This window comes from Pseudomonas khavaziana (genome assembly GCF_019145205.1).
Taxonomy (GTDB): Bacteria; Pseudomonadota; Gammaproteobacteria; order Pseudomonadales; family Pseudomonadaceae; genus Aquipseudomonas; species Aquipseudomonas khavaziana.
On record NZ_JAHSTT010000013.1, the window covers coordinates 1 to 56,177 of the forward strand.

Here is a 56,177-nt window from a genome sequence, read left to right on the forward strand (position 1 = left end):
AGCTCGCTCCTACAAAATGCCTTAACTGAACAGCATTACGCCTTTTGGCGGGGTTTGTCGTTTCTACAGCCTTACCACATCAGATCATCCGGGATCTGGTAGGCGGCGTACGGATCATCCTCATCCGGCACCTGGCTTTCAGTCAGGATATTGAGCTGCACGATACGCTCAGGCGCGCGCTCCTGGATCTTCAGCGCCGCTTCCCGTGGGATCACCTCGTAGCCGCCACCGTGGTGCACGATGGCCAGGGAGCCGTTGCTCAGCTTGTTGCGCATCAACGTGTTGACCGACAGGCGCTTGACCTTCTTGTCATCCACGAAGTTGTAGTAGTCCTCGGTAGTCAGCTTAGGCAGGCGCGAGGTCTCGATCAGTTGCTTGACCTGCGCAGTACGGGCCTTGGCCTCGGCTTTTTCCTGTTGCTGACGGTTCAGTTCCTGGTCCCGCTTGACCTTCTCGGCGTGGGCCTCGGCGGCCAGGCGTGCCTGGGTGTCATCGACTTCGGCCTGACCCTTGTGGACCAGGCGCTGCTGCTTCTGTTTCTCTTTGCCGACCTGCTTGGCCTGCTTTTGGTTGACCAGACCTGCTTTGAGCAACTGGTCGCGAAGGGAAAGGCTCATGGTGCTTACTCACTTAGGCAACTGCTCAACCGCAGCTGGACACATTCTTTTCCTGGCGTTTTGCTTCGCCCCACAGGGCGTCCAACGCTTCGAGGGTGCAATCTTCTATGGGTTGGTGTGCATCGCGCAATGCCTGTTCGATAAAACGGAAACGTCGCTCGAACTTGGCATTGGCGCCGCGCAACGCGGTTTCCGGGTCGACCTTGAGGTGACGGGCCAGGTTGACGGCGGCAAACAGCAGGTCACCGACTTCATCGGCAATGGCCTGCGGATCGTTATCGGCCATGGCTTCGAGCACTTCATCCAACTCTTCACGCACGTTGTCTACCACCGGCAAGGCGGCTGGCCAGTCGAAACCGACCTGGCTGGCGCGCTTTTGCAATTTGGCCGCACGGGACAGTGAAGGCAAGGCCGTTGGCACATCATCCAGAAGGGAAAGTTGCTCGGGTGCATCGGATTTTTCCGCACGCTCCTCGGCCTTGATCTGCTCCCAGCGCTCCTTGACCTGTTCTTCGCTCAATTGCGGAATATCCAGCGGTGCATACAGGTCGCCGGTGGGAAACACATGAGGATGGCGTCGAATCAGCTTGCGCGTGATGCTATCAACCACGCCGGCAAATTCGAAGCGCCCTTCTTCCCGGGCCAGTTGGCTGTAATACACCACCTGGAACAACAGGTCGCCCAACTCGCCTTGCAGGTGATCGAAATCGCCACGCTCGATGGCGTCAGCCACTTCGTAGGCTTCTTCGAGGGTATGCGGGACGATTGTTGCGTAGGTTTGCTTGATATCCCACGGACACCCGTATTGCGGGTCGCGCAGGCGGTTCATCAGGTGCAGCAGGTCATCTAGTGAATACATCAATCTCTTTCCACTGAAGATCCAATGTGGGAGGGGGCTCGCTCCCGATAGCGGTGTTTCAGTCACCAGATGTATCAACTGATAGGCAGCTATCGGGAGCAAGCCCCCTCCCACACTTTAAACGGCGTTCACCCAGTTACTCATGGGGTACGGTTACGCCGCGTCTCGATGATGTTCGGCAACTGGGAAATCCGCCCGAGCAAACGCCCCAGCGCATCCAACCCAGGAATCTCGATGGTCAGGGACATCAACGCCGTGTTGTCCTCCTTATTCGAACGGGTATTGACCGCCAGCACGTTGATCCGCTCGTTAAGCAGCACTTGCGAGACGTCCCGCAGCAAACCGGAACGGTCGTAGGCACGAATGATGATGTCCACCGGGTAGGTGAGCACCGGCACCGGGCCCCAGCTGACCTGAATGATCCGCTCCGGCTCGCGCCCGCCCAGTTGCAGCACCGAGGCGCAATCCTGGCGGTGAATGCTCACGCCACGGCCCTGGGTGATGTAGCCGACAATGGCGTCGCCCGGCAGCGGCTGGCAGCAGCCGGCCATTTGCGTCATCAGGTTGCCCACGCCCTGGATCTGGATATCACCACGCTTGCCCGGCTTGTAACCGGTGGCCTTGCGTGGGATGAGTTCCAGCTGTTCGTTGCCGCGCTCCGGCTCGACCAGTTGCTGAGCCAGGTTGACCAGTTGCGCCAGACGCAGGTCGCCGGCACCGAGGGCAGCGAACATGTCTTCGGCGATCTTCATGTTGGCCTTTTCGGCCAGCTTGTCAAAGTCCACCTGGGGCAGGCCCAGGCGCGCCAGCTCGCGTTCGATCAGGGTCTTGCCGGCAGCGACGTTCTGGTCGCGTGCCTGCAGCTTGAACCAGTGGACGATTTTCGCCCGCGCCCTCGAGGTGGTGATGTAGCCCAGGTTCGGGTTCAACCAGTCGCGGCTCGGCGTGCCGTGCTTGCTGGTGATGATCTCGACCTGTTCACCGGTTTGCAGGCTGTAGTTGAGCGGTACGATGCGCCCGTTGATCTTGGCGCCGCGGCAGTTATGGCCGATTTCGGTGTGCACGCGGTAGGCGAAGTCCAGCGGCGTGGCGCCCTTGGGCAAATCGATGGCATGGCCGTCAGGGGTAAAGATATAGACCCGGTCCGGCTCGATATCCACGCGCAGTTGATCGGCCAGGCCGCCGATGTCGCCAAGTTCTTCGTGCCATTCCAGCACCTGGCGCAGCCAGGAGATTTTCTCTTCGTACTGGTTGGACCCGGCTTTGACGTCGGTACCCTTGTAGCGCCAGTGTGCGCACACGCCCAGCTCGGCCTCTTCGTGCATGGCGTGGGTGCGGATCTGCACTTCCAGCACCTTGCCCTCGGGGCCGATTACCGCGGTGTGCAGCGAGCGATAGCCGTTTTCCTTGGGGTTGGCGATGTAGTCGTCGAATTCCTTGGGGATATGGCGCCACAGGGTGTGGACGATACCCAGCGCGGTGTAGCAATCGCGCATTTCCGGCACCAGCACGCGCACGGCGCGCACGTCGTAGATCTGGCTGAAAGCCAGGCCTTTGCGCTGCATTTTGCGCCAGATGGAATAGATGTGCTTGGCGCGGCCGCTGATGTCGGCGTCCACGCCGGTGGCCTGCAACTCGGAACGCAGCTGGCCCATCACGTCGCTGATAAAGCGCTCGCGGTCCAGGCGCCGCTCGTGCAGCAGCGTGGCAATCTGTTTGTATTGGTCAGGTTCCAGGTAGCGGAAGGACAGATCCTCCAGCTCCCACTTGATATGGCCGATACCCAGGCGGTGGGCCAGCGGTGCATAGATGTCGAAGACTTCGCGGGCGACGCGGTTGCGCTTCTCGTCGTCGGCAGTCTTTACCGCACGGATCGCACAGGTACGCTCGGCCAGTTTGATCAGAGCGACGCGTACGTCGTCGACCATCGCCACCAGCATCTTGCGCAGGTTTTCCACCTGGCCCTGGGTGCCCAGCACCATCGACTGGCGCGGGCTGAGGCTGGCACTGATGGCCGCCATGCGCAGCACGCCGTCGATCAGCTTGGCCACCACTGAGCCGAAGCGCTGGCCAACGGTTGCCAACGGAATATGCCCTTCACGCACGCCGCGATAGAGCACGGCGGCGATCAGCGAATCCTGGTCGAGCTTGAGATCGGCCAGGATCTCGGCGATTTCCAACCCGGTGCGAAAGCTTGAAGTGCCTTCGGCCCACAGGTTCTTGGCCGCATTGTCTTGCTGCTCAGACTCACGAGCGAACTCGCAGGCTGCTTTCAAGGCTTCACGGTCCAGTGCCGGGTCGACACTGACGGCATGATCCAGCCATGCCTCGAGATTGATACTGCCGTCGGTGTTGATCGGCTGGTGTGCTCTCACCTGTACCATCTTGCTTACCTTCCCTACGACGCACCTTCAGTGCGCCAATGAATCATCGCTGACCTTTTGCAGCAGACTCCCTGGCGGATCAGGGCCTTGGAGAATGCAGGCCAGTCGGATTAAACGGGCATCCTAGCCCGCTTCAAATAACGCCATGGCCTCGACATGCGCGGTCTGCGGAAACATGTCGAGGATCCCGGCACGCTTTAGCCGGTAGCCTTGCTTGACCAACTCAACCGTGTCCCGCGCCAGCGTGGCCGGGTTGCAGGACACATACACCAGGCGCTTGGCCCCCAGGGTGGCGAGCTTGCGCACAACCTCCAGGGCACCATCGCGGGGTGGGTCCAAGAGTACCGCAGAAAAGCCCTGTTTGGCCCATTCCGCGTCTGTCAAAGGCTGGGACAAATCCGCCTGATAGAACTGTGCGTTATGCACATTGTTGCTCGCAGCGTTGAGTGCGGCGCGGTCCACCATGGCCTGGACGCCCTCCACAGCCACCACTTCGCGTGCTTGGCGAGCCAGTGGCAAGGCAAAGTTGCCCAAGCCGCAAAACAGGTCCAATACCCGTTCGTCGGCCTGGGGCGCCAACCATTCCAGGGCCTGGGCAACCATCGCCTGGTTGACCCCGGCGTTGACTTGCACGAAGTCTCCAGGCCGGTAAGCCAGTTCCAAGTCCCAGGCATCCAAGCGAAAGCCCAGGGGTTGGCCAGCCTCGACAGGTTCCGGTTGCCCCTCGCCATGCAGCCACAGTTGGGCCTCATGGAAGATGCAGAATTCTTTCAGGATCAGCAGGTCTGCTTCCGACAACGGCGCCATATGCCGCAGCAATACAGCGATGGACGAACCGCTGAACAGCTCCACATGCCCCAGTGACTGAGGTTTGCCCAGACGTCGCAGCATGTTCGGCAAACGCTGCATGATCGGTTGCAAGGCCTGTACCAGCACGGGGCAATCATCGATGGCGACGATGTCCTGGCTGGCCACGGCGCGAAAACCCACTTCGAGTTTTTTCGCCTTGGCATCCCAGCGTACCGCCACGCGGGCACGGCGCCGATAGCCGAACTCCGGCCCGCTCAAAGGCGGTGCCCACTCTTGCGGTTCGATACCCGCTACCCGGGACAGTTGCTCGGCGAGCATGCGCTGTTTCAGGGCAAGCTGCTCATCGTGGGGCAGGTGCTGCACACTGCAGCCACCACAACGGCCGACATGGATGCAAGGTGCCGGGCGACGCAGTTCGCTGGCCTTGAACACCCGCTCGGTGCGGGCTTCGACCACTTTGCCGTGGGTGCCCAACACCCGCGCTTCGACTTCTTCGCCGGCCAGCGCACCATTCACGAACCAGGTACGGCCTTCAAGGAACACAATGCCCCGGCCATCGTTGGCCAGGCGCTCGATGGTCAGGCGTTGCTTCTTGCCCACGGGGATCTGCGGGGCCCGGCTGCCGCCCGTCGGTTGAAAGCGCAGGCCTCTCTCGTGCTTGGCCATCAGTTGGGTTCGTCGAAAATGCCGGTCGACAGGTAGCGGTCGCCTCGGTCACAGATGATCGCGACGATCACCGCGTTTTCCACCTCTTTGGACAAGCGCAACATACCGGCCACGGCACCACCGGAGGACACGCCACAGAAGATGCCCTCTTCACGGGCCAGCCGGCGTGTGGTGTCTTCGGCTTCACGCTGGGCCATATCGATGATGCGGTCCACCCGCGTAGCGTTGTAGATCTTCGGCAAGTACTCTTCGGGCCAGCGGCGGATGCCCGGGATGGCCGCGCCTTCCATCGGTTGCAGGCCAACGATCTGGATCGCCGGGTTTTGCTCCTTGAGGTAGCGCGAGTTGCCCATGATGGTACCGGTGGTGCCCATGGAGCTGACGAAGTGGGTGATGGTGCCCTGGGTCTGGCGCCAGATTTCCGGACCGGTACTGGTGTAGTGCGCCTCGGGATTGTCACCGTTGGCGAACTGGTCCAATACCACGCCACGGCCTTCGGCGGCCATGCGCTCAGCGAGGTCACGGGCACCTTCCATGCCTTCTTCCTGGCTCACCAGAATAAGCTGGGCGCCATAGGCGGTCATCGCTGCCTTGCGCTCGGCACTGCCGTTGTCGGGCATGATCAGCACCATTTTGTAGCCCTTGATCGCGGCGGCCATGGCCAGGGCGATCCCGGTGTTGCCGGAGGTGGCTTCGATCAGGGTGTCGCCGGGCTTGATCTGCCCACGCAGCTCGGCGCGGGCGATCATCGACAGCGCCGGGCGGTCCTTGACCGAGCCGGCCGGGTTGTTCCCTTCAAGCTTGAGCAACAGGGTATTGCTGGTTTCACCCGCCATGCGTTGCAAGCGGACCAGGGGCGTGTTGCCGACGCAATCGGCGATTGTTGGGTACTGCAAGGTCATGGCGTATTCGCAATCCAGACTGCGGGGGCGAACATCATACCGGGAAAGGCCGGCGGGCCATATCACGCAAAGTGTGGTGCTTATGGCTTATAGGAATAAGCAAACAAATTGGCGACTGTTCGGACGCCATCGGGAGCAAGCCCCCTCCCACAGTTGATCGCATTCCATCATGAGAATGCGGTCGAATGTGGGAGGGGGCTTGCTCCCGATGGTCGCGCCTCGATAAACCTGCTACTCCTGCCGTCCGCCGCCATGATTTCTCCGGAAAATTTCTTCCCCCATCGCCGCAATCTGCCCCTCAATCAATGCTTCAAAGGGTTTGAGCAGCGGCTCGAACGATACCGGCACTTCCAGTACCTGCAGCGCTTGCACGATCGCTTCCACCGTCGACAAGGCCCCAGGCCCCGGCGCCTTGCGCAAGCGATACCGGGAGACGCCGCCGTTGGCCAATGTCACCCGGGGCAACGCCGCCAGCAACGGGTTGAGGTGCAACAGTTTGCGTGCCTTGCGCCAGGTGCCATCGGGCACCACCAGCAACAGCGGCTGGTCATCGGGCGCATAGGCTTGCAACGGCTGGGCATCATCGGCAGGAAACAACAGCCGCGCCTGATACCCAGGCGCGCTCAATAACGTCGCCAGGTCATCGAACACCTCGCCCACCAGCAACTGCGCATTATTCAAGCCCAACGCCGCCAACCGTGCGGTATTGAGCGCATGGTTGACCTCGCTCGGATGCTGCAACAGCAACACGCGGGTACGGCTGTCGAGGTGGGGGATCAGCGCACAGAGGCAGTGAGTGGTTGGCCGCAGGCACCGCGGGCATTGGGGTCTGGACATGTGTTTTCAGGCCTGGTTGAGCTGGGTCTTGAGCAAGTCGCGGAAAGTCTGGATCAGCGGTTCACGGCTGCGACCACGGCGCATGATCATCGAAAACGGTGCCTGGTAGCCGAACGTGGCGGGCAGCAATACACGCAGGTCGCCCTTGTCGGCCCACGCCTGGGCGTAGTGCTCGGGCAGGTAGCCGATGTAGGCGCCGGACAGCACCAGGATCAGTTGAGCCTCCATACTTTCCACCGTCGCGGCACTGTGCTTGAAACCATGGCGCGCCAGCTCGGCCTGGCTCCAATAGCCACGGCCGACCATGCGCTGCTGGGTGATCACTTGTTCCGGGATACGCCGCTCATTGAACAGCGGATGCCGGGTGCTGCAATACAGCCAGTGCTGTTCACGGTACAGCGGCATGTAGACCAGTCCGCTCATGCGATTGGAAAACGCGCCGATGGCCAGGTCCAGGCGGTTGTCCTGTACACCCAATTGCAGTTCATAGGGGCTCATCACCGACAGGTGCAGGTGCACTGCCGGGTGCTCCAGGCTGTAGGCGCCGATCACCTCGGCGAAGGGCAAGGCCTTGTCGCTGACGGTGGAGTCGAGCACGCCGAGCTTGAGGGTACCGCGCAGCTCGCCTTTCAACGCCGCGGCGTATTGTTCGAAGCCTTCCAGTTCGCCCAGCAGGCGCAGGGTTTCCTGATGAAACAGCTCGCCCTTGCTGGTCAGGCTGAAACCACCGCGACCACGATGGCACAGCACCAGGCCCAAGGCTGATTCCAGCTGGCTCATATAGGTGCTGATGGCCGACGTGGACAGGTTGAGTTCGTGCTGGGCATTGGCGAAACCCTGCTGGCGCACGACGCTGACGAAGATGCGCAGCAGTTTCAAGTCGGGCAAGGCGTTGGCCATAGGGTCTCCACAAACTTTAACTAACTGTAGGAGCGAGCTTGCTCGCAAAAACCTGAGGACGCCGCGTACATCTGGACGCCCGCATCATCGCTGACGTTTTTCGCGAGCAAGCCCGCTCCTACAGGATCAGGAAGTTTACCTCAGTCATTAGTTTAGAAAAATCTGAACTAAGTATTTGCCCCAGCCGATTCTTCCTACGCCAGGCTTTTCGCAGAATCGGCCACTAATAAACAAAACAACGATGAGGCAATCCCGTGGACAAGATTTTCCACCAACCACTGGGCGGCAACGAAATGCCGCGCTTCGCCGGCATCGCCACCATGATGCGTCTTCCTCACCTGCAAACGGCCAAGGGCCTGGACGCCGCCTTTATTGGCGTGCCCCTGGATATCGGCACCTCATTGCGCGCCGGCACGCGTTTCGGCCCACGGGAGATCCGTGCCGAGTCGGTGATGATCCGCCCGTACAACATGGCCACCGGCGCTGCACCGTTCGACTCGCTGTCGGTGGCCGATATCGGCGACGTGGCGATCAACACCTTCAACCTGCTCGACGCCGTGCGCATCATCGAAGAGGCCTACGATGAAATCCTTGAGCACGATGTGATCCCCCTGACCCTGGGCGGCGACCACACCATCACCCTGCCGATCCTGCGGGCGATCCACAAGAAACACGGCAAGGTCGGGCTGGTGCACATCGACGCCCACGCCGACGTCAACGACCATATGTTCGGCGAGAAAATCGCCCACGGCACCACCTTCCGCCGTGCCGTGGAAGAAGGCTTGCTCGATTGCGACCGCGTGGTGCAGATCGGCCTGCGTGCCCAGGGCTACACCGCCGAAGACTTCAACTGGAGTCGCAAACAGGGCTTTCGCGTGGTACAGGCCGAAGAATGCTGGCATCACTCCCTCGCGCCGTTGATGGCCGAAGTACGCGAGAAAGTCGGCGGCGGCCCGGTGTACCTGAGCTTCGACATCGACGGCATCGACCCCGCCTGGGCGCCCGGCACGGGCACCCCGGAAATCGGCGGGCTGACCACCATCCAGGCCATCGAGATCATCCGCGGTTGCCAGGGCCTCGACCTGATTGGTTGCGACCTGGTAGAGGTTTCGCCGCCCTACGACACCACCGGCAACACCTCGCTGCTCGGCGCCAACCTGCTGTACGAGATGCTTTGCGTACTGCCGGGCGTGGCGCATCGCTGATGAGCGCACACGGGGTATAAAAATAACAAGAATCGTCTTTACACACTGACAACCAAGGGGGTCGTAGAGCCCCCTCCTCGAGATTCCTGACTTTCGCTCGCGTGTTTACGGAGCCGGCTGCCGCCTGATCGACCATAAAAAATATAATCGGAGAATCACCGCCATGGCTTTGGATTTATTCGTCGTACTCCTCTACGCCGCCGGCATGCTCGTGCTCGGCTATTACGGCATGCGCCGTGCTAAAACCCACGAAGACTACTTGGTGGCCGGTCGTAACCTCGGCCCGTCGCTGTACATGGGTACCATGGCCGCCACGGTATTGGGCGGCGCGTCCACCGTCGGCACTGTGCGCCTGGGCTACGTGCACGGCATTTCCGGTTTCTGGCTATGCGCCGCGCTGGGTACGGGGATCATTGCGCTGAACCTGTTCCTGGCCAAGCCGCTGTTGAAGTTGAAGATATTCACCGTCACCCAGGTCCTGGAAAAACGCTACAACCCCATGGCGCGCCAGGCCAGTGCGGTGATCATGCTGGCCTACGCGCTGATGATCGGGGTGACTTCGATCCTGGCCATCGGCACTGTGCTGCAAGTGCTGTTCGACCTGCCGTTCTGGATGTCGGTACTGGTAGGTGGTGGGGTGGTGGTGGTGTATTCGACCATCGGCGGCATGTGGTCGCTGACCCTCACCGATATCATGCAATTCGTGATCAAGACCGTCGGCCTGATGTTCATCCTGCTGCCGATCTGCCTGTACCGCGTCGGCGGCTGGGATGAACTGGTGGCCAAGCTGCCAGCGTCGAGCTTCAGCTTCACCGCCATCGGCTGGGACACGATCATCACCTACTTCATGATCTACTTCTTCGGCATCCTGATCGGCCAGGATATCTGGCAGCGGGTGTTCACTGCCCGTGATGAAAAGGTCGCCCAATACGCCGGCACGTTCGCAGGTTTCTACTGCATCCTCTACGGCCTGGCCTGCGCGCTGATCGGCATGGCCGCCCATGTGCTGATCCCGGACTTGGACAACGTCAACAATGCCTTCGCCGCCATCGTCAAAGCTTCGTTGCCGGATGGCATCCGTGGCCTGGTCATCGCCGCCGCACTGGCCGCGATGATGTCCACCGCCAGCGCAGGCTTGCTCGCCGCCTCCACCGTACTGACCGAAGACCTGCTGCCACGGCTGCGCGGTGGCAAGCAATCAAGCTTGCGCATCAACCGCTTGTTCACCCTGCTGACCGGCGTCGCCGTACTGGGTATCGCCCTGGTGGTGAACGATGTGATCAGCGCCCTGACACTGGCCTATAACCTGCTGGTAGGCGGTATGTTGGTACCCTTGATTGGCGCGATCTTCTGGAGACGTGCGACGACCTGCGGGGCGATCACGTCCATGACCCTGGGTTTTGTGACCGCACTGGTGTTTATGTTCAAGGATGGGCTGGCCGCAAACACGCCGATTTACTACAGCCTGGCGGTCGCGCTGGTGAGTTTTGTGCTGGTGAGCTTAGTGTCGCGCCGACCGGATACAGTGGCGGCTCGGACGGTTTGAGCTATAAAAGGATTTAGCGAGTTTCTTCAGCGGGCGCGACGTCGGAGGTCGCGCCCGTTTTTTTCGCCTTGAACGAACAAGTGCGAGAGCGAGTAATTAGCGGCGACGTGGCCGACGCTGTTCGTCATCCGTACGGATCGGCACCGGTTGCAGCGGTGGCTCGATCAAGCCCAGCGCAACGCCAAGATCATGGAGCCAGTTCTGGATTTTCTCTTTCATGGTTGCCCCCTTTGAGGGTAGTGCTGGTCGGCGTGAGTTCTGTCGCCGTTTCCTACAGTGATAGTAGCCCTAAGTCCTAGGTATTGCTTGAACGAAACCACAACGAACTATTACTGGATTGATCCGAATCCTGACGGATCGTTCAAGCAATCGCACGGGTGTCTAGCAAAAACTCGGCCCTAGCCTCTTGCTGCAGGTCGATCCATGCATTGAGGTTAGATCCGAGCATACCCTTTCGCCACATCAGCCAGGTGGTTGCAGTGGCAAAAGGCCCAGTCAGCGGATGAACGGACACGCTGTCCTTGCCTGGCAAGCTGTCGAGCATGGATTCGGACATCAACGCCACTCCGGAACCGGCGATCACGCAAGCGAGCATGCCTTGGTAGGACTCGATCTCGATCGCCCGCCCCATGGCGACGCGATCATGGGAAAACCAGGTTTCCAAGCGGGTGCGGTAGGCGCAGCTGCGTCGAAAAGTGAACACCGAACGGCCAGCCACGTCCTGTGGACCGCGCACCGGCGGGTGATCAGCCTCGCAAATCAGTACCAGACGCTCTTCGCATAAAGGCACGCCATCCAAGCTGGCGATCGTCATCGGACCGTCCACAAAAGCTGCGTCCAGACGCCCAGTGATCAAACCTTCCAACAGTTCCCCGCTGGGTGCCGACTGCACCTGCAGGTTCACCATGGGATAAGTCTTGTGATAACGCGCCAGCAGTTTCGGCAAGTGGACTGCCGCGGTGCTGTACATGCTACCCAACACAAAGTCACCGGCCGGTTGCCCGCCTTGTACGGCGCCGTGGGCTTCGTCATGCAGCGCCAGCAGCCGAGTGCTGTAGTCCAGCAGCACCTTGCCCGCAGGAGAAAGCTGCAAACGCTGGCGTTCGCGAACGAACAGCTCGACGCCGAGCTGTTCCTCCATTTGCTTGAGCCGAGTCGACAGGTTCGAGGGCACGCGGTGCAGACGCTCAGCCGCACGGGTAATGGAGCCCTCTTCCGCCACCGCCTGGAAAATCCGCAATTGACTGAACTCCATACCCTTCTCCAAAACTGAACAAGTTGCTCACTATTATTCATTTTTACAGAAAGTCAATCCGTCTTAGCCTGCAAGTCATTCGCTTTCTTGCAGGAACCCTGAGCATGTCACCGCTGATTCGTCTACTCGCCAGCTTCATCGCCCTGATGATGGCCATGGGCATTGGCCGCTTCGCCCTCACTCCGCAAATGCCACATCTGCTCAGCGAAGGTCAGATCGACCTGACCGGCGCCGGGCTGATCGCCGCCGCCAACTACCTGGGCTACTTCGTGGGCGCGGTGGACTCGATCTTTGCCCGCAGCCATCAGCATGTACGCGGGCGCCTCTACGGCGGGCTATGGCTCTGCGTATTGCTGACCCTGGCGTCGTATTGGGCCAACGGGTTCTGGCCACACTTGCTGTTGCGCTTCGGCACCGGCGTGGCAAGCGCCTGGGTGTTGGTGATGATCACCAGTTTGAGCCAACCGCTGGCGATTGCCGCCGGAAGACCACGCCTGGGCGCGTTGATCTTTGCCGGGCCGGGACTGGGGATCTTACTGACAGGTTTGCTGGCGCTGGGCTCGAATCTCAGGGGGCAAAGTTCTGCCACGCTGTGGTTGATCTACGGCGTGGTGGCGTTGCTGATGCTGCTGGCGATCCTGGCGTTTTTACCCAAGCCGACCCTCGCACCTGCACAGGCCACCAGCGCAGGTAATAACGGCAGCATCGCGCACCTGTGCTGGATTTACTTTTTATACGGCCTGGGCTACATCATCCCGGCGACCTTTCTCTCACAGATGGCCAGCGCACAGTTCAAAGGCGCCTGGCAGGCCGATCTGTTCTGGCCCTGCTTTGGCCTGGCGGCCGCGCTGGGTGTGGCGGTGGCAAGCCTGCGCCGCAAGGACCCACACACCACCCGCCACTGGCTGATGGCGACCTTGTGGCTGCAAGCAGCAGGCGTGTTTGCCTGCCTGCTTGGCAATAGCTGGGGCCTGGCGCTCGGTGTGTTGCTGTGCGGTGCGCCGTTCCTGGCCTGCATGCAATTGGTGATGGCCCGCTTGCGGGAAGTCGCGCCCCACGGCTACCAACGCAGCACCGGGCTGTTGACCGCCAGCTTTGCCATCGGTCAACTGAGCGGGCCGCTGCTGGCGTCGGTGAGCAGCCACTTCAGTGGTGGCCTGCAACCGGCGCTGGTCATCGCCGGTGTCGGTTTGTTATTGGCGGGCTCAGTGTTGATCAACCACTCCCTACCGACGCAGCCGATGTGCACACAGATGGCCGACGGTGCAGCACATCGCCGTTAGGCAGGTGCCCCACGCCATGTCCATCACCGCCAGCCCGGCTGACCAGCCTTCAAGCGTGGCCCAGTTGCTCAGGTCATAAGTGCCATAGGCCACCAGGCCAAGCAGGGCGCCCAAACGCGCAGCGCGTTGCCAGCTTGCGCTGGGCAAGATCACCAGCACCACACAACCGAGCACATACAGGAGATAGAACACTACCGCCGGCAACAGGCGCGGCTGATCAAGCATCAGCGGGCCGAGCAGGGATTTGTAGGTGGGCCCCATCAGGACGCCGAGCCACAGGCCGTCAAGGATGAGAAAGGTGAGCAGGGTGCCTAGGTAGGCGAAGAGCGTTCTCTTGGACATGACACAAGCCTTTGTAGGAGCGAGCTTATTGTGGCGAGCAAGCTTGCTTGCGCTGGGGTGCGAAGCGCCCCCAAAAGCTCGCGACTGCTGCGCAGTCGAGCGGGAGCAAGCTCCCTCGCCACAATAAGCTCGCTCCTACAAAGAGCCAGGCGCGATCAGCTTAGTTCAATGCGATCGGCATGAATCACAATCTGGCCCTGCTTGTAGAGCGCACCAATGGCCTTCTTGAAGTTGCCCTTGCTCACGCCGAACAAGTTGCTGATCACGGCTGGATCGCTTTTATCGCTGACCGGCAGGGTGCCATTGTTGTCGCGCAACTTGGCGAGGATCTTGGAGTTCAGGCTGGAGGCCGCTTCCTGGCCAACCGGTTGCAGGCTCAGGCTGATGTTGCCATCGGCGCGGATCTCCTTGATAAAACCTTTTTCTTCCTTGCCCGGGCGCAGGAACTTGAACACTTCGTTCTTGTGGATCAGGCCCCAGTGCTTGTTGTTGATGATCGCCTTGAAGCCCATGTCCGTGGCTTCTGCCACCAGCAGGTCGACTTCCTGGCCCACTTGGTAGTTGGCTGGCGTCTTGTCCAGGTAGCGGTCAAGACGTGCGGTGGCGGTGATGCGCTTGGTGTGCTTGTCAAGGTAGACGTGCACCACGCAATACTCACCCGCGGTCAATTGGCGTTTTTCTTCCGAATACGGCAGCAGCAGATCCTTTGGCAACCCCCAATCGAGGAATACACCGATGCTGTTGACCTCCACAACTTTCAAACTGGCAAATTCGCCGACTTGAACTTTGGGTTTTTCGGTGGTGGCGATAAGTTTGTCATCGCTGTCCAGATAAATGAAAACGTTAAGCCAGTCTTCATCTTCACTGGGAATATCTTTAGGGATATACCGATTAGGCAAGAGGATTTCCCCATCTTGCGCACCATCCAGGTACAAACCGAAGTTAGTGTGCTTGACCACTTGCAAGCTGTTGTAGCGCCCGACTAAAGCCATTTCCAATACCCTCATTGCGTGGGCGGCATTCTACCCGAGTTGCGCCTTGCACGCGCGTACGCCTGAAAAATCACGGGCTGGCATGGCGTTACACTGGCAACGCTCCACTCGTCTGATCAATCGGTTGAATTTTGCCCTGTCATCAATCCCGGCCCGCCCAATGGTTTCGAGCTAAAACAGTAAGTTAGCGCTTTATTTCATCGACTAACTGCTGTTATTTCCAAGCCTGGCACTTATTCCCCGGGGATATTTGCCAAGCAATTGTCAAGTATTTCCTGTACGATGCCTGGCCAAGTTAATTTTCTACAGGTTAGTGGCCGCCATGCGCGTAAAAGCATCCAACAGCAAAGCAAAGCCAGCTCCCGCCGTTGAAACCAGCGAATCGATCAACAGCCAGATTGCTGCGTTCCTCAAGTCCGGTGGCGAAATCCAGCAGATTGCCAAGGGCGTGAGTGGCCAGACTTTCGGCCCGTCCAAGCAGATCAGCCTGGGCAAGAAGTAATACCTGCGCACTGCATCTGGTCCCTAAGCGTCTTGCCCTCAAGGCGCTAGGACTAGAGTTCGAGACATCCCCGCACCGCATCCAATATCAAGCTAATCGACGAACGGGTCTCAACGCCTGGCATTCGCCGGTATCCTTGCACACGTCTAGCACGGGCATCTGCTCGAACCCATCCGTTACTGCTCCTCGCTTTTCATGGAGTGAAGCATGCTTAAACGCTGTATTTTCCTGGTCAGTATTCTGGTCGCCAGCCCATTGGCCGAAGCGCAGATTTTCCAGCGCGAACTAGGTGACTTCGACCTGAAATTGGGCACCACCCCCAGCCGGAGTATGGCCCAGGGCCTGGTCAAGCCGACCTCGCCTGGTAGCGACTCGTTCCATGGCGGCCTGGACTTGAGCCACGACAGCGGCCTGTATTTCGGCCAGTTTTCGCCGAATATGGGCCTGTCCTCACCCAACAATCTAGAAGTCGACTCCTACCTGGGTTTCAAACGCCCTTTCGACCAGACCCTGGGCTATGAAGTGGGCTTGATTCACTACAGCTACCCCAAGGTCAGCCCCCTCGACAGCCAGGAGTTCTATGGCGGCCTGAACCTATTGGGCAACCGCTTTGGCGTGTCTTTCAGCAATGACCCAGATCGCCAGGACAGCACCCTGTTTGCCGACCTCGGCGGCACCCAGCCTTTCGGTATCGGTGTCAGCATGAAGTACACCACCCACCAGCTGGGCACACCGGTTTCGGTGGAAAACGGCGCCATCAGCAGTTTCAGCGATTGGTCGGTGCAATTTTCCCGGGCGTGGAAAGGCATTGACCTGGATCTGATCTACAGCGATTCCAGCCTCAGCGGCGGTGACTGCTCGGCCTACTCCGGACATAATTCGCAATGTGACGGCCTGTTGACCTTGAAGGCTGTCCGGCCGTTTTATTGATGGGCTGAACTGCCGCACCCTGCGCAGGTTCACATGCATTAACCCCATCCGTGCAAGGACTCGCCCATGTTGCGCCGGCTCAAACTCCTGATGGTACTGTTGACCCTGAGCCTGGTGCTCGCCGGCTGCAATCGCGTGGGGCTGGCCTACCGTAATCTCGACGTGATCATCCCCTGGACCCTCAACGACTACCTGGACATGAACGCCGGGCAAAAGAGCTGGTTCAACGACACCCTCGAGGAACACCTGGCCTGGCATTGCACCACGCAATTGCCGGGTTACCTGGACTGGCTGGACCGCTTGCAGCAAATGGTCGACAGCAACCAAATCACTGACGCTGCGCTGCAAACCCGAACCGCCGAAGCCAAGCAGGCGATTGCCGAAATCGCGCGGGAGATCACTCCGTCCGCCGTGCATTTGCTGCAGGGTCTGGATGATCAACAGGTCAAGGACATGGGCGAGGCCCTTGCCAAGGACCTGCGCAAACGCCAAGACGAATACCTCAAGCCACCGCTGGCCCAGCAGATCAAGGAACGCGCCGAGCGCATGAGCAAGCGCCTGGACGCCTGGATCGGCCCGCTGAGCGCCAGCCAGCAAAACCGCGTAACGGCCTGGTCTATCGCCCTGGGTGAACAGAACCACGCGTGGATCGGCAACCGCGCCCATTGGCAGGCGCAGTTTATCGAGGCCGTCGAGCACCGCCACGACGCCGACTTCCCGCAGAAGATGCAACGTTTGCTGGTGGACAGGGAGAGCCTATGGACGCCTGAATACCGTGCTGCCTATGCCCAGACCGAAGCAGCAGCGCGCAGTCTGATCGTGGACCTGATGGCTGAGAGCACGGTGCAACAGCGGCAGAAGCTGAAGCAAAAAATCGACGGCGTACGGGGCGATTTCAAAGCGCTCAAATGCCTCAAGGCCGGCTCAAATCAATAGGGAGCATGGGTCTACACAATTTTGGCGTGGCCCTGAACGTGCTCCGCGACGGCCTGGTGGACGACGGCGATCCAACTGATGCCGAGCGGTGCAAATGTGGGAGGGGGGCTTGCTCCCGATGGCTGACTCAGGGCCGACCAAGATCTTGGATCAGACCGAGTACATATCCATTGCTGCGGTAACGGCTGCTATGGGTTCCGCTCTTACAGCGGCTCACTTTTGAACAAACAGCGCAAAAGTAAGCAAAACGCTCTTGCCCCACCACTCGGCACCTCGCTTCGGCTCGGTGTGCCCGTAATCCGACATGGATTTGGGGGGCCGCCGCCACGCGCCATCCATGGCGCAGGGCGGCTAAACCGGCATCCCTGCCGGTTTACCCCCCAAATCCATGTCGAATTCCGGCCAGCGTGGTTTAACGAGGCGCCTAAGATCAAAAGCAGATCAAGATCAAGAGCGGCTCGCTTCGCATCGTGGTTACTGACGGCGCTACGTCAGAGTTGTGTAGATACCCATGCAATAAAGAGGGGAGCATGGCTCCCGCCCACATTGGGTTCAGGGGTTATATAGCGCCACCGGCAATCGCAGCTTTAGAAGAGACTTGATCGAAGGTCGATTCATCCAGCGCGTCCTCCTGCTCGTCCATTACTTGACGGGGGTGCTCATTGCCAGGAATCGAGCTGTCGATCAACGCCAATAGCCTAGCACCCCGCTCAGTCAAGATGAAGTTTTCACCATTGCCGCCTTCCTCTTCGGGGCGCGACTCAATAAACCCGCGCTTGAACAGCAGCGCCTCGTAGTCCGCAGCAGTCTTTTTCAGCGCATCCAGGTTGCCGGTGTCCTCGCCAGCCGTGGCTTTATCAGCGGCTTCCTGCTCGGCGTATTTACGCGGGGCAAAGCTGCCCTCGCCGTTCTGCACTTCATGCAGCAGACGTTCGATCAGATCCCAGTTGTAAGTCGTCATCCTGATTCCTCCTGCAGGCCGATGGAAAATTAGCCCGTCACAGGTAGTGACACGTGCGGGCACTGGCCGTTCAACAGGATAGACGGGCGTCATTTCTCTGAACTTTCCAGACGTTCGCCGCCTCAACTGCCTATACCGCCAAGGAGGTCCGACCATGAAAACCCTTAGAAACCTCGCCATCGCCGCTACCTTGCTTACCGCCCTGCCCGCCTGGGCTTGTACGCTCGACGAAGCCACGGCCAAGCGCGAAGAGCTGGCCAAGGAAGTGACCAAGCTCACCGAGCAGAACCCAACCAAGGCCAAGGAGATGAATGACGAGTTGCAGAAAAAGGATCTGGATACTGAGAGCGCGGAATTTCCCGACAAGTGCCAGTTGATTGATGCCCGGCTCAAGGAACTGAAAGAAGCTGCGGCCAAGGCCAAAAACTGAGCATAAAAAAACCGGACATCGTCCGGTTTTTTATGCCCATCTGCTTATTCGGCAGCCGGCGCTTCAGGCTTGCGGCGCTTGAGCGGCGCCATGCCGTCCTTGCTGACCAGCGACAGGTTGTCGGTCTTCGGCCGGTTGGCGATCTTGCGCTTGGTCGGCGACTTGGCGCTGGCCTTTTTCTTGTCACCCTTGGCGTCGGTCTTTTTCTTCTTCACGCCAACCGCCTTGCCCGACGCCTTGACCTTCTTCGGCCCGGTGTAGGTGCCTTTGACTTCCTTGATGGTGCGACGCTCGAACGACTGCTTGAGGTAGCGCTCGATGCTCGACATCAGGTTCCAGTCGCCGTGGCAGATCAGCGAGATGGCCAGGCCATCGTTGCCGGCACGCCCGGTACGGCCAATACGGTGTACGTATTCGTCACCGCTGCGGGGCATGTCAAAGTTGATCACCATGTCCAGGCCGTCCACGTCCAGGCCGCGGGCGGCGACGTCGGTGGCGACCAGGATCTTCACGCCGCCAGCCTTGAGGCGGTCGATGGCCAGCTTGCGGTCCTTCTGGTCTTTCTCGCCGTGCAGCACGAACGCCTTGTAGTCCTGCGCCACCAGGCGACCGTAGATGCGGTCAGCCGCGGCCCGGGTGTTGGTAAACACGATGGCCTTCTGATAGGTCTCGTTAGCCAACAGCCAGTTGAGGATCTGCTCTTTGTGCACGTTGTGGTCGGCGGTGACGATCTGCTGGCGCGTGGTCGCGTTGAGATCGCTGACGTTGTTGACCTGCAGGTGCTCGGGGTTGTTCAGGACCTTGGCGACCATGTCGCGCAGGGTCGAACCGCCAGTAGTGGCGGAGAACAGCATGGTCTGCTGGCGATTGACGCACTCGGCCACCAGGCGCTGCACGTCATCGGCGAAGCCCATGTCGAGCATGCGGTCGGCTTCGTCGAGCACCAGCACCTCGACTTCCTTGAGATCAAGGTTGCCGGCATTGAGTTGCTCGATCATGCGCCCCGGGGTGCCGATCAGGATGTCCGGCACCTTGCGCAGCATGGCGGCCTGGACCTTGAAGTCTTCGCCGCCGGTGATCAGGCCGGACTTGATGAAGGTGAACTGCGAAAAGCGCTCCACTTCCTTCAAGGTCTGCTGGGCCAACTCGCGGGTCGGCAGCAGGATCAAGGTCTTGATGCTCACACGGACTTTGGCCGGGCCGATCAGGCGGTGCAGGATCGGCAAGACAAAAGCAGCAGTCTTGCCGCTGCCGGTTTGAGCCGTCACCCGCAGGTCACGCCCCTGGAGCGCGAGCGGGATGGCCGCTGCTTGCACAGGCGTAGGCTCGACAAATTTAAGCTCGGCCACGGCTTTGAGCAGGCGTTCGTGCAGGGCGAATTGGGAAAACACGGGTGCTACCTCGAAGAAATACAAAATATCAGCGGCATAGGTTACCGGTTTCGCGCGTCCAAACCGAGTTTCTTTACGCGAACAGGGCTAATCAGCTGCTTTTTTGTCAGCGTATTTGTCTACAGCGTCAACTTTGTTGCGCTTAAATGCTCTAATCCCCCCTCGTCTTGCCTTACAGAAGAATCGGTTTCATTCATGGATATCAAACAGCTCTGGCTCAACGCCCAGGACCTCTGGGGCACCCTCGATGAACATCCGCTGCTGCACGCCGGCCTCGGCTTGCTGGTGTTGCTGGTGGTGGCCCTGCTGCTCGGACGGGTAGCGCGCTACCTGATCATCCACGCCATCAAGTTGCTTGGCCGGCAACCGGCCCTGCACTGGCTCAACGACCTGCAGCACAACAAGGTCTTCCATCGCCTGGCACAAATGACGCCGTCCCTGGTGATCCAGTTCGGCCTTTACCTGGTGCCGGGCCTGAGCAAGACCGCCATCCTGTTTATCGGCAATGTGGCCCTGGCGATCAGCATTCTGTTCCTGGTCCTGGCCATGAGCGCACTGCTCAATGCCCTGCTGGACATCTACGCACGCACCGAACACGCACGCACCCGCTCGATCAAGGGCTATGTGCAATTGGCGAAGATGGTGTTGTTCATATTTGGCGCAATTATCATTGTCGCGACGCTGATCGACCGATCGCCGCTGCTGTTGCTGTCGGGTCTGGGTGCCATGTCAGCCGTAATCCTGTTGGTGTACAAGGACACCCTGCTGTCATTCGTCGCCAGCGTGCAGCTGACCAGCAACGATATGCTGCGGGTCGGCGACTGGATCGAAATGCCCCAGGTGGGCGCCGACGGTGATGTGGTGGATATCACCCTGCATACGGTCAAGGTGCAGAACTTCGACAAGACCATTGTCTCCATCCCCACTTGGCGCCTGATGTCCGAGTCGTTCAAGAACTGGCGCGGCATGCAGGCTTCCGGTGGGCGGCGCATCAAGCGCAGCCTGTATATCGACGCCAGCGGCGTACGTTTTTTGCGCGATGACGAAGAAGTGCGCATGACCCAGGTGCACCTGCTCACCGGCTATATCGGGCGCAAGCAGGCCGAACTCAAGGCCTGGAACGAAGCCCAGGGCCAAAGCGCGCAGCTCTCGGCCAACCGCCGGCGAATGACCAACCTCGGCACGTTCCGCGCCTATGCCCTGGCCTACCTGCAAAGCCACCCGGACATCCAGCCGAACATGACCTGCATGGTGCGCCAGATGCAAACCACCGCCCAAGGCGTGCCGCTGGAGATCTACTGCTTTACCCGCACCACCGCGTGGGGCGATTACGAGCGGATCCAGGGGGATATCTTTGATTATCTGCTGGCGGTGTTGCCGGAGTTCGGGTTGAGCCTGTATCAGCAACCGAGCGGCAACGACCTGCGCGCCGGCGTATTGCCTGCGTTGGCCGGGGCCACCCAGGTGTCCAACGTCGAAACGGCGTGATGTGACCCGAACGGGATTACGGCAGTGATGCCGTAATCTCCTTGCGACACACCTCAAGCACTTCATCGGCCAGGGCGGAATCATCCGGGCACGCCCGCGACAACACAATGGCGCCGATGGCGTGGGCCATCCGGTTGAGCATTTTCGCGCGCCCGTCTTCCTGTGATTCGTCCTGCGCCGCGTTGTACTTTGCCTCCAGGGCTTGCAGCGTGTTTTCCAACCCGTTGGCGAAGGTCTGCTTGAGCGTGTCCGATTGACGCGCAGCGTCTGCACACAACGCCGCTAATGTGCATCCGCCGCCGGGATGATCGCGGTGCTGCCTGGACAGGTACACCTCGAAAAACTCCCCCGCCTCCATCCCCGCGCTGCTCGCGAGCGACTGCGCCAGGCTATTGGCGGCCGCTTCCGCCATCAAATCCGCCTTGGAGCCGAAGTGCTTGTAAAAGCCGCCCTGGGTAAAACCGGCGGCAGCCATCAATTCGGCCACACCTACCCCATCGAAACCGCGTTCACGAAACAGCTCGGAAGCCGTCGCGACGATATGCGCTCGATTGCTCTGTGATTGCGTCTTGGTGATCTTCATTTTTTGCCCTCCTGCTGCCTTGCAATATAGGCATCTTACTATGATGTTGATCGTAATCAAAACCGTTGACAGTTTTGATTATGATCGACATCATAAAGCCTCATCGCATCCACAGAGCATCACACCATGAGCACTTCCACTACCGTTCTCATCACTGGCGCTTCGACCGGCATTGGCGCCGCCTACGCCGAGCGCTTTGCCCAGCGCGGTCACAACCTTATATTGGTCGCCCGTGACATCCAGCGCCTGGAAGCGCTCGCCGCCCGCCTGCGCCAACAGCACGCCATCACCGTTGATATCCTTCCCGCCGACCTGACTCAAAACGCTGACCTGGCAGCGGTTGAAGCGCGCCTGCGCGAGGACGCCAGCATTGGCACGCTGGTGAATAATGCCGGGGCCGCGCAGTCCGGCAGCTTTATTGAACAGTCCAGCGACAGCGTCGCTCAGTTGGTTGCGCTCAACACCACGGCGCTGGTGCGACTTGCCAGCGCCATTGCCCCGCGCCTGGCGGCAGCAGGTGACGGCGCTATCATCAACATAGGCTCGGTGGTGGGCCTGGCGCCGGAGTTCGGCATGACGGTGTATGGCGCCACCAAGGCGTTCGTGCTGTTCCTGTCCCAGGGGATGAGCCTTGAGCTGGCTTCCAAAGGTGTCTATGTGCAGGCCGTGCTGCCGGCGGCCACGCGTACCGAGATCTGGGAGCGGGCTGGCATTGACATCAATACCCTCACGGACGTGATGGAAGTGGGTGACCTGGTTGATGCGGCGTTGATCGGCTTTGACCGGCGCGAGCCCGTGACTATCCCGCCGTTGCAGGACGGCGCACGCTGGGATGCCTTGCAGGCAGCGCGACAAGGCTTGCTGGCGCAGATCAAGCAGTCCGAGGTAGCCGAACGCTACCTGGTCAAAGCCTGATCAACCCTTTTGCAGGCGTGCTGTGCTACTGCGATGCATAGGCGCCTGCCCTTCCCGTCCAAGCCATGAGCGTTGAACCATGAAGGCATTTTCAATCGAGCGTTACGGCAAGCACACAGGCCGCCTCACCGAAGCCCCGGCACCGGCGGTGGGTGAACATGACGTGCTGGTTCAAGTGCATGCCAGCAGCGTCAATATGCTGGATGCAAAAATCGCCAAAGGCGAATTCAAACTGATCCTGCCGTATGCGTTGCCGTTGACCCTGGGCAATGACTTGGCCGGTGTGGTGCTCAGCGTGGGGTCGGCGGTACGACGCTTCAAGCCGGGTGACGAAGTCTATGCTCGCCCTCCCCAGCAGCGCATCGGCACGTTCGCTGAGCTGATTGCGGTACGCGAAGACGCAGTGGCACGCAAACCTGCAAACCTCACGATGGAGCAAGCCGCCTCTCTGCCCCTGGTCGCGCTGACGGCGTGGCAGGTGTTGGTTGAAACGGCGAGGCTGAAAAAAGGCCAGAAGATCTTCATTCACGCCGGCTCCGGTGGTGTCGGCAGTATCGTCATCCAGCTCGCCAGGCATTTGGGCGCTTTTGTCGCCACGACCACCAGTACCGCCAACGTCGAGTGGGTCAAGGCGCTGGGCGCGGATGTAGTGATTGACTACAAGCAGCAAGACTTCGAAACCGTGCTCAGAGACTACGACGTGGTCTTGAGCAGCCTCGGCCCGGATGCGCTGGCAAAGTCACTCGACATTCTCAAGCCGGGCGGCCAGCTCATCTCCATCTCAGGGCCACCGACGCCGGCATTCGCTCGCGAGCAAAACCTGTCGTGGGGATTGGGCTTGGTCATGGGTGTCTTGAGCAGCGGCATTCGCCGCAAAGCGCGCAGAAAAAACGTCCGTTATGACTTCGTCTTCATGCGCGACAGCGGCGCCCAACTGGATGAACTCACCGTGCTGGTTGAATCCGGCATTATCAAGCCGGTGATCGACCGTATCTTCCCTTTCGAGTCGACGGCCGAGGCCTTGAGTTATGTCGAACAAGGCCGGACAAAAGGTAAAGTCTTGATCACGATAAAGGAGACGATACCGCCTGACGCACACCCAGCCGGCTGATCCACACCGCCGCCAGAATCACCAGGCCGCCCAAGGCCAAACGCCCCAGCGGCTCGTGCTGGTTCCAGATCAGCAGGTTCAGCAGCAGCCCCACCGGCACATGCAGGTTGTTCATCACCGCCAGGGTGCCGCCATTGACCAGGCAGGCGCCCTTGTTCCACCAGTACATGCCCAGCGCGGTGCTGACCACTCCCAGGAACACCAGCACGCCCCACTGCAGCGGCGCTTGCGGCAGGAAATCAGCCTTGCCGAACAGCAGGAATGCGGGCAACACCACCAGCAGGGCGCCCAGGTAGAAATAACCGAAACGCCGGAAATGCGGTTGGTCACTCGGATAACGCGCCACCAGGTGCTTGTACATGACTTGCCCGGCCGCGTAGGTGAAGTTGGCCAGTTGCAGCAGCAAGAACCCCATCAGGAAGTGTGGAGTGATCTGATCAAAACGAATCACTGCCGCACCGCTCACCGCCACCAAGGCTGCGACCAGCGCCCAAGGGTTGAAACGGCGATTAAGCGCGTCTTCGATCAGAGTCACGTGCAACGGCGTGAGGATGGTGAACAGCAGCACTTCCGGCACCGTCAGCACGCGAAAGCTCAGGTACAGGCACACATAGGTCACACCGAACTGCAATGCACCGATCACCAGCATGCCGCGCATGAACGCCGGCTCCACCGAGCGCCAGCGGGTCAGCGGGATAAAGATCAGCCCCGCCAGCACCACCCGCACCAGCACCGCAAAGTAGCTGTCGACGTGACCGGCGAGGTATTCGCCGATCAAACTGAAGGAAAATGCCTGAATCAGGGTGACAACCAGTAGATAGCCCATGCGCGCCTCATTTCGAATGGTCGCGACATTAAAGCTTTTCGTGGTTTGAAGAAACTCGGCGCAAAAAAAACCCGACCTCGCTGAAGCGGCAGTCGGGCAGGAGCACTCAGGAGCAACAAGTGCAAAGGGAGGTTCGATACGCGTACTTGAAGGGTTTGCGTGGCGCTATATAACCAGCGCGGGATTATCTGGCGATTAACGCTTCAAGCGACCTGCGTCAGCAGTGCTTTAGCCTGATTGACGCCCTTCTCCTGGAAGCCCGCCCCCAGGTTCACCCCTTCGGCGTGAATGAAGGTCACGTCGTGGATGCCGATAAACGCCATGACCTGGCGCAAGTACGGTTCCTGGTGATCCGAGGTGGCGCCGGCGTGAATGCCGCCACGAGCAGTGAGTACGATGGCACGCTTGCCGGTCAACAAACCCTGTGGCCCAGTGGCGGTGTACTTGAAAGTCACACCGGCCCGCAACACGTGATCCAGCCAGGCTTTAAGAGTGCTGGGGATGGAGAAGTTGTACATCGGCGCAGCCATCACCAATACATCGGCAGCCAGCAGTTCGTCAGTCAATTCATTGGAACGGTCCAGGGACACCTGTTCATCGTCGTTGCGTTGCTCGGCGGGTTTCATCCACCCACCCAGCAGGTTGGCGTCCAAGTGGGGAACGGGATTGCGCGCCACATCACGCAGGGTGATGCGGTCCGCCGGATGGGCTGCCTGCCATTGGCCGATGAACTGTTGGGTGAGCTGGCGGGAGATTGAATCCTGCTGGCGCGCACTGCTTTCGATGATCAGGACATTGGACATGGCTTGGTAGGCTCCATCGGTAATTGCTGTAAGTCGATGGAGCGAAGGTTAACCAGGGCCTATTCGATAAAAAAGCGCAAAAAACTGCTATAACCCATCTAGAAATTTGTTGTTAAGCAGAGTATTCCTGTCTGGCATGCTCCGCTGCTTTATTTTCGAGCGCAGTCCAAGGCAATACGCATTTTGATAATCGCGCGGTTGAACTTGGCCGTGGTGTTTGTGCTTTTGCCGGCGGGTACGGTCACGGTGCGACGGCGCGGCGATTCCGGGCCGTTGGTGAAGATTACCGAACACACCGCATCGTGGGTGCCGTAGTTACTCAACTGGATCGAACTGATGTCGGCGTCCACATCGGATGCGGTGTAGTCCACGCTTACGCCGTCGATCTTTTTAGTCACGTCGATGGGGTAGGCAAATGCGCTCAACGGCAGCAGCGCCAGCAACACACAACAGAATTTTCTCATTCGGCAGTCTCCAATAAGGACCGCCAGCTTAGGACAAGAGGAGCTCATCTTGAAAGCGCCCCGCGTTACCCTTGATCAATGGCGCACGTTGCAAGCCGTGGTCGACCACGGCGGCTTCGCCCAGGCCGCAGAAGCGCTGCACCGTTCACAGTCCTCTGTGAGCTACACCGTGGCCCGTATGCAGGACCAGCTGGGTGTGCCGCTGCTGCGCATCGACGGACGCAAGGCGGTGCTTACCGAGGCCGGTGAAGTGCTGCTGCGCCGCTCCCGGCAGTTGGTGAAGAACGCCAGCCAGTTGGAAGACCTCGCCCACCATATGGAACAGGGCTGGGAAGCTGAAGTGCGCCTGGTGGTCGACGCTGCCTATCCCAATGCGCGCCTGGTGCGCGCCCTCACCGCGTTTATGCCCCAAAGCCGCGGTTGCCGCGTACGCTTGCGCGAAGAAGTGCTGTCGGGGGTTGAAGAATTGCTGATGGAAGGCGTGGCCGACCTGGCGATTTGCAGCTTCAGCATCCCCGGTTACCTGGGCACTGAAATGAGTGCGGTGGAATTCATTGCCGTCGCCCATCCCGAGCACACCTTGCACCGCATGGGCCGCGAACTCAGCTTCCAGGACCTGGAAGGCCAGATGCAGGTGGTGATCCGCGACTCCGGTCGCCAGCAACCGCGGGATGTCGGCTGGCTCGGCGCCGAACAGCGCTGGACCGTCGGCAGCCTGGCCACCGCCGCCGCCTTCGTCAGCAGCGGCCTGGGTTTTGCCTGGCTGCCCAGGCACATGGTCGAGCGCGAACTGAACGAGGGCGTGCTCAAGCAGCTGCCTTTGGCACAGGGCGGCAGCCGCCACCCGACCTTCTACCTGTATTCGAACAAAGACAAACCCCTGGGGCCGGCGACGCAGATCCTAGTGGAACTGCTGCGCACCTTTGATACCGCTCCCCTGGACGCGCCCTTTGCCGCGCCCCTGCAAGCCTGAAACGGAGTTCATCCATGGCCTGGTTCGAGCATGAAGGCTGCAGCCTGCATTACGAGGAATACGGCCACGGCAGCCCGCTGATCCTGATCCATGGCCTGGGCTCAAGCAGCCAGGATTGGGAGCTGCAAGTGCCGGTATTAGCCCGCCACTATCGCCTGATCGTGGTCGATGTGCGCGGTCATGGGCGCTCCGATAAACCCCGCGAGCGCTACAGCATCCAGGGGTTCACCTTCGACCTGGTCGCACTGATCGAACATCTGGACCTGCCCGCGGCCCACGTGGTGGGGTTATCCATGGGCGGTATGATCGCCTTCCAACTGGCGGTGGATGAACCCACGCGGGTTAAAAGCCTGTGCATCGTCAACAGCGCGCCCGAGGTCAAGGTACGCAGCGCCGATGACTATTGGCAGTGGGCCAAGCGCTGGACCCTGGCCCGCGTGCTGAACCTGAGCACCATCGGCAAGGCCCTGGGCGAACGGCTGTTCCCAAAACCTGAGCAAGCCGACCTGCGGCGCAAGATGGCCAAACGCTGGGCAAAGAACGACAAACGTGCTTATCTCGCCAGCTTCGACGCGATTGTGGGCTGGGGCGTGCAGGAACAACTTTCGAGGATTACCTGTCCAACCCTGGTCATCAGCGCCGACCACGACTACACCCCCGTGGCGCAGAAAGAAAACTATGTAAAACTGCTGCCCGATGCGCGGCTGGTCGTCATTGAAGATTCCCGCCATGCCACGCCCTTGGACCAACCCGAAGTCTTTAACGCGACCTTGCTCGATTTTCTAAAGACCGTCGAAACCACTACCCAGGATCACTGACCCATGCTGAAAAAAATCGCCTTCTTTGCCGGTTCCGTTCTGTTCGCTGCCAACCTGATGGCGGCCGAACCTGCCAAGGCGCCTCACGTATTGATCTCCACGACCAATGGCGACATTGAAATCGAACTGGACCCGGTCAAGGCGCCGATCAGTACCAAGAACTTCCTGGCCTATGTCGACAAAGGCTTCTACACCAACACGATTTTCCACCGCGTGATCCCGGGCTTCATGGTCCAGGGCGGCGGCTTCACTGCACAAATGGCGCAAAAACCGACCGAAGCGCCGATCAAGAACGAAGCCAGCAATGGCCTGCATAACGTGCGTGGCACCTTGTCGATGGCGCGCACCAATGACCCGAACTCGGCCACCAGCCAATTCTTCATCAACGTCGCCGACAATGCCTTCCTGGATCCGGGCCGCGATGCCGGTTACGCCGTGTTCGCCAAAGTGGTCAAAGGCATGGATGTGGTCGACATCATCGTCAACTCCCAGACCACCACCAAGCAAGGCATGCAGAACGTGCCAATCGATCCTGTCCTGATCAAGTCGGCCAAGCGCATCGACTGAGGTCAGCAGCAAGCTTCGCGCGCAGCCCACAAGGCAGCGCGCGCATTTGAAAGGAGAGCCCGCACGGCGGGCGTCAAGCCTAATGCTCTATCGTCGTTTTGAACAACTGATCGATATTTTCCGCGACGCGCCCAGCGCCGCGCCTCCCGATAAAGTCCTGCCCTTCTATCTCTACTACCTGCGCCAGGTGTGGCCGCATTTCGCCGCCTTGCTGGTGGTGGGCCTGATTGGCGCGCTGATCGAAGTCGCGTTATTCAGCTATTTGAGCCGCATCATCGACCTGGCCCAGGGCACGCCGCCCGCCGATTTCTTCCAGATCCACAGCACCGAGCTGATCTGGATGGCCGTAGTCGCCCTGCTCTTGCGCCCGATTTTCGGCGCCCTGCACGACCTGCTGGTACACCAGACCATCAGCCCCGGCATGACCAGCCTGATTCGCTGGCAGAACCACAGCTACGTGCTCAAGCAGAGCCTCAATTTCTTCCAGAACGACTTCGCCGGGCGCATTGCCCAGCGCATCATGCAAACAGGTAACTCACTGCGCGATTCCGCCGTAGCGGCAGTGGATGCGATCTGGCACGTGGCGATCTACGCCATCAGCGCCCTGGTGCTGTTCGCCGAGGCCGACTGGCGCCTGATGATCCCGCTGGTGAGCTGGATCATCTGCTACAGCCTGGCACTGCGTTACTTCGTGCCACGTGTGAAGGAACGCTCGGTAATCTCCTCCGAAGCGCGTTCCAAATTGATGGGCCGAATTGTCGACGGCTATACCAATATCACCACCTTGAAACTGTTCGCCCATACCCAATACGAGCAGCAGTACGCCAAGGAAGCAATCATCGAGCAGACCGAAAAAACCCAACTGGCCAGCCGCGTGGTGACCAGCATGGATATCGCGATTACCACCATGAACGGCCTGCTGATCGTCACCACCACCGGCCTGGCCCTGTGGTTGTGGACCCACTCGCTGATCTCGGTGGGTGCGATTGCCCTGGCCACCGGCCTGGTGATCCGTATCGTCAACATGTCCGGCTGGATCATGTGGGTGGTCAACGGCATTTTCGAGAACATCGGCATGGTGCAGGACGGCCTGAAAACCATTGCCCAGCCACTGGCGGTGACCGACCGCGACAACGCCCCACGCCTGAGCGTGCCCCAGGGTGAAGTGCGCTTCGAACAGGTGGATTTCCATTACGGCAAGAAGAGCGGAATCATTGGTGGCCTGAACCTGGAGATCAAGGCCGGGGAGAAGATCGGCCTGATCGGCCCGTCCGGCGCGGGAAAATCGACCCTGGTCAACCTGCTGCTGCGCCTCTACGACCTGCAGGGCGGACGTATCCTGATCGACGGCCAGAATATCGCCGAAGTCGCCCAGGAAAGCCTGCGCGAACAGATCGGCATGATCACCCAGGACACTTCGCTGCTGCACCGTTCGATCCGCGACAACCTGCTGTACGGCAAGCCCGACGCCACGGACGAAGAGCTCTGGGCCGCAGTGCACAAGGCCCGCGCCGATGAGTTCATCCCACTGCTGTCGGACTCCGAAGGCCGCACCGGGCTGGACGCCCATGTGGGTGAGCGCGGGGTGAAACTCTCCGGCGGTCAGCGCCAACGTATCGCCATCGCCCGCGTGCTGCTCAAGGACGCACCGATCCTGATCATGGACGAAGCCACCTCGGCGCTGGACTCGGAAGTGGAAGCGGCGATCCAGGAAAGCCTGGAAACCCTGATGCAGGGCAAGACGGTGATTGCCATCGCCCACCGGTTGTCGACCATCGCACGCATGGATCGCCTGGTCGTACTGGAGAAAGGCCAGATTGCCGAGAGCGGCAGCCATGCCGAGTTGCTGGCCCACAAGGGGCTGTATGCGCGATTGTGGCAGCACCAGACCGGAGGATTCGTCGGCATCGACTGATGCAAATACCTTTTAAGGGGTGGAAGGGGCTTGCCCGCGAAGACGTCGCCCCAGCAACAGTGATCTTGGCTGACCTACCGCTATCGTGGGCAAGCCCCCTCCCACATTTGATCGCATCCACTCAGTATCATTTACAACACGCGCCAGTGCCCATAGGCATCTGGCGTTTTTTCATGGCCTGGATTTGTGTAAAAACCCTGCTGTACTCAGTGCAGTGCCCAGATGGGCGCTGAAGTAAATCTGCAGGGAGCATCACTGATTTACTGATTCGGTAGAGCTATCTATCAAGGACGTGGCACATGTCTTTGTTCAAACGTTCAATCACAGAGGGGCTGGGTACGTTTTGGCTGGTGTTGGGCGGCTGCGGGAGTGCGGTGCTGGCCGCAGCGTTTCCCAATGTCGGAATCGGCCTGCTCGGTGTGGCCCTGGCGTTCGGGCTCACAGTGCTGACCATGGCATTTGCCATCGGGCACATCAGCGGCTGCCACCTTAATCCGGCCGTTTCGGTGGGTCTGGTGGTAGGCGGACGATTCCCAGCCAAGGAGTTGCCGGCCTATATCGTGTCCCAGGTGATCGGCGGCACCCTCGCCGCCGCTCTGCTGTATTTCATCGCCAGCGGCAAACCGGGGTTCGAACTGGCCTCCGGACTGGCAAGCAATGGGTATGGCGAGCATTCACCGGGCGGGTATTCAATGGCGGCAGGGCTGGTCTGCGAGCTGGTGATGACAGCGATGTTCGTGCTGATCATCCTTGGCGCCACCGACCGCCGTGCCCCGGCAGGCTTCGCGCCTATCGCCATTGGCCTGGCGCTGACGCTGATCCACCTGATCTCGATCCCGGTCACCAACACGTCGGTCAACCCAGCCCGCAGCACGGGGCCTGCGTTGATTGTCGGCGGTTGGGCACTCCAGCAGTTATGGTTGTTCTGGCTCGCACCGATCCTCGGCGCGGTGATCGGTGGCGTGACCTATCGATGGCTGGGCAAGGATGAAGGGGCTTAAGGCAAACGGGTCAGCCCTGCCGATAAGGCAGGGCTGCCCTCGCCTCTTCGGCATACGCCAGGATGCCCACCCGTTCACGCTCAAGAAAGTCCGCTACGGCACTCTTGAGCCCCGGATGACGCAGGTAGTGCCATGAGCGTGTAATCACCGGCTCAAACCCGCGAATCAATTTGTGCTCGCCCTGGGCACCGGCGTCGAAGCGTTGCAGGCCGTGGGCGATGGCGTAGTCCATGCCCTGGTAGAAACAGGTTTCGAAGTGCAGCCGGTCGAATTCCGCCAGACAGCCCCAGTAGCGGCCGTAGAAGCTGTCGCCACCGATCAGGCTGAAGGCCATGGCCACCGGGCGCGAGCTTTGCTTGGCCAGTACCACTCGAATGGCCTCGGGCATGCGTTCGGCCAGCAGGCTGAAAAACGCGCGGGTCAGGTAGGGCGATTGGCGGCGGACTGCATAAGTATTGGCATAGCAGGCATAGACGAAATCCCATTGAGCTTCGCTCAGTTCATGGCCCTGCAGCCACTCGAATTCGATGCCCTGCCCCGCCACTTGCTCGCGCTCCTTGCGCATCTGCTTGCGCTTGCGTGAACTCAAGGCATCGAGAAAATCCTGGAAGTCGCGATAGCCGCGGTTCTGCCAATGAAACTGGCAACCCAGGCGTTGCATCCAGCCCGGCTGCCGGGCCAAGGCCTCATCGGCCAAGGCGTCAGTGAAATTGATATGGGCGCTGGACAGCCCTTCGATCTCCAGGTAGCCCGGCAGACTCTTGAGCAACTCGAAGCCGTCCCCGGCATTGGCGGCCAAAACGCGTGGGCCGCTGACGGGACTGAACGGCACCGCCGTCAGCAGCTTGGGGTAGTAGTCGATACCCGCGCGCTCACAGGCATCGGCCCAGCCATGGTCGAACACATACTCGCCATAGGAATGCCATTTGCGATAGCTCGGCAGCGCCGCCACCAGGCGCTGCCCTTCCCAGTGCAGCAGATGCTCCGGCTGCCAGCCCGATTGCGGCCCCAGGCTGGCGCTGTCCTCCAGCGCGCTCAAGAACCCATGCCGTACAAACGGCTGCGCCCGCGGCACCAGGGCGTCCCAGACCTCAGGGGCGATTTCGGACAGGCTGTCCAGGCGTTGCAACGGCATCGGCATCCTCACTGATTCTTGGCGTTAAAGCCTGGCGAGTATCGCTTATCGCAACCCCGTGCACACCTTGAAAACACGCTGACAGACTTGGAAATAAATAGTTCCAGTCTCACCCCATTTGTCATCTAGATGAAATCACTTAGCCACTACTCCGTCATAAACGGTCGCGATACTGACGCCAGTTTTTAGAGCGCCTGGGTCTACCGGGCGACATTTTTTCCGTCCGTCATTGGTCGGTTGTGTCCTGGATGGTTTGCCATCCCTCCTCACTTTCGGAGATTGATATGCGTCTTGCTTCCACTAAAACTGCGGCGGTCCTGTGTGGCGGCCTGTTGCTGGCCCTGAGTCTACCGGCCAGCGCTGCAGTCGACGCTAAATTGCTCGACATGCTCAAGGCCAACGGCCAGATCACTGCAGCGCAGTACAGCGAACTGCAAGCAGAGCTGGCCAGGGACCAGAAAGAACAGCAGATCGCACGGCAAGCTCAACAAGAGACCAACGAGCAGATCGCGGCCACCGCGAAAAAAACCAACGAGCTGAGCAGCTTCGATCAAAAATTGGCCTGGGCCGCCAAGACCCAGTTCAAGGGTGACGTACGCTTCCGTCAGGAAACCATCAAGATCGATGGCGAGCCCAACAACGGCGGGCGTGACAAGGACCGTCAACGTATCCGTGCCCGCCTGGGTGCCTACACCGAGATCAACCCACAGGTGGACACCGGTATCCGTATCGCCACCGGTGGCGGCGACGACGCGCGCTCGACCAACCAGGATCAGGATGGCTACTTCGATAAAAAATCGATCTGGCTGGACCTGGGCTACATCGACTACCACCCGGACCAGATCAAGAACCTGCACGTGATCGGCGGCAAGATGCTGCAGCCATGGGTGAGCATGGGCGACGTGATCTGGGATAGCGACATCAACCCGGAAGGCCTGGCCGTCACTTACAAATACCCACTGGGTAGCAGCGCCGAACTGTTCGGCAGCCTCGGTAACTACAATCTCAAAGACAACGTCGACGGCGACGGCGTGCAGTTCCGACACGACCTGCGCCTGACATCCGGCCAGCTTGGTACGCGTTTCTCGGTCACCGACAACCTGAAAATGACCTTGGGCGGCAGTGTCTACGCCTACAAAAATGACGAGGACAGCCGCTGCACAACCACCACCACGCCTTGCGCGTTGGCGGTCAACGGCAACTCGGCCAACAACGAATTCCGCCTGTATGAAGGCTTTGCCCAGGCAGATATCGGCGGCCTGGCAGTGCCCCTGGCGTTCTACGGCCAGTACGTGAAGAACAACGATGCTGTGACCGACCAGGACACCGCGTGGTTGCTGGGTGCCAAGTCCAAGGTGTTCGGTTTCAACCTGGACTACAACTACCGCGACGTTCAACGTAATGCCGTCGTAGGCGCCTTCACCGATTCGGACTTCGCCAACGGCACCACCGGTTCGCGCGGCCATAAGATGAAGGTCAGCTACGACATCGACAAGAACTTTGCCCTCGGCGCCACCTACTTCCTGACCAAGGCTGACTTCGCCAGCCGCACTCAGCGGGATGCCAATACCAACACCTTGCAGTTGGATGCTGAAGCCAAGTTCTAACGCTTAACATGTAGGAGCGAGCTTGCTCGCGAAGAACGTCAACGATAACGCGGTATCCTGGATAAACGCGTTGCCTGTGGGTTCTTCGCGAGCAAGCTCGCTCCTACATGATGTCTTTACGCCTCTCTGCGGCCAGTCGTTCAGCCAGCGCATCAGCACCGTTCACCGGCTCCTGCGGCATACGCTTGAGCGTCGCCTGCATCAGGCGCATCTGACGGATAAAGCGCCGGCAGTTCGGGCAGAACATCAAGTGATGACGCACCATCAGACGTTCACGAAAGGTCAGTTGCCCATCGAGATAGTCGCTGGAGCGTGCTACTTGTTCTTTACAGGTCAACATTCGCCCGTTTCCTCAAAATGCTCCACAGTGGCGAAGACTTTAAGCCGTGCCCGATGCAACAGCACACGCACGTTGGAGAGCGAAAGGCTTAGAAGATTACAGATTTCTTCCAGTTCCAGGCCCTGGCGCTCACGTAATACCAGCACGGCGCTTTGCAATTGGGACAGACTCAGAATCGTATGCTCCAGGCATTTGCGCAATTCATCTTCGGTCAGCAACGCTTCCGGGGTGTCCTGGTGCCAGGCATACGGGGCGACCGCCCAATGGCCATCATCCGGGCTGAAGCGGTCATCACCAATGGTGCCGTGGGGCGAAGGCAAATCGTCGAGCAGCACTTCCCGGCGATTGTGTTTGTAACGGCCTTTGGCAGCGTTGGCGGTGATGGTCAGCAGCCAGGTCTTGAGGCTGGAGCGTCCTTCGAACTTGGCCAGGTTGCGCACCACCGAGAGCCAGGCGTCTTGCACGACTTCGTCGGCGTGGCGCTGGCCGACGATGGCATAGGCCACCGCTCGCATTGCACTCTGGTAAGTGGTGACCAATTCCTTATAGGCCCGCTGCTCTCCCTTGAGCAGGCGTTCAAGCAGGTGCGCGTCGTCCGCTGCTGCCATCGTTTACCTCGATATTGCCTTGGAAATACGGTCAATGTGGGAGCTGGCTTGCCTGCGATGCAGACAACTCGGTGATTCAGGCACACCGAGCCGATGCCTTCGCAGGCAAGCCAGCTCCCACATTTGACCTCGGCCAGCCGTGCAATCAGCGTTTACGCAGGATCACGCTGCCGATGGAATAGCCGGCGCCGAACGAGCTAAGCACCGCCACGGTGCCCTTGGGCAAGTCGTCCTGATAGGTGTGAAACGCAATCACCGAACCAGCGGAGCTGGTATTGGCATACGTATCGAGAATCACCGGCGCTTCTTCCACCGACGCCTCGCGCCCCAGCAGTTTCTTCACGATCAGATGGTTCATGCTCAAGTTGGCCTGGTGCAGCCAGAAGCGCTTCACATCGGTGACGTCCAGCTGGTTTTCCGCCAGGTGGGCACCAATCAACTCGGCCACCATCGGGCAGACATCGCGGAAGACCTTACGGCCTTCCTGCACGAACAGCTTGTCAGGGGCGCCGATACCCTCTTCCGCGGTGCGGTTGAGGAAGCCGAAGTTGTTGCGGATGTTATTCGAGAACTGGGTCAGCAGCTTGGTGCTCACCACCTCGAACTGGTGCTCGGACGTCGCCAGGTCAGCGCGCTCCAGGATCACCGCGGTGGCGGCATCACCAAAGATGAAGTGACTGTCGCGGTCACGGAAGTTCAGGTGGCCGGTGCAGACTTCCGGGTTGACCATCAGGATCGCCCGGGCCTGGCCCAACTGGATGCTGTTGGCCGCGTTCTGGATGCCGAAGGTGGCCGAGGAGCACGCCACGTTCATGTCGAAACCGAAGCCCTGGATACCCAAGGCTTCCTGGACTTCGATAGCAATCGCCGGGTAGGCGCGCTGCAGGTTGGAGCAGGCGACGATCACACCGTCGATATCGGCGGCAGTCTTGCCGGCGCGTTGCAGGGCCTGCTCGGCGGCGCCGACGGCCATTTGGCAGAGCACCGACCATTCGTCGTTGCTGCGCTCGGGCAAGCGTGGGGCCATGCGCTGAGGGTCGAGGATGCCGTCCTTGTCCATCACAAAACGGCTCTTGATACCGGACGCTTTCTCGATGAATGCCGCGTTCGACTCAGTCAGCGCTTGCACATCGCCACGCTCGATGGCGGCCGCGTTGTCTGCGTTGAACTGTTGTACGTAGGCATTGAAAGACTGCACCAGCTCTTCGTTGGAGATGCTGTTGGCCGGGGTATACAGGCCGGTGCCGCTGATGACGACGTTATGCACGGTCGTTCCTCTAAATCTGTCAGGCAGAAGATATTGGTACCGTCGTACCAAACTGTAAGTCGTTTGAGTCCATCAGGCGGGCATCAAACTGGCAATTCGTTATTCAATCTTGTGACCGCGAAGTTTGCCACAACCCCGGGGATTTGGCGTCATGCGCCATACAAACACCGGAATGTGTGAGGGGGCTTGCTCTCGATTACGGTGTACCAGCCGCCGGATTTGTATCAGACACACCGCTATCGGGAGCAAGCCCCCTCCCACATTTGGGACCTGCCCAGTTCGGGAAACCGGGAAGGTTCAGGGCTCTACCTGGCTCCATTGCTTGCTCAAGCGCTTATCGGAAATCGGTACCTTGGTGCCCAACTGCTGGGCAAACAACGACACACGATATTCTTCCAGCCACCAGCGGTACAGCTCCAGCTGCGGGTCGCGCTTGCCTTCCTGGGTGTGTTTGTTCAGGCGATTCTGATATTGCGCCCACAGGCCGCCCAGTTCGGTGCTCCACACCCGGTCCTTCTGCACCTGGCTCGGCAGTTTTTCCAGGCGCAACTCGATGGCCTTGAGGAAACGCGGCAGTTCCTTGAACCATTGCGCCGGGGTTTCGCGCACGAACCCCGGGTATACCAGGTTGGCCAGTTGCTGCTTGATATCGTTCAAAGCTACCGCCTGGGCCAGGTCGATCTTGCCTTTGAAGCGCTTTTGCAGGCCGTGCCACAGCTTCAGTACTTCCAGGGTCAGGCGCGCCAGGCGTTCGGCGTGTTCGGTCCAGCTGCCGCGCTTGCGTTCCGCCAAAGCCGCCAGGCCGGCGCCATCACGAGGCAGGCTGGCTTCGCCTTCCAGGACGCAGGTGTCGAGGCTGGCCAGCAGGATGTCTTCCACCAGCGCGTCGATACGCCCCAACTCGCGGTACATCAAGCCCAACTCGGTCAAGCCCGGCAATTTGCCGCGCAGGAATTTCGCCGGCTCGGCCAATTGCTGCATCAGCAGACGCTGCAACGCGCGGCGATGCTGGAACTCAGCCTCGGCGGCGGTCGAGAAACGGCCTTCCTTGACCGTACCGTTTTCCTCTACCAGCGCCGGGTACACCGTCATCGACAGCCCGGCGATGTTTTGCTGGGTCTTTTCGGCCACCGCCGCGAACACCTTGGCCTCCACCGGCTGCTGGCTTTTCGCGGTCTGTGGCACGGCCAGGGCGGCCTGGCTGGCTTCGGCAAACCGTGCGGTCAACTCGGCAAGGTCGCGGCCTTCGCCAAGGAACTTGCCCTGGCCGTCGACCACTTCCAGGTTCATCTTCAGGTGGCTTTCCACCTGTTGTGCCGCTTCGGCCCAGGCTTCATCGCTGACCCGCGCACCAGTCATGCGCAGCAGTTCGCGCCCCAGCGCCTGGGGCAGCGAGCCCTGGCCGAACTCGATACGTTGCAGCGCCGCCTTGACGAAGTCCGGCACCGGCACGAAGTTCTTGCGCAGCGCCTTGGGCAAGTTACGCACCAGGGCGATGCACTTGGCTTCGATCACGCCTGGCACCAGCCACTCCAGGCGCTCGGCCGGCAAGGCCGGCAGCAACGGCGCCGGCACGCGCAGGGTGACGCCGTCGCGGGGGTGATTGGGTTCGAAGTGATAACTCAAGGCCAGCGCCAGGTCGCCCAGGTGCAAGGTGTCCGGATAATGCGCAGCGGTGACTTCACTGGCCTCACGGGCCAGCACGTCTTCTTCGCGCATGATCAGCAATTGCGGGTCTTTCTGGCTGTTGACCTTGTACCAGCTGTCAAAGGTGGCCGTCTGGTGGATCTCCGCCGGCAGGCGCGCGTCGTAGAAGGCGTAGAGGGTTTCTTCGTCGGCGAGGATGTCGCGACGGCGGGCCTTGGCCTCCAACTCGTCGAGTTGCTCCAGCAGGCGCTGGTTGGCTGTCAGGCACTTGGCCCGGGACTGAATCTCACCGCGTACCAGGCCTTCCCGGATAAACAACTCGCGGGACACTACCGGGTCAATCGGCCCGTAATGCACCGGCCGACGTCCGACGATGATCAACCCGAACAGTGTGATTTGCTCAAACGCCACCACCTGGCCGCGCTTCTTCTCCCAATGGGGCTCGAAGTGGTTTTTCTTGATCAGGTGCCCGGCCAGCGGCTCGATCCAGTCGGCGTCGATCTTCGCCACCATGCGCGCATAAAGCTTGGTGGTTTCCACCAACTCGGCAGTCATCAGCCATTGCGGGCGCTTCTTGCCAATGCCGGACGAGGGGTGGATCCAGAAACGCCGCTGCCGCGCACCGAGGTAATCGCCGTCTTCGGTCTTCTGGCCGATCTGGCTGAGCAGGCCGGACAGCACCGCCTTGTGCAGCTTGGGAAAGTCCGCCGGTTCTCTATTGACGCTCAACTGCATGTCGCGGCAGATCAGGCTCAACTGGCGATGGGAATCGCGCCACTCGCGCAGGCGCAGGTAGTTGAGGAAGTTCTTGCGACACCAGTTGCGCAGCGGGCTGGCGGTCAATTCCTGGCGTTGCTCTTCAAAGCCACGCCACAGGTTGACCAAACCGGCGAAGTCCGAGTCCGGATCTTTCCACTGCGCATGGGCCTGGTCGGCGGCTTGCTGACGTTCCGGTGGGCGCTCGCGGGGATCCTGGATCGACATGGCGCTGGCGACAATCAGCACCTCCTGCAAACTGCCGAGCTTGGCCGCTTCCAGCAACATGCGACCCATGCGCGGGTCCACCGGCAAGCGGGCGAGCTGGCGCCCCAACGGGGTGAGCTGGCTGTTGCGGTCCACCGCCGAGAGTTCTTGCAGCAGGTTGAAACCGTCACTGATCGCCTTGCCATCCGGCGGTTCGATAAACGGGAAATCGGTGATCTCGCCCAGGCGCAGGTGCAGCATCTGCAGAATCACGGCGGCCAGGTTGGTGCGCAAAATTTCCGGGTCGGTAAATTCCGGGCGGCCGATAAAGTCCTCTTCGCTGTACAAGCGAATGCAAATGCCCGGCTCGACCCGGCCACAGCGCCCCTTACGCTGGTTGGCGCTGGCCTGGGAGATCGCCTCGATGGGCAGGCGCTGCACTTTGGCGCGATAACTGTAGCGACTGATGCGTGCCGTGCCGCTGTCGATCACGTAGCGAATGCCCGGCACGGTCAGGGAGGTTTCTGCGACGTTGGTCGCGAGCACCACGCGCCGCCCTGGGTGGGACTGGAAAATGCGCTGCTGCTCAGCCGGTGACAGGCGCGCATACAGCGGCAGGATCTCGGTGTGCTTGAGCTGGGCTTTGCGCAGCATATCGGCCGCGTCGCGGATCTCACGCTCGCCGGGCAAAAACACCAGCACGTCGCCGGGGCTGCGTCGCTCGCTACGCTCATAGGCGGCGATTTCATCGAGGGTGGCGAGGATCGCCTGGTCGACGGTCAGGTCGTCCTCGACACGGTTGCCCTCTTCGTCCTGCTCCAGGGTCAGCGGGCGATACCAGGTGTCCACCGGGAAGGTGCGGCCCGACACCTCGACAATCGGCGCGTCGTCGAAGTGCTTGGAAAAGCGCTCCAGGTCGATGGTCGCCGAGGTGATGATGACTTTCAGGTCAGGGCGACGCGGCAATAGGGTCTTGAGGTAGCCGAGCAGGAAGTCGATGTTCAGGCTGCGTTCGTGGGCTTCGTCGACGATGATCGTGTCGTAGCGCTCGAGGTAACGGTCGTTCTGGGTCTCGGCCAGCAGGATGCCGTCGGTCATCAGCTTGACCAGGGTGTTGGCATCGCTCTGGTCTTCGAAGCGCACCTGATAGCCGACCAACGCGCCCAATGGCGTGGCCAACTCTTCTGCTACACGGCTGGCGACACTGCGCGCCGCAATCCGGCGCGGTTGGGTGTGGCCGATCAGGCCGTATTGACCGCGGCCGATTTCCAGGCAGATTTTCGGCAACTGGGTGGTCTTGCCCGAGCCGGTCTCGCCGGCAATGATCAGTACCTGATGCTTGAGCAGCGCGTCCTTGATCTCATCGCGCTTGGCGGCAATCGGCAGGCTGTCGTCATAGCGAATCACTGGCAGGCTGGCGCGCCGTGCCGTGACCTGGGCACAGGACGCTTGCATGCGCGCCACCCACTGCGCCAGCTTGTCCTCATCGGGCTTCTTGCGCAGCTCGAGCAACTGCCGACGCAAGCGGTGGCGGTCGGCGAGCATGGCGTGATCGAGGGTTTTGAGCAGTTGGTCGATGGTGGGTGCTTGGTCAGTCATCAGCTACTTCGACGGTCATCTATGTTATGCGCGGCCGGCAAGTGTGGCAGAAAAGCGACTCATCTGGCAGGTCAAACATGTGGGAGGGGGCTTGCTCCCGATGACGGCGGGTAAGTTAATGAAGGTGTTGACTGATTCACCGCCATCGGAGCAGGCCCCCTCCCTCACCGGGATGCGTTAAAGCGGGTCCTTTCTGCGATAGGGGAACACATCGATGACCTTGCCGGCACGAATTGCGTCCTGCAGGCCCTTCCAGTAATCGGCGTTGTACAACTCGCCATGCAGCTCGTCGAACAGCTTGCGCTGGCCGGCGTCGGCAAACAGGAACGGCGGGAATTCCTCGGGAAACACGTCCAGCGGGCCGATGGAGTACCAGGGCTCGGAGGCCATTTCATCCTCGGGGGTACGCGGTGCGGGGATATGCCGGAAGTTGGCTTCGGTGAGGAAACAGATCTCGTCATAGTCGTAGAACACCACGCGGCCGTGACGGGTGACGCCGAAGTTTTTCAGCAGCATGTCGCCGGGGAAGATATTCGCCGCTGCCAGTTGTTTGATCGCCAGGCCGTAGTCTTCCAGGGCTTCGCGTACCTGGGCGGGGTTGGCGTTGTCGAGGTAGAGGTTGAGCGGGGTCATGCGCCGCTCGGTCCAGCAGTGACGGATGAGCACCGTGTCGCCTTCCACTTGCACCGTGCCGGCAGCGACTTCCAGCAGCTCGGCCAGGCACTCTGGCTCGAACTTGCCCAGGGGGAAGCGAAAGTCGGCGAACTCCTGGGTGTCGGCCATACGCCCGACCCGGTCGACACTCTTAACCAGGCGATATTTCTCGATCACCGTGGCGCGGTTCACGTTTTTTGACGGCGAAAAGCGGTCCTTGATGATCTTGAACACAGTGTTGAAGCCTGGCAGCGTGAATACGCTCATGACCATGCCGCGCACGCCGGGGGCCATGATGAACTGATCATCGGTGGTAGCCAGGTGGTTGATCAACGCGCGGTAGAACTCGGATTTGCCGTGCTTGTAGAAGCCGATCGAGGTGTACAGCTCGGCAATGTGCTTGCCCGGCAGGATGCGCTTGAGAAAGCCGATGAATTCGGCGGGCACCGGCACATCGACCATGAAATAGGACCGGGTGAACGAGAAGATGATCGATACGTCGGCTTCGTCGGTGATCAACGCATCGATCTGGATGCCACGGCCTTCGCGGTGCAGCAGCGGAATGACCAGGGGCCATTGTTCGTCACGCGTGTAGATGCGCCCTACCAGGTAGGCACCTTTGTTGCGGTAGAGCACCGAGGAAAACAACTCGACGTTGAGGTCCGGGTCTTTGCATACCCAATCCGGCAGGTTTTCCCGCAGTTGGGCTTCGAGGCGTTGCAGGTCTGCCGGCAGGTCGGCGTAGGGCTCGCTGAAACTGTAGTCAGCAAACACCTGCGCGAGCATCTGCGCAATATTACCGGTTGGCGTGTAGATCCGGGTTTGCGCCGCCCTTGCACGGCGCTGGCTTGGCCGAGTGGTGTGGATGAACATGCAGCGGTCGCTGATCAGGTCATGGCTGAACAGGCCGCAGAAGATCGAGTTGTACCAGGTCTCGGAGAGTTCATCGTCAAAGCGCAGGTCGATCAGGTCGATATAGGCGCTTTTCACCTGGGGCCACAGGTCGATGTCCAGCAGCGCGGCCGCTTCGGTGCTGGCTCGCAGGCGCGTGGTGACCTCGGCGACTTTCTCTTCATAGAGGTTGATACGCGCCGCCGAGGCGGCCTGCCCCTGCTGCCACTGCGCCTTCTCGAAACGTTCGCGGGCGCCATCGGTGATCAGGCGAAAGTGCTCACGGTAATCATCAAAACCGTCGAGGATCATCCGGGCGATAGCGAGGGCGGGCTGCGACATGCGGGAAACCTCGAGCGGGTAGCTGGAAGCCCAGAGCTTAGCCAGTGAACGGTGGCAGGAGAAGGAAGATTTTTCATGGGCCGCGGTACTTAGAGATTGTGTCGACCAGGACGCTGGGCAACACTCCCCCGCCTGATTGGCGTAGGAGTTTTCCGTGAGACCTGTTGATACCCTCTACTTGCTGGGACTGGCGGCCATCTGGGGCGCGAGTTTCCTGTTCATGCGCATCATCGCGCCGGAAATCGGCACCGTGCCGACTGCATTTTTCCGCGTGTCGATTGCTGCCGCGGGGTTGTTGGTGATCCTGGCGATGATGCGCGTGAGCTGGGATTTCCAGGGCAAGTTCAAGACGGTACTGCTGCTGGGCGTAATCAACTCAGGGATCCCGGCGACCATGTACTCGGTGGCGGCCCAGGTATTGCCGGCGGGTTATTCGGCGATCTTCAATGCCACCACGCCGCTGATGGGCGTGCTGATTGGCGGGGTGTTCTTCAGCGAACGCCTGACACCGTCGAAAGTCGCGGGGGTAGCCCTGGGGCTGCTTGGCGTAGCCGTGCTCACGCGTGCGGGGCCGGTGGCCTTTGATCTGCAATTGTTGATGGGCGCACTGGCGTGCCTGCTGGCGACCACCTGCTATGGCTTTGCCGGTTTTCTGGCGCGGCGCTGGCTGGATCAGCGCGGCGGGTTGGACAGTCGCCTGTCGGCCCTGGGCAGCATGCTCGGCGCTACATTGTTCCTGCTGCCGTTTTTTGCCTACAGCGCCATCAGCCAGCCACCGGCGAGCTGGGGCGGCTGGCAGGTATGGGCGTCGTTGCTGGGGTTGGGGCTGGTGTGCACGGCGTTTGCCTACATCCTGTACTTCCGCTTGCTGTCATCGATTGGCCCGGTCAAGTCGATGACTGTGACCTTTATGATCCCGCCATTCGGCGTGCTCTGGGGCGCGTTGCTGCTGGATGAGCCATTGTCCATGGCCCATCTGTATGGCGGAGTGTTGATTGCAGGGGCGTTGTGGTTGGTGCTGCGCCCGGCCAAATTACACCCCCCAAGGTAGGAGCGAGCTTGCTCGCGAAAAACCTGAGAGCACTCTGTTCATTCAGGATGCCCTCGTAATCGTTGACGTTCTTCGCGAGCAAGCTCGCTCCTACAGGGCTGGGTTTCAGTTTTTACGGAATACAAAGACCAAACCGACGATGATCAACAGCATCCCCAGCAGGCTCAACAGCGCCAGCCGATTGCCGAAGATCAAGTAGTCCATCACCGCCGTCACCGCCGGCACCAGGTAGAACAGGCTGGTGACATTCACCAGGTTGCCCCGGGCGATCAGGCGGTACAGCAACAGCGTTGCCAGCACTGATACCACCAACCCCATCCACAGCACCGGCAGGTAAAAGCTCGCATTGTGCTCGAAATGGAAGGGCTGGAATGGCACGAACACCGCGCATAACAACAGCCCGGCCAGGTATTGCAGCGGCAACGTGCCCAACGGATTGTCGGTAATGCGCTTTTGCATGATCGAGCCCAACGTCATGCTCGCCAGCGCCAGCAGCCCGAACAGCATCCCGGCCAGGGACATGCCTGCCAGCCCGATACCCTGGTACACCACCATGATCAACCCGGCCAGGCCCAACCCCAGGCCGAACAACCGGCGCCAGGAGCGCTGGCGTTCGACCAGCACCACGGTGAGGATCGGCTGTACGCCCATGATGGTCGCCATCACCCCAGGCGTGACTTTAAGGTCCAGGGCCAGCAGATAAAAAATCTGATAGGCCCCCAGCAGCACCAGGCCCGTCGACACCGCATAAAGCATGGGCTTGCCGGGACGTGGCAGCTGCAACTTGAGGATTGGCACCAGCACCACCAGCCCGGCCAGGGCGATGGCAAACCGGATCAGCAAAAAGGCAAAGGGGGAAGCATGAGCCAGGCCCAGCTTGGAGAAAATCGCCCCGCTGCTCCACAGCAGCACAAACAGGCTCGTCGAGGCCGCCGCGGCCAGGGATTGTTTCGAAAGAACAGACATGAGTTACCACCTGTGATCAGGCAAAAAAGCCGACTCGGTAAATACCGAATTTCAGTAGGTTTTTTCAGGTAGGCACAGGGCTACAGCGAACAGCTGATCAGCCCGAAATGCCAACACCCGGCGGTGATACGACTGCGTACACCGGCGTGCTACTGACAGGTGGCGGGTAGTGACTGATCTGCGCAGGCTGCTTGGCGCGGCACGGCACGGCACGACCACAGCGTTGACCGCTGAATCGACTACCGCTATGCGCTGGGAAGCTGGCATGTGCTGATCTTTTTTGAAGGGATAAAGACGCGTCGACTATAACTACCCGCAAACTTACTTGGCAATCCTTTCCCTACAGCCTTTTTGCGTGGAGGAGTTTTCATGCCGCCGGACCAGGCCGCTCGCTATAATGCCGCCCAGTTTTTTCGAAGGATTTCACATGATTGCCCTGCCCTGGCTGTACCTCACGCTGCTTTCCATTGGCTATGTCGTGGCCTTGCTCTACGGCCAACTGGGCCTGCTGGCAGCGGTGTCCGTGGCGCTGCTGTTGGTGGCCGGTTACGCCGTACGCCAGCAACGCAACCCCTGGGCCCGCTACCTGGGCCACGGGTTGTTCATCGTCCTGGCCCTGGGGCTGGCGATGCACTGGCTCCCGGGTTTCTACAACGGTCGGGGCATCGCACCCCAGCGTTTTACCCCTGACGCCGTGCCCTTCTCGATGTACCTGAACCAGGACAAACCGCTGATCGGCTTCTGGCTGCTATTGGCCTGCCCATGGATTGTGGCGCGGCGGTCATTGCGCCTGTCGATCTGCGTCACGGCCATGGCCCTGACCCTGACCGCCATCGCCGCCCTGGGTGGCGCCGCCCTGCTGGGCATGATCAGTTGGGCACCGAAGTGGCCGGACCAGGCGTGGCTGTGGGTGTTGAATAACCTGATGCTGGTGACGCTGGTTGAAGAGGCGCTGTTCCGTGGATATATCCAGGGCGGCCTGGGTCAGCGCTTCAAGCACCTGCCCTACGGCGAGAACCTCGCGCTGCTGCTGGCCTCGTTGTTATTCGGGCTGGTACACCTGGGCGCAGGTTGGCAGTGGGTGCTGCTGGCGAGTATTGCCGGCGTCGGTTACGGCCTGGCGTATCGCTTCGGCGGGTTGGGCGCGGCGATTGCCACGCACTTTGGCTTGAATCTGCTTCACTTCGGGCTGTTTACGTATCCGATGCTGGCCGGCTGAGCGTAAATCCGCTCGTCCGGATTGTTGCAAAAATAAGTTAAATAAATGCCCGCCATGGCCGATAACCCCTGAAAGCCTTGCGGATTGAACAATCATGCGTAATAACCAACCCGTTACCCAGCGCGAACGTACCTTCCCCGCTCAGCAACGGTTGATCTCCACCACAGATGCCAAGGGTGTCATTACCTACTGCAACGACGCGTTTGTCGAAATCAGTGGGTTCACCCGCGACGAGCTGACTCGGGCGCCGCACAACCTGGTGCGTCACCCGGATGTGCCGTCGGCGGTGTTCGCGCACATGTGGTCAACGCTCAAACAAGGCTTGCCATGGATGGGCATTGTCAAGAATCGCTGCAAGACCGGTGACCACTATTGGGTTAACGCCTATGTGACACCGGTCTTCGACGGCAACCAGGTGGTCGGCTACGAATCGGTGCGCATCAAGCCCACCGCCGAGCAGATCCGCCGGGCCGAAGCGCTCTATCAACGTATCAACCAAGGCAAGTCGGCCATTCCCCAGCGGGACAAGTGGCTGCCGGTGCTACAGGACTGGCTGCCATTTATTCTGGTCAGCCAATTGAGCTTCATGATCGGCGCCACCCTTACGTCCCAATGGGGCTTCGCCTTGGCGGCGGCGCTGTCGGTGCCGTTGGGCCTGCTGGGCCTGAGCTGGCAGCAGCGCGGCCTCAAGCGTTTGCTGCGCCTGGCCGAGCAGACTACCTCCGACCCGCTGATCGCACAGATGTACACCGACAGCCGTGGCGCCCAGGCGCGACTGGAGATGTCGATCCTCAGCCAGGAAGCACGTCTGAAGACCTGTCTTACGCGCTTGCAGGACACCGCCGAACACCTCAACGACCAGGCGGCACGCTCCAACACCCTGGCGCACAACAGCTCCAGTGGCCTGGAACGCCAGCGTGTGGAGACCGAACAGGTCGCCACTGCGGTCAACCAGATGGCCGCGACCACCCAGGAAGTTGCCAGCCATGTGCAGCGCACCGCCGACGCTACCCAGGAAGCCAACCGCCTGACCGGTCGCGGTCGCGATATCGCCGGGGAAACCCGCGAAGCGATCCAGCGGCTGTCGGCGGCCGTGGGCGAGACTGGGGTAACCGTCACCCAATTGGCCAAGGACAGCGATGAGATCGGCGGCGTGGTCGATGTGATCAAAGGCATCGCCGACCAGACCAACCTGCTGGCCCTCAACGCCGCCATCGAAGCGGCGCGTGCCGGTGAGATGGGCCGTGGTTTTGCCGTCGTGGCTGACGAAGTGCGCCAGTTGGCCCAGCGGACAGCAGAGTCCACCGGGCAGATCCATACCCTGATCGCCAAGCTGCAACACACCGCGGCTGCGGCCGTGCAAACCATGGACGCCGGGCATCGCCAGGCTGAAGAAGGTGTGGCGCGGGTGATGGAAGCGGACCAGGCGTTGGTGGGCATCAGCGAAGCGGTGGCGAATATCACCGACATGACCACCCAAATTGCCGCCGCCACCGAGGAGCAAAGCTCTGTTGCCGAGGAGATCAGCCGCAATATCAGCACCATTGCGCTGTTGGCCGATCAGACGTCGGAGCAGGCAATGAACTCGGCGCAGTTGAGTGAAGAGCTGACTCATACCGCCAATACCCAGTATTCGCTGGTAGAGCGCTTCAACCGGTAGACCACTGTGGCGAGGGAGCTTGCTCCCGGTGGAGTGCGAAGCGCTCCCAAGACTTTTGGGGCCGCTGCGCAGCCCAGCGGGAGCAAGCTCCCTCGCCACAGGTTTCATTCAAGACTCAGCAAAAAACTCGACACCTGCACCGCCGCAGCCTCCAGATGCTGCTCATGGGTAAACCCCGAAGCCTTCAACGGCTTCAGGTCATGGTCCCCTGCCACCAGCCACATCACCTCGATGCCCGGCGACAAATCATAGCCCTCCACCGCCGCACGATTACCCAGCGCATCGCGCTCACCCTGCACAATCAACGTCGGCGTCTTCAGCCCGGCCAGATGCTCGATCCGTGGTTTTTCCGGCTTGCCCGCCGCATAAAACGGATACCCCAGGCACACCAAGCCATCGGCCCCCAACTCGTCGGCAACTAAACTCGCCATGCGCCCGCCCATGGACTTGCCGCCAATCGCCAGTTTCCCAGCGACATGACGTCGCACCTCGGCATAAATCTCGCGCCAGCATTCCAGCAGTTTTGGCGCCGGATTCGGCGGGCGCTTGCCGCCATCCACACGGCGCTGGGCCATGTACGGGAACTCGAAGCGCAATACGTTCACGCCATGCCCGGCAAGGCGTGCCGCCATGTCGTTCATGAATGCCGAGTCCATTGGCGCGCCGGCGCCATGGGCCAGGATCAGGGTGACCGGCTCGCTCGAAGCCGTACCCGTGGCGACATCCCACAGCCAGCCGCGTTCGCGCACACACTGCGCCCATTGATCCCCGTCAATACTGGCCTTGTGCTCTTTGCCCATGCTTGCCTCGCTTTTTAGTCTGCCTATAACTCCAGCCCAAGTGCCGCATCTGCTTGGGTTGAACCGTGGATGGGGAACCATGAACACTACTTTAAGTACCGCCTATAACTACAAGGTGGTCCGCCAATTCGCCATTATGACGGTGGTGTGGGGCATCGTCGGCATGGGGCTCGGGGTTTTTCTCGCCGCCCAATTGGTTTGGCCTGCGCTCAATTTCGATTTACCTTGGACCAGCTTTGGAAGACTGCGCCCGTTGCACACCAACGCGGTGATCTTTGCCTTTGGGGGCTGCGCACTGTTTGCCAGCTCGTTCTACTCGGTGCAGCGCACCTGCCAGACCCAGCTGTTTGCGCCGAAACTGGCAGCGTTCTGCTTCTGGGGCTGGCAGCTGGTGATCCTGCTGGCCGCGATCAGCTTGCCGCTGGGCTACACCAGCTCCAAGGAATACGCCGAGCTGGAATGGCCGATCGACATTCTCATCACCATCGTCTGGGTCGCCTACGCCATTGTGTTCTTCGGCACCGTGGCCAAGCGCAACACCAAGCATATCTATGTGGGTAACTGGTTCTTCGGCGGGTTTATCCTCACCGTGGCGATCCTGCATATCGTCAACAACCTGGAAATCCCGGTCAGCCTGACCAAGTCCTACTCGCTGTATGGCGGGGCGACGGATGCCATGGTGCAGTGGTGGTATGGGCATAACGCTGTGGGCTTTTTCCTCACCGCGGGCTTCCTGGGGATGATGTACTACTTCGTGCCCAAGCAGGCCGAACGTCCGGTGTATTCCTATCGCTTGTCCATCGTGCACTTCTGGGCGCTGATCACCCTGTACATCTGGGCAGGTCCCCACCACTTGCACTACACCGCGCTGCCGGATTGGGCTCAGTCCCTGGGCATGGTGATGTCACTGGTGCTGCTGGCCCCGAGCTGGGGCGGCATGATCAACGGCATGATGACCCTCTCGGGCGCCTGGCATAAGCTGCGCAGCGACCCGATCCTGCGCTTCCTGGTGGTGTCCCTGGCGTTCTACGGCATGTCGACCTTTGAAGGTCCGATGATGGCGATCAAGACCGTCAACGCCCTCTCCCACTACACCGACTGGACCATCGGCCACGTACACGCCGGCGCGCTGGGCTGGGTAGCGATGATCTCCATCGGCGCGCTGTACCACATGATCCCGAAAGTCTTCGGTCGCGAGCAGATGTACAGCCTCGGCCTGATCAACGCGCACTTCTGGCTGGCCACCATCGGCACCGTGCTTTACATCGCCTCGATGTGGGTCAACGGCATCGCCCAGGGCCTGATGTGGCGTGCAGTCAACGAAGACGGCACCTTGACCTACTCCTTCGTCGAAACCCTGGTGGCCAGCCACCCAGGCTTCATCGTGCGACTGGTGGGCGGTGCGATCTTCCTCACCGGCATGTTGCTGATGGCTTACAACACGTGGCGCACCGTGCGTTCGGCGCAACCGGCCGAAGTCACCGCCGCAGCGCAGATGGCCTGAGGAGTCGATGATGAAACACGAAACGATTGAAAAGAACGTCGGCCTGCTGATGCTGCTGATGGTGCTCGCCGTAAGCATCGGCGGCCTGACCCAGATCGTCCCGCTGTTCTTCCAGGACGTGACCAACAAACCGGTGGAAGGCATGAAGCCCTACACCGCGTTGCAATTGGAAGGCCGCGACATCTACATCCGCGAAGGCTGCGTGCAGTGCCACTCGCAGATGATCCGCCCGTTCCGCGCCGAGACCGAACGCTACGGTCACTACTCGGTGGCAGGCGAAAGCGTGTGGGACCACCCGTTCCTGTGGGGCTCCAAGCGCACCGGGCCAGACCTGGCCCGCGTTGGCGCGCGCTACTCGGACGACTGGCACCGCGCGCACTTGTACAACCCGCGCAACGTGGTACCGGAGTCGAAGATGCCGGCCTATCCATGGCTGGTCACCGCCGCCGTCGACAGCAGCCATACCGAGACCAAATTGAAGGTGATGCGCACCCTCGGCGTGCCCTACACCGACGACGACATCAATGGCGCCGTCGCCAGTCTCAAGGGCAAGACCGAGATGGACGCGCTGGTTTCCTACCTGCAAGTGCTCGGCACTGCCATCAAGAGCAAGAGGTGAGCCATGGGATTTGAATTCGATGCAGGCACCATCCGCGGCCTAGGCACGCTGGTGGTCGCCATCGCCTTTATCGGCCTGTCGCTGTGGGTGTTCAGCCCACGGCGCAAGTCGGAGTTTGACGATGCGACCATGCTGCCGTTTGCCGATGAACCCTCCCCAACCGACGCTCAAGCAGAGCCAGCAACAAGGAGCACTCGGCCATGACTACCTTCTGGAGTACATGGATCTGCGTATTGACCCTCGGCAGCCTGATCGGCCTGACCTGGCTCTTGGTCGGCACCCGCAAGGGCGAGACCAAGGGCAGCGTCGACCAGACCATGGGCCACGCCTTCGACGGTATCGAGGAATACGACAACCCGCTGCCCCAGTGGTGGTTCATGTTGTTCGCCGGCACCCTGGTGTTTGCCGTCGGCTACCTGATCCTCTACCCGGGCCTGGGCAACTGGAAAGGCGTGTTGCCGGGTTATGAGGACGGCTGGACCCAGACCAAGGAATGGGACAAGGAGATGGCCAAGGCCGACGCCAAGTTCGGGCCGATCTTCGCCAAATTCGCGGCGATGCCTGTGGAAGAAGTCGCCAAGGACCCGCAAGCGTTGAAGATGGGCGGTCGTCTGTTCGCCTCCAACTGCGCGGTGTGCCACGGCTCGGATGCCAAGGGCGCCTATGGCTTCCCGAACCTGGCGGACAGTAACTGGCGCTGGGGCGGTTCGGCCGAAGCGATCAAGGCCACCATCATGGCCGGTCGTCACGCGGCGATGCCGGCCTGGGGTGAAGTGCTGGGTGAGGACGGCGTGAAGAACGTCGCCGCCTATGTGCGCCACGACCTGGCGAAGCTGCCCTTGCCAGCGGACAACAGCGCTGACCTGGCCGCCGGCCAAGCCGCATTCAGCACCACCTGCGTGGCTTGTCATGGCCCACAAGGCCACGGCGTGGAAGCCATGGGCGCGCCGAACCTGACCGAGCCAAGCGGCTTTATCTACGGCACCAGCCTGGCGCAGTTGCAGCAGACCATTCGCCATGGGCGCCAGGGCCAGATGCCTGCTCAGGAACTGCTGCAAGGTAATGACAAAGTGCATCTGCTGGCGGCGTACGTGTACAGCCTGTCCCACAGCGCTGATGGTGCAACGCCAGACAGCCCGACCGAGTAACCGCTGCCCCGGCCCGGGGCGGCAACCCGTTTTAGCGTAGGAGCGAGCTTGCTCGCGAAGAACTTGATAACGCCGCGGTTATCCAGAATGACCGAGGCGCTCTTGAGGACTTCGCGAGCAAGCTCGCTCCTACCGTGATCCGATGTTGTTTTCATTTGCGCGACCAAGTGTCGCACCCTCGCAACACCCAACTTTCCCCCCCTCATATTCGGGTCTACGCTTGTTCCCACAGTGGAGCAATTCTGGCGTAGGCGACGGTATCCGTTGCGCCCCCTAAAATTCCTGTCCACTTGATCAGCTTTCTATTTCGGATTTAATCCTTACGCCAAACATGGAAAGGGCGCAGAATCTGGCGTGGAACGCATTGATACAGGTCAGCCATTGCGTTGCAATGGCCCCTCGCTTTCTACATACTTGCGACCGATTTTACCTATAAAAAAACCTAAACCGTGGAACCTTAGAATGAGCACAGCAATCAGTCCGACTGCTTATAACTATAAGGTAGTCCGCCAGTTCGCCATCATGACGGTGGTCTGGGGGATCCTTGGCATGGGGCTCGGGGTGTTCATCGCCTCGCAACTGGTCTGGCCGCAATTGAATTTCGACCTGCCATGGACGACCTTCGGTCGCCTGCGCCCGCTGCACACCAACCTGGTGATCTTTGCCTTCGGTGGGTGTGCGTTGTTTGCCACTTCCTACTATGTCGTGCAGCGCACCTGCCAGACCCGCCTGATCTCCGACAGCCTGGCTGCCTTCACCTTCTGGGGCTGGCAAGCGGTCATCGTCGGCGCCATCATCAGCCTGCCCCTTGGCTACACCACCACCAAGGAATACGCCGAACTGGAATGGCCGATCGCGATTTTGCTCGCGATTGTCTGGGTGACCTACGCAGTGGTGTTCTTTGGCACCATCGTCAAGCGCAAGACCAAGCACATTTACGTGGGCAACTGGTTCTACGGGGCATTCATCCTGGTCACGGCGATGCTGCACATCGTCAACCATGCGTCCTTGCCGGTCAGCCTGTTCAAGTCCTACTCGGCGTACTCGGGTGCGACGGATGCGATGATCCAATGGTGGTACGGCCACAACGCCGTAGGCTTCTTCCTCACCACCGGTTTCCTCGGCATGATGTACTACTTCGTACCGAAACAGGCCGAGCGCCCGATCTACTCCTATCGCCTGTCCATCGTGCACTTCTGGGCGCTGATCACCCTGTATATCTGGGCCGGTCCTCACCACCTGCACTACACCGCGCTGCCGGACTGGGCACAATCGTTGGGCATGGCGATGTCGATCATCCTCCTGGCCCCAAGCTGGGGCGGCATGATCAACGGCATGATGACCCTGTCGGGCGCCTGGCATAAGCTGCGCACCGACCCGATCCTGCGCTTCCTGGTGGTGTCCCTGGCGTTCTACGGCATGTCGACCTTCGAAGGGCCGATGATGGCGATCAAGACCGTCAACTCGCTGTCCCACTACACCGACTGGACCATCGGCCACGTACACGCCGGCGCACTGGGCTGGGTGGCGATGATCTCCATCGGCGCGCTGTACCACATGATCCCCAAATTGTTCGGCCGCGTGCAGATGCACAGCGTCGGGCTGATCAATGCGCACTTCTGGCTGGCCACCATCGGCACCGTGCTCTACATCGCCTCGATGTGGGTCAACGGCATCACCCAGGGCCTGATGTGGCGTGCGATCAACGATGACGGCACCCTCACCTACTCCTTCGTCGAAGCGCTGCAGGCCAGCCACCCGGGCTTTATCGTGCGTGCCCTGGGCGGAGCGTTCTTTGCCAGCGGCATGCTGTTGATGGCCTATAACGTTTGGCGCACCGTGCGTGCCTCTGACCCTGTAGAAGCCGAAGCCGCCGCCAAGATCGCCGTAGTGGGAGCCCACTGATGAAGCATGAAGTAGTCGAGAAGAATATCGGCCTGCTGGCCTTCTTCATGGTCATCGCCGTGAGCATCGGCGGCCTGACCCAGATCGTGCCGCTGTTTTTCCAGGACGTGACCAACAAGCCAGTCGAAGGCATGAAGCCGCGCACCGCCCTTGAACTGGAAGGCCGCGACGTCTACATCGCCAACGGCTGCGTAGGATGCCACTCGCAGATGATCCGCCCGTTCCGTGCCGAAACCGAACGCTACGGCCACTACTCGGTCGCCGGTGAAAGCGTGTGGGACCACCCGTTCCTGTGGGGCTCCAAGCGCACCGGGCCGGACCTGGCCCGTGTCGGCGGGCGATACTCCGATGACTGGCAGCGTGCGCACCTTTACAACCCGCGCAACGTGGTGCCTGAGTCGAAAATGCCAGCGTATCCGTTCCTCGTGGAAAACAAGCTCGACGGCAAGGACACCGCGAAGAAGATGGAAGTCTTGCGCACCCTTGGCGTGCCCTACACCGACGAAGACATCGCCGGTGCAGCGGCCGCTGTGAAGGGCAAGACCGAAATGGACGCACTGGTGGCCTATCTGCAAGGCCTTGGCACCATCATCAAAAGCAAACGGTGACCTACATGGATATCGGGATGATTCGTGGCCTGGGCACCGTTGTGGTGATGGTGGCCTTTATCGGCCTGGCGTTGTGGGTGTTCAGTCCACGGCGCAAGTCGGAGTTTGACGACGCGACCATGTTGCCCTTCGCGGATGACCCCGAAGCCATCAAGCACGTCGAGCAAGCGTCTAGGAGTAACAAAGAATGACTACGTTCTGGAGTCTGTACGTCACAGTCCTGAGCCTGGGTACCATCTTCGCCCTGACCTGGCTGCTGCTGTCGACCCGCAAGGGCCAGCGCAGCGAACAGACGGACGAGACCGTCGGCCACTCGTTCGATGGCATCGAGGAATACGACAACCCACTACCGAAGTGGTGGTTCATGCTATTTGTCGGCACCATCGTCTTCGCCCTCGGCTACCTGGTGCTGTATCCCGGCCTGGGCAACTGGAAGGGCCTGTTGCCGGGCTACAACTACCTCGACAACGATAAGCAAACCTCCTTCGCCAACGGCCAGACCGGCTGGACCGGCGTGCATGAATGGGAAAAGGAAATGGCCAGGTCGGACGCCAAGTTCGGGCCGATCTTCGCCAAATTCGCCTCGATGCCCATTGAAGAAGTTGCCAAGGACCCGCAAGCCTTGAAAATGGGCGGCCGCCTGTTCGCCTCCAACTGCTCGGTGTGCCACGGCTCCGACGCCAAGGGCGCCTACGGCTTCCCCAACCTGACCGACGCCGATTGGCGCTGGGGTGGCGAACCGGAGACGATCAAGCAAACCATCATGCAGGGTCGCCACGCGGTGATGCCAGGTTGGGCCGAAGTCATCGGCGAGCAAGGGGTGGCTGACGTCGCGGGCTTTGTGGTGACCAACCTTGACGGCCGCAAGCTACCGGAAGGTGCCAAGGCCGACGTGGCCAACGGTGAAAAACTCTTCGCCGCCAACTGCGTGGCCTGCCACGGCCCGGCCGGTAAAGGCACGCCTGCAATGGGCGCGCCGGACCTGACTCATCCGGGGGCGTTTATCTACGGCTCGAGCTTTGCCCAACTGCAACAGACCATTCGCTATGGTCGCCAAGGCCAGATGCCGGCGCAGGAGCAACTGCAAGGGAATGACAAGGTGCATTTGCTGGCGGCGTATGTGTACAGCTTGTCCCATGGGGATAAGAAGGCCGAAGAACAGTAAAACCTCGAAAACAACAAAGCCCCGCGCAGTGAAAACTGGCGGGGCTTTTTTGTAGAAGGCTGTTACAACTACCTGTTAATGCTAAGCAGCGGCCTTTATCGAGCGTCCGGGCCGGCAGTTCTTTCCTCATGCTCAGTGAACAGCGCATCCTGGTAATTATGGATATCCTGCCGATCAAACTTGCGGTTACTCTCACCTTTTTCGTCCAAGTCCAGGGAAGCCGCGAAGCCAGCGCGGTTGAGGACTTCAAAAACCAGCACCTGGTCCGCCAAGGTAAATTGATTGCCGGCCAGCCCCAGGGCTATGTATTGCAAATAATCCAGCGTCAAAAAACCCGGGTTGTCAGGATCCACAAACCGATCAAAGTTGTCCATCAAGGTCTTCGCTAACTCATAGCGGTCGAGGCTGGCGTAAAGACTGGACATCTCATGCAGCGTTGCACGCGTCACGTTATCAGGCAGCGGCGCAGGGCCTGGAACGTTATACGTCGGCGGATTTGGAACAATAATCACGTGGTCACCTCATTGGTATGTAATCCCCCACCATGGGCGTTGGGGTGAAACCTGAGTGTTGATTTTCGCCGCTCAGTTCCTGCACATACCTGCCAGCCTTGCACCATTGCAGTACACCATCCGTTAGGTCCGCCAGTAGTAAAAACGGGCGAGGCTTTGTTGCTTCTGCCTCCCGCGGTCTTTCCAGGGAAAAACACGCCACCACTCGCAGCCCCTGTCTTGCCCCGCGCATCCACCAAGTAGTCACTACATCGGGTCCAGGGGCGTGCCTCTGATCAATCCATGGGACGAATGACCGTCTTACCTGCAAAAACCATCCATACTTGCCAAGTCAATTGATCCAGATCACGTACACCATCAATTGATTTCCCCCAACGCGACCAAAGGTCGCACCCCTGACATACCCTCGGGGGCGTATCATCAGGCCACTGCAACACCCCCAATTTGACCGCGGCTGGCACGTACTGGCCGAGGCAAATCTCCACCGCCGTGGGATGCAATGATGAGCAACCAGATACCGGTACATGACGTTACCCCGCCTGCCAAAAACGCGAGCAACAGCGTCGACCTCTACGCCTCGCGAGAGAAAATCTACACTCGCGCCTTCACTGGCATGTTCCGCAACCTGCGCATGCTTGGTGGCGCCGGTTTGTTCCTGCTCTACTTCGGCACCGTTTGGCTGAATTGGGGCGGCCACCAGGCTGTGTGGTGGAACCTGCCGGAGCGTAAGTTCTTCATTTTTGGCGCGACCTTCT

At 60.3% G+C, this 56,177-nt stretch carries 54 protein-coding genes (1 of these 54 running past the window's edge); 28 read left to right on the plus strand and 26 right to left on the minus strand.

Annotation, left to right across the window (positions count from 1 at the left end; all coding sequences use genetic code 11):
• Positions 1-71: 71 nt before the first annotated feature.
• The 7 genes from KVH01_RS23980 to KVH01_RS24010 form a co-directional block, all read right to left on the minus strand.
• The gene (locus KVH01_RS23980; protein WP_014719402.1) at positions 72-617 is read right to left on the minus strand and encodes a DUF2058 domain-containing protein; all 546 of its coding nucleotides are present in this window, start codon (positions 615-617) and stop codon (positions 72-74) included.
• Between the two features lie 25 nt (positions 618-642).
• Entirely contained in the window at positions 643-1,476 is an 834-nt protein-coding gene (gene mazG / locus KVH01_RS23985) for a nucleoside triphosphate pyrophosphohydrolase (RefSeq protein ID WP_043048936.1), read from the minus strand.
• A 140-nt stretch (positions 1,477-1,616) separates the two neighbouring features.
• On the minus strand, positions 1,617-3,860 hold the full coding sequence (gene relA, locus KVH01_RS23990; RefSeq protein WP_217883158.1) for a GTP diphosphokinase: 2,244 nt from the start codon (positions 3,858-3,860) through the stop codon (positions 1,617-1,619).
• A 123-nt stretch (positions 3,861-3,983) separates the two neighbouring features.
• On the minus strand, positions 3,984-5,336 hold the full coding sequence (gene rlmD, locus KVH01_RS23995; RefSeq protein ID WP_217883159.1) for a 23S rRNA (uracil(1939)-C(5))-methyltransferase RlmD: 1,353 nt from the start codon (positions 5,334-5,336) through the stop codon (positions 3,984-3,986).
• Positions 5,336-6,238: a cysteine synthase CysM gene (gene cysM, locus KVH01_RS24000; RefSeq protein ID WP_005790197.1), complete on the minus strand. Its 903-nt coding sequence runs from the start codon at positions 6,236-6,238 to the stop codon at positions 5,336-5,338. Before cysM ends, rlmD begins: the two co-directional genes overlap by 1 nt.
• A gap of 231 nt (positions 6,239-6,469) precedes the next feature.
• A complete protein-coding gene (locus tag KVH01_RS24005; RefSeq protein WP_217883160.1) occupies positions 6,470-7,075 on the minus strand; it encodes a tRNA-uridine aminocarboxypropyltransferase in 606 nt (201 codons plus the stop codon).
• A 6-nt stretch (positions 7,076-7,081) separates the two neighbouring features.
• Entirely contained in the window at positions 7,082-7,975 is an 894-nt protein-coding gene (locus tag KVH01_RS24010; protein ID WP_217883161.1) for a LysR family transcriptional regulator, read from the minus strand.
• Between the two features lie 254 nt (positions 7,976-8,229).
• Between KVH01_RS24010 and speB the strand changes: the two genes are divergently transcribed.
• Both speB and KVH01_RS24020 read left to right on the plus strand, forming a co-directional pair.
• Positions 8,230-9,180, plus strand: a complete 951-nt coding sequence (speB, locus tag KVH01_RS24015; RefSeq protein WP_021490873.1) for an agmatinase — start codon at positions 8,230-8,232, stop codon at positions 9,178-9,180.
• Between the two features lie 163 nt (positions 9,181-9,343).
• Positions 9,344-10,726 (plus strand): sodium:solute symporter, encoded by a 1,383-nt coding sequence (locus KVH01_RS24020; RefSeq protein WP_217883162.1) that lies wholly within the window; start codon positions 9,344-9,346, stop codon positions 10,724-10,726.
• A 96-nt stretch (positions 10,727-10,822) separates the two neighbouring features.
• Here the strand turns inward: KVH01_RS24020 and KVH01_RS30355 are convergent, their stop codons facing one another.
• Positions 10,823-10,945 (minus strand): PA1414 family protein, encoded by a 123-nt coding sequence (locus KVH01_RS30355; RefSeq protein ID WP_003193089.1) that lies wholly within the window; start codon positions 10,943-10,945, stop codon positions 10,823-10,825.
• A 142-nt stretch (positions 10,946-11,087) separates the two neighbouring features.
• Positions 11,088-11,981, minus strand: a complete 894-nt coding sequence (gene ptrR, locus KVH01_RS24025) for a putrescine utilization regulator PtrR (protein WP_217883163.1) — start codon at positions 11,979-11,981, stop codon at positions 11,088-11,090.
• A 104-nt stretch (positions 11,982-12,085) separates the two neighbouring features.
• Between ptrR and KVH01_RS24030 the strand changes: the two genes are divergently transcribed.
• Complete coding sequence (locus tag KVH01_RS24030; protein WP_217883164.1) at positions 12,086-13,264, plus strand: YbfB/YjiJ family MFS transporter; 1,179 nt, start codon at positions 12,086-12,088, stop codon at positions 13,262-13,264.
• Here KVH01_RS24030 and KVH01_RS24035 read toward each other — a convergent pair.
• Entirely contained in the window at positions 13,208-13,606 is a 399-nt protein-coding gene (locus KVH01_RS24035) for a DUF2177 family protein (protein WP_217883165.1), read from the minus strand. The two genes, KVH01_RS24030 and KVH01_RS24035, sit on opposite strands and share 57 nt — an antisense overlap.
• A gap of 155 nt (positions 13,607-13,761) precedes the next feature.
• Positions 13,762-14,598 carry a CvfB family protein gene (locus KVH01_RS24040; protein ID WP_019820451.1) on the minus strand — a complete coding sequence of 279 codons (837 nt, stop codon included), beginning with the start codon at positions 14,596-14,598 and terminating at the stop codon, positions 13,762-13,764.
• Positions 14,599-14,920: 322 nt separating this feature from the next.
• On the opposite strand from KVH01_RS24040, the gene KVH01_RS24045 reads away from it, so the two are divergent.
• From KVH01_RS24045 to KVH01_RS24055, 3 genes are all read left to right on the plus strand, one after another.
• Positions 14,921-15,100 (plus strand): hypothetical protein, encoded by a 180-nt coding sequence (locus KVH01_RS24045; RefSeq protein ID WP_003193095.1) that lies wholly within the window; start codon positions 14,921-14,923, stop codon positions 15,098-15,100.
• Between the two features lie 207 nt (positions 15,101-15,307).
• A complete protein-coding gene (locus tag KVH01_RS24050) occupies positions 15,308-16,030 on the plus strand; it encodes a TorF family putative porin (RefSeq protein WP_043048948.1) in 723 nt (240 codons plus the stop codon).
• Positions 16,031-16,096: 66 nt separating this feature from the next.
• Positions 16,097-16,966, plus strand: a complete 870-nt coding sequence (locus KVH01_RS24055; RefSeq protein WP_217883166.1) for a DUF6279 family lipoprotein — start codon at positions 16,097-16,099, stop codon at positions 16,964-16,966.
• A 559-nt stretch (positions 16,967-17,525) separates the two neighbouring features.
• Here the strand turns inward: KVH01_RS24055 and KVH01_RS24060 are convergent.
• Positions 17,526-17,927: a transcriptional regulator gene (locus KVH01_RS24060; protein WP_217883167.1), complete on the minus strand. Its 402-nt coding sequence runs from the start codon at positions 17,925-17,927 to the stop codon at positions 17,526-17,528.
• A 154-nt stretch (positions 17,928-18,081) separates the two neighbouring features.
• Here KVH01_RS24060 and KVH01_RS24065 point away from each other — a divergent pair, with 154 nt between their 5' ends.
• Positions 18,082-18,357: a hypothetical protein gene (locus KVH01_RS24065; protein ID WP_217883168.1), complete on the plus strand. Its 276-nt coding sequence runs from the start codon at positions 18,082-18,084 to the stop codon at positions 18,355-18,357.
• A 44-nt stretch (positions 18,358-18,401) separates the two neighbouring features.
• Here the strand turns inward: KVH01_RS24065 and KVH01_RS24070 are convergent, their stop codons facing one another.
• Positions 18,402-19,748 (minus strand): DEAD/DEAH box helicase, encoded by a 1,347-nt coding sequence (locus KVH01_RS24070; RefSeq protein WP_217883169.1) that lies wholly within the window; start codon positions 19,746-19,748, stop codon positions 18,402-18,404.
• Between the two features lie 195 nt (positions 19,749-19,943).
• Here KVH01_RS24070 and KVH01_RS24075 point away from each other — a divergent pair, with 195 nt between their 5' ends.
• The gene (locus KVH01_RS24075; protein ID WP_043048953.1) at positions 19,944-21,236 is read left to right on the plus strand and encodes a mechanosensitive ion channel family protein; all 1,293 of its coding nucleotides are present in this window, start codon (positions 19,944-19,946) and stop codon (positions 21,234-21,236) included.
• Positions 21,237-21,252: 16 nt separating this feature from the next.
• On the opposite strand, the gene KVH01_RS24080 is transcribed toward KVH01_RS24075, so the two are convergent.
• A complete protein-coding gene (locus tag KVH01_RS24080) occupies positions 21,253-21,819 on the minus strand; it encodes a TetR/AcrR family transcriptional regulator (RefSeq protein ID WP_043048954.1) in 567 nt (188 codons plus the stop codon).
• Between the two features lie 126 nt (positions 21,820-21,945).
• Here KVH01_RS24080 and KVH01_RS24085 point away from each other — a divergent pair, with 126 nt between their 5' ends.
• Together KVH01_RS24085 and KVH01_RS24090 are read left to right on the plus strand one after the other, a co-directional pair.
• Positions 21,946-22,734, plus strand: a complete 789-nt coding sequence (locus tag KVH01_RS24085) for an SDR family NAD(P)-dependent oxidoreductase (protein WP_217883170.1) — start codon at positions 21,946-21,948, stop codon at positions 22,732-22,734.
• 79 nt (positions 22,735-22,813) lie between these two features.
• Positions 22,814-23,845 (plus strand): NADP-dependent oxidoreductase, encoded by a 1,032-nt coding sequence (locus KVH01_RS24090; RefSeq protein ID WP_217883171.1) that lies wholly within the window; start codon positions 22,814-22,816, stop codon positions 23,843-23,845.
• Here the strand turns inward: KVH01_RS24090 and KVH01_RS24095 are convergent.
• The 3 genes from KVH01_RS24095 to KVH01_RS24105 all read right to left on the minus strand — a co-directional run bounded on the left by KVH01_RS24095 (position 23,799) and on the right by KVH01_RS24105 (position 25,938).
• Positions 23,799-24,671, minus strand: a complete 873-nt coding sequence (locus tag KVH01_RS24095) for a carboxylate/amino acid/amine transporter (protein WP_043048958.1) — start codon at positions 24,669-24,671, stop codon at positions 23,799-23,801. The two genes, KVH01_RS24090 and KVH01_RS24095, sit on opposite strands and share 47 nt — an antisense overlap.
• Positions 24,672-24,874: 203 nt before the next feature.
• Complete coding sequence (locus tag KVH01_RS24100; protein ID WP_217883172.1) at positions 24,875-25,474, minus strand: FMN-dependent NADH-azoreductase; 600 nt, start codon at positions 25,472-25,474, stop codon at positions 24,875-24,877.
• Between the two features lie 149 nt (positions 25,475-25,623).
• Entirely contained in the window at positions 25,624-25,938 is a 315-nt protein-coding gene (locus tag KVH01_RS24105; RefSeq protein ID WP_217883173.1) for a 3-phosphoglycerate kinase, read from the minus strand.
• Positions 25,939-25,987: 49 nt separating this feature from the next.
• Here KVH01_RS24105 and KVH01_RS24110 point away from each other — a divergent pair, with 49 nt between their 5' ends.
• The 5 genes from KVH01_RS24110 to aqpZ all read left to right on the plus strand — a co-directional run bounded on the left by KVH01_RS24110 (position 25,988) and on the right by aqpZ (position 31,212).
• Entirely contained in the window at positions 25,988-26,911 is a 924-nt protein-coding gene (locus KVH01_RS24110; RefSeq protein WP_043048963.1) for a LysR family transcriptional regulator, read from the plus strand.
• Between the two features lie 14 nt (positions 26,912-26,925).
• Positions 26,926-27,729: an alpha/beta fold hydrolase gene (locus KVH01_RS24115; protein ID WP_217883174.1), complete on the plus strand. Its 804-nt coding sequence runs from the start codon at positions 26,926-26,928 to the stop codon at positions 27,727-27,729.
• 3 nt (positions 27,730-27,732) lie between these two features.
• Positions 27,733-28,296, plus strand: coding sequence for a peptidylprolyl isomerase (locus KVH01_RS24120; RefSeq protein ID WP_043048967.1), 564 nt, complete (start codon positions 27,733-27,735; stop codon positions 28,294-28,296).
• Positions 28,297-28,378: 82 nt separating this feature from the next.
• Entirely contained in the window at positions 28,379-30,211 is a 1,833-nt protein-coding gene (locus KVH01_RS24125; protein WP_217883175.1) for an ABC transporter ATP-binding protein, read from the plus strand.
• Between the two features lie 299 nt (positions 30,212-30,510).
• The gene (gene aqpZ / locus KVH01_RS24130) at positions 30,511-31,212 is read left to right on the plus strand and encodes an aquaporin Z (protein WP_217883176.1); all 702 of its coding nucleotides are present in this window, start codon (positions 30,511-30,513) and stop codon (positions 31,210-31,212) included.
• A gap of 10 nt (positions 31,213-31,222) precedes the next feature.
• On the opposite strand, the gene KVH01_RS24135 is transcribed toward aqpZ, so the two are convergent.
• Positions 31,223-32,347 (minus strand): GNAT family N-acetyltransferase, encoded by a 1,125-nt coding sequence (locus KVH01_RS24135; protein ID WP_217883223.1) that lies wholly within the window; start codon positions 32,345-32,347, stop codon positions 31,223-31,225.
• A gap of 284 nt (positions 32,348-32,631) precedes the next feature.
• Between KVH01_RS24135 and KVH01_RS24140 the strand changes: the two genes are divergently transcribed.
• On the plus strand, positions 32,632-33,954 hold the full coding sequence (locus KVH01_RS24140) for a putative porin (protein WP_217883177.1): 1,323 nt from the start codon (positions 32,632-32,634) through the stop codon (positions 33,952-33,954).
• Positions 33,955-34,057: 103 nt separating this feature from the next.
• Here the strand turns inward: KVH01_RS24140 and KVH01_RS24145 are convergent, their stop codons facing one another.
• The 5 genes from KVH01_RS24145 to aceK all read right to left on the minus strand — a co-directional run bounded on the left by KVH01_RS24145 (position 34,058) and on the right by aceK (position 42,265).
• Positions 34,058-34,294: an anti-sigma factor family protein gene (locus tag KVH01_RS24145; RefSeq protein ID WP_217883178.1), complete on the minus strand. Its 237-nt coding sequence runs from the start codon at positions 34,292-34,294 to the stop codon at positions 34,058-34,060.
• Positions 34,288-34,902, minus strand: a complete 615-nt coding sequence (locus KVH01_RS24150; RefSeq protein WP_043048978.1) for an RNA polymerase sigma factor — start codon at positions 34,900-34,902, stop codon at positions 34,288-34,290. Before KVH01_RS24150 ends, KVH01_RS24145 begins: the two co-directional genes overlap by 7 nt.
• Before the next feature lie 145 nt (positions 34,903-35,047).
• Positions 35,048-36,169, minus strand: coding sequence for a beta-ketoacyl-ACP synthase III (locus KVH01_RS24155; RefSeq protein ID WP_217883179.1), 1,122 nt, complete (start codon positions 36,167-36,169; stop codon positions 35,048-35,050).
• A 297-nt stretch (positions 36,170-36,466) separates the two neighbouring features.
• A complete protein-coding gene (gene hrpA, locus KVH01_RS24160; RefSeq protein WP_217883180.1) occupies positions 36,467-40,378 on the minus strand; it encodes an ATP-dependent RNA helicase HrpA in 3,912 nt (1,303 codons plus the stop codon).
• A gap of 177 nt (positions 40,379-40,555) precedes the next feature.
• On the minus strand, positions 40,556-42,265 hold the full coding sequence (gene aceK, locus KVH01_RS24165; RefSeq protein ID WP_217883181.1) for a bifunctional isocitrate dehydrogenase kinase/phosphatase: 1,710 nt from the start codon (positions 42,263-42,265) through the stop codon (positions 40,556-40,558).
• 154 nt (positions 42,266-42,419) lie between these two features.
• Between aceK and KVH01_RS24170 the strand changes: the two genes are divergently transcribed.
• A complete protein-coding gene (locus tag KVH01_RS24170) occupies positions 42,420-43,316 on the plus strand; it encodes a DMT family transporter (protein WP_217883182.1) in 897 nt (298 codons plus the stop codon).
• A gap of 105 nt (positions 43,317-43,421) precedes the next feature.
• Here KVH01_RS24170 and KVH01_RS24175 read toward each other — a convergent pair whose 3' ends face one another.
• Positions 43,422-44,282, minus strand: coding sequence for a DMT family transporter (locus KVH01_RS24175; protein WP_217883183.1), 861 nt, complete (start codon positions 44,280-44,282; stop codon positions 43,422-43,424).
• Between the two features lie 427 nt (positions 44,283-44,709).
• Between KVH01_RS24175 and KVH01_RS24180 the strand changes: the two genes are divergently transcribed.
• On the plus strand, positions 44,710-45,501 hold the full coding sequence (locus KVH01_RS24180; protein ID WP_217883184.1) for a CPBP family intramembrane glutamic endopeptidase: 792 nt from the start codon (positions 44,710-44,712) through the stop codon (positions 45,499-45,501).
• A gap of 94 nt (positions 45,502-45,595) precedes the next feature.
• The gene (locus KVH01_RS24185; protein WP_043048987.1) at positions 45,596-47,161 is read left to right on the plus strand and encodes a methyl-accepting chemotaxis protein; all 1,566 of its coding nucleotides are present in this window, start codon (positions 45,596-45,598) and stop codon (positions 47,159-47,161) included.
• 104 nt (positions 47,162-47,265) lie between these two features.
• On the opposite strand, the gene KVH01_RS24190 is transcribed toward KVH01_RS24185, so the two are convergent.
• On the minus strand, positions 47,266-47,961 hold the full coding sequence (locus tag KVH01_RS24190) for an alpha/beta family hydrolase (protein WP_217883185.1): 696 nt from the start codon (positions 47,959-47,961) through the stop codon (positions 47,266-47,268).
• Between the two features lie 79 nt (positions 47,962-48,040).
• Here KVH01_RS24190 and ccoN (KVH01_RS24195) point away from each other — a divergent pair, with 79 nt between their 5' ends.
• From ccoN (KVH01_RS24195) to ccoP (KVH01_RS24230), 8 genes are all read left to right on the plus strand, one after another.
• Positions 48,041-49,465, plus strand: a complete 1,425-nt coding sequence (gene ccoN, locus KVH01_RS24195; protein WP_046071707.1) for a cytochrome-c oxidase, cbb3-type subunit I — start codon at positions 48,041-48,043, stop codon at positions 49,463-49,465.
• 10 nt (positions 49,466-49,475) lie between these two features.
• On the plus strand, positions 49,476-50,084 hold the full coding sequence (gene ccoO, locus KVH01_RS24200; RefSeq protein ID WP_003193159.1) for a cytochrome-c oxidase, cbb3-type subunit II: 609 nt from the start codon (positions 49,476-49,478) through the stop codon (positions 50,082-50,084).
• A 3-nt stretch (positions 50,085-50,087) separates the two neighbouring features.
• Positions 50,088-50,288, plus strand: coding sequence for a CcoQ/FixQ family Cbb3-type cytochrome c oxidase assembly chaperone (locus KVH01_RS24205; RefSeq protein WP_043048991.1), 201 nt, complete (start codon positions 50,088-50,090; stop codon positions 50,286-50,288).
• Positions 50,285-51,232, plus strand: coding sequence for a cytochrome-c oxidase, cbb3-type subunit III (gene ccoP / locus KVH01_RS24210; protein WP_217883186.1), 948 nt, complete (start codon positions 50,285-50,287; stop codon positions 51,230-51,232). The genes KVH01_RS24205 and ccoP (KVH01_RS24210) overlap by 4 nt, the downstream gene beginning before the upstream one ends.
• A 462-nt stretch (positions 51,233-51,694) precedes the next feature.
• Complete coding sequence (gene ccoN, locus KVH01_RS24215; protein WP_043048995.1) at positions 51,695-53,137, plus strand: cytochrome-c oxidase, cbb3-type subunit I; 1,443 nt, start codon at positions 51,695-51,697, stop codon at positions 53,135-53,137.
• The gene (gene ccoO / locus KVH01_RS24220; RefSeq protein WP_003193167.1) at positions 53,137-53,745 is read left to right on the plus strand and encodes a cytochrome-c oxidase, cbb3-type subunit II; all 609 of its coding nucleotides are present in this window, start codon (positions 53,137-53,139) and stop codon (positions 53,743-53,745) included. The genes ccoN (KVH01_RS24215) and ccoO (KVH01_RS24220) overlap by 1 nt, the downstream gene beginning before the upstream one ends.
• Before the next feature lie 5 nt (positions 53,746-53,750).
• The gene (locus KVH01_RS24225) at positions 53,751-53,936 is read left to right on the plus strand and encodes a CcoQ/FixQ family Cbb3-type cytochrome c oxidase assembly chaperone (protein WP_003193169.1); all 186 of its coding nucleotides are present in this window, start codon (positions 53,751-53,753) and stop codon (positions 53,934-53,936) included.
• A complete protein-coding gene (gene ccoP, locus KVH01_RS24230) occupies positions 53,933-54,910 on the plus strand; it encodes a cytochrome-c oxidase, cbb3-type subunit III (RefSeq protein ID WP_056845629.1) in 978 nt (325 codons plus the stop codon). Before KVH01_RS24225 ends, ccoP (KVH01_RS24230) begins: the two co-directional genes overlap by 4 nt.
• Positions 54,911-55,005: 95 nt before the next feature.
• Here ccoP (KVH01_RS24230) and KVH01_RS24235 read toward each other — a convergent pair whose 3' ends face one another.
• A complete protein-coding gene (locus tag KVH01_RS24235) occupies positions 55,006-55,422 on the minus strand; it encodes a hypothetical protein (RefSeq protein WP_198718916.1) in 417 nt (138 codons plus the stop codon).
• Positions 55,423-55,924: 502 nt separating this feature from the next.
• On the opposite strand from KVH01_RS24235, the gene ccoG reads away from it, so the two are divergent.
• Positions 55,925-56,177 carry the start of a cytochrome c oxidase accessory protein CcoG gene (ccoG, locus tag KVH01_RS24240; protein ID WP_217883187.1) on the plus strand. The gene runs 1,163 nt beyond the window's last position, so the window shows 253 of its 1,416 coding nt (coding positions 1-253); its start codon is at positions 55,925-55,927; its stop codon lies off the right edge, out of view.

Excerpts from the sequence above, each read along its gene's own strand:
- KVH01_RS23980 (WP_014719402.1), bottom strand. The coding sequence starts at position 617 with ATGAGCCTTTCCCTTCGCGACCAGTTGCTCAAAGCAGGTCTGGTCAAC.
- mazG (WP_043048936.1), bottom strand. The coding sequence starts at position 1,476 with ATGTATTCACTAGATGACCTGCTGCACCTGATGAACCGCCTGCGCGAC.
- relA (WP_217883158.1), bottom strand. The coding sequence starts at position 3,860 with ATGGTACAGGTGAGAGCACACCAGCCGATCAACACCGACGGCAGTATC.
- rlmD (WP_217883159.1), bottom strand. The coding sequence starts at position 5,336 with ATGGCCAAGCACGAGAGAGGCCTGCGCTTTCAACCGACGGGCGGCAGC.
- cysM (WP_005790197.1), bottom strand. The coding sequence starts at position 6,238 with ATGACCTTGCAGTACCCAACAATCGCCGATTGCGTCGGCAACACGCCC.
- KVH01_RS24005 (WP_217883160.1), bottom strand. The coding sequence starts at position 7,075 with ATGTCCAGACCCCAATGCCCGCGGTGCCTGCGGCCAACCACTCACTGC.
- KVH01_RS24010 (WP_217883161.1), bottom strand. The coding sequence starts at position 7,975 with ATGGCCAACGCCTTGCCCGACTTGAAACTGCTGCGCATCTTCGTCAGC.
- KVH01_RS24020 (WP_217883162.1), top strand. The coding sequence starts at position 9,344 with ATGGCTTTGGATTTATTCGTCGTACTCCTCTACGCCGCCGGCATGCTC.
- KVH01_RS30355 (WP_003193089.1), bottom strand. The coding sequence starts at position 10,945 with ATGAAAGAGAAAATCCAGAACTGGCTCCATGATCTTGGCGTTGCGCTG.
- ptrR (WP_217883163.1), bottom strand. The coding sequence starts at position 11,981 with ATGGAGTTCAGTCAATTGCGGATTTTCCAGGCGGTGGCGGAAGAGGGC.
- KVH01_RS24030 (WP_217883164.1), top strand. The coding sequence starts at position 12,086 with ATGTCACCGCTGATTCGTCTACTCGCCAGCTTCATCGCCCTGATGATG.
- KVH01_RS24035 (WP_217883165.1), bottom strand. The coding sequence starts at position 13,606 with ATGTCCAAGAGAACGCTCTTCGCCTACCTAGGCACCCTGCTCACCTTT.
- KVH01_RS24040 (WP_019820451.1), bottom strand. The coding sequence starts at position 14,598 with ATGGCTTTAGTCGGGCGCTACAACAGCTTGCAAGTGGTCAAGCACACT.
- KVH01_RS24045 (WP_003193095.1), top strand. The coding sequence starts at position 14,921 with ATGCGCGTAAAAGCATCCAACAGCAAAGCAAAGCCAGCTCCCGCCGTT.
- KVH01_RS24050 (WP_043048948.1), top strand. The coding sequence starts at position 15,308 with ATGCTTAAACGCTGTATTTTCCTGGTCAGTATTCTGGTCGCCAGCCCA.
- KVH01_RS24055 (WP_217883166.1), top strand. The coding sequence starts at position 16,097 with ATGTTGCGCCGGCTCAAACTCCTGATGGTACTGTTGACCCTGAGCCTG.
- KVH01_RS24060 (WP_217883167.1), bottom strand. The coding sequence starts at position 17,927 with ATGACGACTTACAACTGGGATCTGATCGAACGTCTGCTGCATGAAGTG.
- KVH01_RS24065 (WP_217883168.1), top strand. The coding sequence starts at position 18,082 with ATGAAAACCCTTAGAAACCTCGCCATCGCCGCTACCTTGCTTACCGCC.
- KVH01_RS24075 (WP_043048953.1), top strand. The coding sequence starts at position 19,944 with ATGGATATCAAACAGCTCTGGCTCAACGCCCAGGACCTCTGGGGCACC.
- KVH01_RS24080 (WP_043048954.1), bottom strand. The coding sequence starts at position 21,819 with ATGAAGATCACCAAGACGCAATCACAGAGCAATCGAGCGCATATCGTC.
- KVH01_RS24085 (WP_217883170.1), top strand. The coding sequence starts at position 21,946 with ATGAGCACTTCCACTACCGTTCTCATCACTGGCGCTTCGACCGGCATT.
- KVH01_RS24090 (WP_217883171.1), top strand. The coding sequence starts at position 22,814 with ATGAAGGCATTTTCAATCGAGCGTTACGGCAAGCACACAGGCCGCCTC.
- KVH01_RS24095 (WP_043048958.1), bottom strand. The coding sequence starts at position 24,671 with ATGGGCTATCTACTGGTTGTCACCCTGATTCAGGCATTTTCCTTCAGT.
- KVH01_RS24100 (WP_217883172.1), bottom strand. The coding sequence starts at position 25,474 with ATGTCCAATGTCCTGATCATCGAAAGCAGTGCGCGCCAGCAGGATTCA.
- KVH01_RS24105 (WP_217883173.1), bottom strand. The coding sequence starts at position 25,938 with ATGAGAAAATTCTGTTGTGTGTTGCTGGCGCTGCTGCCGTTGAGCGCA.
- KVH01_RS24115 (WP_217883174.1), top strand. The coding sequence starts at position 26,926 with ATGGCCTGGTTCGAGCATGAAGGCTGCAGCCTGCATTACGAGGAATAC.
- KVH01_RS24120 (WP_043048967.1), top strand. The coding sequence starts at position 27,733 with ATGCTGAAAAAAATCGCCTTCTTTGCCGGTTCCGTTCTGTTCGCTGCC.
- KVH01_RS24125 (WP_217883175.1), top strand. The coding sequence starts at position 28,379 with ATGCTCTATCGTCGTTTTGAACAACTGATCGATATTTTCCGCGACGCG.
- aqpZ (WP_217883176.1), top strand. The coding sequence starts at position 30,511 with ATGTCTTTGTTCAAACGTTCAATCACAGAGGGGCTGGGTACGTTTTGG.
- KVH01_RS24135 (WP_217883223.1), bottom strand. The coding sequence starts at position 32,347 with ATGCCGTTGCAACGCCTGGACAGCCTGTCCGAAATCGCCCCTGAGGTC.
- KVH01_RS24140 (WP_217883177.1), top strand. The coding sequence starts at position 32,632 with ATGCGTCTTGCTTCCACTAAAACTGCGGCGGTCCTGTGTGGCGGCCTG.
- KVH01_RS24145 (WP_217883178.1), bottom strand. The coding sequence starts at position 34,294 with ATGTTGACCTGTAAAGAACAAGTAGCACGCTCCAGCGACTATCTCGAT.
- KVH01_RS24150 (WP_043048978.1), bottom strand. The coding sequence starts at position 34,902 with ATGGCAGCAGCGGACGACGCGCACCTGCTTGAACGCCTGCTCAAGGGA.
- hrpA (WP_217883180.1), bottom strand. The coding sequence starts at position 40,378 with ATGACTGACCAAGCACCCACCATCGACCAACTGCTCAAAACCCTCGAT.
- aceK (WP_217883181.1), bottom strand. The coding sequence starts at position 42,265 with ATGTCGCAGCCCGCCCTCGCTATCGCCCGGATGATCCTCGACGGTTTT.
- KVH01_RS24175 (WP_217883183.1), bottom strand. The coding sequence starts at position 44,282 with ATGTCTGTTCTTTCGAAACAATCCCTGGCCGCGGCGGCCTCGACGAGC.
- KVH01_RS24180 (WP_217883184.1), top strand. The coding sequence starts at position 44,710 with ATGATTGCCCTGCCCTGGCTGTACCTCACGCTGCTTTCCATTGGCTAT.
- KVH01_RS24185 (WP_043048987.1), top strand. The coding sequence starts at position 45,596 with ATGCGTAATAACCAACCCGTTACCCAGCGCGAACGTACCTTCCCCGCT.
- KVH01_RS24190 (WP_217883185.1), bottom strand. The coding sequence starts at position 47,961 with ATGGGCAAAGAGCACAAGGCCAGTATTGACGGGGATCAATGGGCGCAG.
- ccoN (WP_046071707.1), top strand. The coding sequence starts at position 48,041 with ATGAACACTACTTTAAGTACCGCCTATAACTACAAGGTGGTCCGCCAA.
- ccoO (WP_003193159.1), top strand. The coding sequence starts at position 49,476 with ATGAAACACGAAACGATTGAAAAGAACGTCGGCCTGCTGATGCTGCTG.
- KVH01_RS24205 (WP_043048991.1), top strand. The coding sequence starts at position 50,088 with ATGGGATTTGAATTCGATGCAGGCACCATCCGCGGCCTAGGCACGCTG.
- ccoP (WP_217883186.1), top strand. The coding sequence starts at position 50,285 with ATGACTACCTTCTGGAGTACATGGATCTGCGTATTGACCCTCGGCAGC.
- ccoN (WP_043048995.1), top strand. The coding sequence starts at position 51,695 with ATGAGCACAGCAATCAGTCCGACTGCTTATAACTATAAGGTAGTCCGC.
- ccoO (WP_003193167.1), top strand. The coding sequence starts at position 53,137 with ATGAAGCATGAAGTAGTCGAGAAGAATATCGGCCTGCTGGCCTTCTTC.
- KVH01_RS24225 (WP_003193169.1), top strand. The coding sequence starts at position 53,751 with ATGGATATCGGGATGATTCGTGGCCTGGGCACCGTTGTGGTGATGGTG.
- ccoP (WP_056845629.1), top strand. The coding sequence starts at position 53,933 with ATGACTACGTTCTGGAGTCTGTACGTCACAGTCCTGAGCCTGGGTACC.